This is a genomic window from Domibacillus tundrae (genome assembly GCF_000970675.1).
GTDB lineage: Bacteria > Bacillota > Bacilli > Bacillales > Domibacillaceae > Domibacillus > Domibacillus tundrae.
This window is the reverse complement of the sequence record NZ_LAJA01000010.1, coordinates 57,672-115,342: the sequence shown is the minus strand read 5'-3', so window position 1 is coordinate 115,342 and position 57,671 is coordinate 57,672. Positions and strand designations below refer to the sequence as shown.

At 44.5% G+C, this 57,671-nt stretch carries 61 protein-coding genes (2 of these 61 cut by a window edge); 4 read left to right on the top strand and 57 right to left on the bottom strand.

All coding sequences use genetic code 11. The features are described from left to right. Positions 1-539, bottom strand: the 5' portion of a protein-coding gene (locus VQ00_RS10770) for a metallophosphoesterase family protein (protein WP_046180141.1). 43 nt of this gene lie to the left of the window's left edge; the window shows 539 of its 582 coding nt (coding positions 1-539); it begins with the start codon at positions 537-539; the stop codon falls past the left edge of the window. A gap of 75 nt (positions 540-614) precedes the next feature. Here VQ00_RS10770 and VQ00_RS19385 point away from each other — a divergent pair, with 75 nt between their 5' ends. Then, positions 615-803, top strand: coding sequence for an FAD-dependent oxidoreductase (locus VQ00_RS19385; RefSeq protein WP_281175922.1), 189 nt, complete (start codon positions 615-617; stop codon positions 801-803). A 1-nt stretch (position 804) separates the two neighbouring features. On the opposite strand, the gene VQ00_RS10760 is transcribed toward VQ00_RS19385, so the two are convergent. The 4 genes from VQ00_RS10760 to VQ00_RS10745 all read right to left on the bottom strand — a co-directional run bounded on the left by VQ00_RS10760 (position 805) and on the right by VQ00_RS10745 (position 3,584). After that, positions 805-1,032 (bottom strand): CAT RNA binding domain-containing protein, encoded by a 228-nt coding sequence (locus VQ00_RS10760; RefSeq protein WP_156154042.1) that lies wholly within the window; start codon positions 1,030-1,032, stop codon positions 805-807. Positions 1,033-1,186: 154 nt separating this feature from the next. Beyond that, positions 1,187-1,882: a DsbA family oxidoreductase gene (locus VQ00_RS10755; RefSeq protein WP_046180138.1), complete on the bottom strand. Its 696-nt coding sequence runs from the start codon at positions 1,880-1,882 to the stop codon at positions 1,187-1,189. A 186-nt stretch (positions 1,883-2,068) separates the two neighbouring features. After that, positions 2,069-3,070: a PQQ-dependent sugar dehydrogenase gene (locus tag VQ00_RS10750; RefSeq protein WP_046180137.1), complete on the bottom strand. Its 1,002-nt coding sequence runs from the start codon at positions 3,068-3,070 to the stop codon at positions 2,069-2,071. A gap of 4 nt (positions 3,071-3,074) precedes the next feature. Next, positions 3,075-3,584 (bottom strand): dihydrofolate reductase family protein, encoded by a 510-nt coding sequence (locus VQ00_RS10745; RefSeq protein WP_425388367.1) that lies wholly within the window; start codon positions 3,582-3,584, stop codon positions 3,075-3,077. A gap of 47 nt (positions 3,585-3,631) precedes the next feature. Between VQ00_RS10745 and VQ00_RS10740 the strand changes: the two genes are divergently transcribed. Beyond that, complete coding sequence (locus tag VQ00_RS10740; RefSeq protein WP_046180135.1) at positions 3,632-4,189, top strand: hypothetical protein; 558 nt, start codon at positions 3,632-3,634, stop codon at positions 4,187-4,189. Between the two features lie 175 nt (positions 4,190-4,364). On the opposite strand, the gene VQ00_RS10735 is transcribed toward VQ00_RS10740, so the two are convergent. The 25 genes from VQ00_RS10735 to VQ00_RS10605 form a co-directional block, all read right to left on the bottom strand. Beyond that, on the bottom strand, positions 4,365-5,165 hold the full coding sequence (locus VQ00_RS10735) for a YihY/virulence factor BrkB family protein (protein ID WP_046180134.1): 801 nt from the start codon (positions 5,163-5,165) through the stop codon (positions 4,365-4,367). Between the two features lie 210 nt (positions 5,166-5,375). Continuing rightward, positions 5,376-5,960, bottom strand: coding sequence for a phosphate propanoyltransferase (gene pduL / locus VQ00_RS10730; RefSeq protein WP_046180133.1), 585 nt, complete (start codon positions 5,958-5,960; stop codon positions 5,376-5,378). An 86-nt stretch (positions 5,961-6,046) separates the two neighbouring features. Next, a complete protein-coding gene (locus VQ00_RS10725; protein WP_046180132.1) occupies positions 6,047-6,502 on the bottom strand; it encodes a GNAT family N-acetyltransferase in 456 nt (151 codons plus the stop codon). Positions 6,503-7,469: 967 nt separating this feature from the next. After that, entirely contained in the window at positions 7,470-9,206 is a 1,737-nt protein-coding gene (locus VQ00_RS10715) for an alpha-glycosidase (RefSeq protein WP_046180130.1), read from the bottom strand. Positions 9,207-9,491: 285 nt separating this feature from the next. Then, positions 9,492-9,908 carry a universal stress protein gene (locus tag VQ00_RS10710; RefSeq protein ID WP_046180129.1) on the bottom strand — a complete coding sequence of 139 codons (417 nt, stop codon included), beginning with the start codon at positions 9,906-9,908 and terminating at the stop codon, positions 9,492-9,494. Between the two features lie 65 nt (positions 9,909-9,973). After that, positions 9,974-11,440, bottom strand: coding sequence for a SulP family inorganic anion transporter (locus tag VQ00_RS10705; protein ID WP_046180128.1), 1,467 nt, complete (start codon positions 11,438-11,440; stop codon positions 9,974-9,976). 348 nt (positions 11,441-11,788) lie between these two features. After that, positions 11,789-12,937, bottom strand: a complete 1,149-nt coding sequence (locus tag VQ00_RS10700) for a mannitol-1-phosphate 5-dehydrogenase (RefSeq protein ID WP_046180127.1) — start codon at positions 12,935-12,937, stop codon at positions 11,789-11,791. 1 nt (position 12,938) lies between these two features. Further along, positions 12,939-13,367, bottom strand: coding sequence for a PTS mannitol transporter subunit IIA (locus tag VQ00_RS10695; RefSeq protein WP_046180126.1), 429 nt, complete (start codon positions 13,365-13,367; stop codon positions 12,939-12,941). Between the two features lies 1 nt (position 13,368). Further along, positions 13,369-15,465, bottom strand: coding sequence for a BglG family transcription antiterminator (locus VQ00_RS10690; RefSeq protein WP_046180125.1), 2,097 nt, complete (start codon positions 15,463-15,465; stop codon positions 13,369-13,371). Positions 15,466-15,640: 175 nt separating this feature from the next. Next, positions 15,641-17,155 carry an MDR family MFS transporter gene (locus tag VQ00_RS10680; RefSeq protein WP_046180123.1) on the bottom strand — a complete coding sequence of 505 codons (1,515 nt, stop codon included), beginning with the start codon at positions 17,153-17,155 and terminating at the stop codon, positions 15,641-15,643. Between the two features lie 256 nt (positions 17,156-17,411). Then, the gene (locus VQ00_RS10675; RefSeq protein WP_046180122.1) at positions 17,412-18,860 is read right to left on the bottom strand and encodes a PTS mannitol transporter subunit IIBC; all 1,449 of its coding nucleotides are present in this window, start codon (positions 18,858-18,860) and stop codon (positions 17,412-17,414) included. Between the two features lie 270 nt (positions 18,861-19,130). Beyond that, positions 19,131-19,589: a GNAT family N-acetyltransferase gene (locus tag VQ00_RS10670; protein ID WP_046180121.1), complete on the bottom strand. Its 459-nt coding sequence runs from the start codon at positions 19,587-19,589 to the stop codon at positions 19,131-19,133. A 30-nt stretch (positions 19,590-19,619) separates the two neighbouring features. Continuing rightward, a complete protein-coding gene (locus tag VQ00_RS10665) occupies positions 19,620-21,431 on the bottom strand; it encodes a XylR N-terminal domain-containing protein (protein WP_046180120.1) in 1,812 nt (603 codons plus the stop codon). A 22-nt stretch (positions 21,432-21,453) separates the two neighbouring features. Further along, positions 21,454-21,927: a flavin reductase family protein gene (locus VQ00_RS10660; RefSeq protein WP_046180119.1), complete on the bottom strand. Its 474-nt coding sequence runs from the start codon at positions 21,925-21,927 to the stop codon at positions 21,454-21,456. Positions 21,928-22,219: 292 nt separating this feature from the next. Continuing rightward, positions 22,220-23,047 carry a methyl-accepting chemotaxis protein gene (locus VQ00_RS19380; protein WP_046180118.1) on the bottom strand — a complete coding sequence of 276 codons (828 nt, stop codon included), beginning with the start codon at positions 23,045-23,047 and terminating at the stop codon, positions 22,220-22,222. A 233-nt stretch (positions 23,048-23,280) separates the two neighbouring features. After that, complete coding sequence (locus VQ00_RS10650) at positions 23,281-24,474, bottom strand: thiolase family protein (protein ID WP_046180117.1); 1,194 nt, start codon at positions 24,472-24,474, stop codon at positions 23,281-23,283. A 21-nt stretch (positions 24,475-24,495) separates the two neighbouring features. Beyond that, positions 24,496-25,611: a muconate cycloisomerase family protein gene (locus VQ00_RS10645; protein ID WP_052728482.1), complete on the bottom strand. Its 1,116-nt coding sequence runs from the start codon at positions 25,609-25,611 to the stop codon at positions 24,496-24,498. Between the two features lie 12 nt (positions 25,612-25,623). Continuing rightward, positions 25,624-26,256, bottom strand: a complete 633-nt coding sequence (locus VQ00_RS10640) for a 3-oxoacid CoA-transferase subunit B (protein WP_046180115.1) — start codon at positions 26,254-26,256, stop codon at positions 25,624-25,626. Further along, the gene (locus tag VQ00_RS10635; RefSeq protein WP_046180114.1) at positions 26,249-26,938 is read right to left on the bottom strand and encodes a CoA transferase subunit A; all 690 of its coding nucleotides are present in this window, start codon (positions 26,936-26,938) and stop codon (positions 26,249-26,251) included. The genes VQ00_RS10640 and VQ00_RS10635 overlap by 8 nt, the downstream gene beginning before the upstream one ends. Positions 26,939-26,956: 18 nt before the next feature. After that, the gene (locus tag VQ00_RS10630; protein ID WP_046180113.1) at positions 26,957-27,673 is read right to left on the bottom strand and encodes a carboxymuconolactone decarboxylase family protein; all 717 of its coding nucleotides are present in this window, start codon (positions 27,671-27,673) and stop codon (positions 26,957-26,959) included. Between the two features lie 16 nt (positions 27,674-27,689). Next, complete coding sequence (locus VQ00_RS10625) at positions 27,690-28,523, bottom strand: alpha/beta fold hydrolase (RefSeq protein WP_046180112.1); 834 nt, start codon at positions 28,521-28,523, stop codon at positions 27,690-27,692. Between the two features lie 95 nt (positions 28,524-28,618). Next, positions 28,619-29,230, bottom strand: coding sequence for a flavin reductase family protein (locus tag VQ00_RS10620; RefSeq protein WP_046180111.1), 612 nt, complete (start codon positions 29,228-29,230; stop codon positions 28,619-28,621). A 16-nt stretch (positions 29,231-29,246) separates the two neighbouring features. After that, positions 29,247-29,798 (bottom strand): FAD synthetase family protein, encoded by a 552-nt coding sequence (locus VQ00_RS10615; protein ID WP_046180110.1) that lies wholly within the window; start codon positions 29,796-29,798, stop codon positions 29,247-29,249. Between the two features lie 132 nt (positions 29,799-29,930). Further along, complete coding sequence (locus VQ00_RS10610) at positions 29,931-30,734, bottom strand: dioxygenase family protein (protein WP_046180109.1); 804 nt, start codon at positions 30,732-30,734, stop codon at positions 29,931-29,933. 43 nt (positions 30,735-30,777) lie between these two features. After that, positions 30,778-32,325: a 4-hydroxyphenylacetate 3-hydroxylase family protein gene (locus VQ00_RS10605; protein WP_046180108.1), complete on the bottom strand. Its 1,548-nt coding sequence runs from the start codon at positions 32,323-32,325 to the stop codon at positions 30,778-30,780. Positions 32,326-33,166: 841 nt separating this feature from the next. On the opposite strand from VQ00_RS10605, the gene VQ00_RS10600 reads away from it, so the two are divergent. Further along, a complete protein-coding gene (locus tag VQ00_RS10600) occupies positions 33,167-34,147 on the top strand; it encodes a ring-cleaving dioxygenase (RefSeq protein WP_046180107.1) in 981 nt (326 codons plus the stop codon). Positions 34,148-34,202: 55 nt separating this feature from the next. Here the strand turns inward: VQ00_RS10600 and VQ00_RS10595 are convergent, their stop codons facing one another. Both VQ00_RS10595 and VQ00_RS10590 read right to left on the bottom strand, forming a co-directional pair. Continuing rightward, the gene (locus VQ00_RS10595; RefSeq protein WP_046180106.1) at positions 34,203-34,559 is read right to left on the bottom strand and encodes a hypothetical protein; all 357 of its coding nucleotides are present in this window, start codon (positions 34,557-34,559) and stop codon (positions 34,203-34,205) included. Positions 34,560-34,860: 301 nt separating this feature from the next. After that, entirely contained in the window at positions 34,861-35,148 is a 288-nt protein-coding gene (locus VQ00_RS10590) for a hypothetical protein (protein ID WP_046180105.1), read from the bottom strand. Positions 35,149-35,402: 254 nt separating this feature from the next. Between VQ00_RS10590 and VQ00_RS10585 the strand changes: the two genes are divergently transcribed. Further along, positions 35,403-36,383, top strand: a complete 981-nt coding sequence (locus VQ00_RS10585) for an LLM class flavin-dependent oxidoreductase (protein WP_046180104.1) — start codon at positions 35,403-35,405, stop codon at positions 36,381-36,383. A gap of 571 nt (positions 36,384-36,954) precedes the next feature. Here VQ00_RS10585 and VQ00_RS10580 read toward each other — a convergent pair. From VQ00_RS10580 to VQ00_RS10460, 25 genes are all read right to left on the bottom strand, one after another. After that, on the bottom strand, positions 36,955-37,578 hold the full coding sequence (locus VQ00_RS10580; protein WP_046180103.1) for a HoxN/HupN/NixA family nickel/cobalt transporter: 624 nt from the start codon (positions 37,576-37,578) through the stop codon (positions 36,955-36,957). Between the two features lie 15 nt (positions 37,579-37,593). Continuing rightward, the gene (locus VQ00_RS10575) at positions 37,594-38,409 is read right to left on the bottom strand and encodes an urease accessory protein UreD (RefSeq protein ID WP_046180102.1); all 816 of its coding nucleotides are present in this window, start codon (positions 38,407-38,409) and stop codon (positions 37,594-37,596) included. Continuing rightward, complete coding sequence (gene ureG, locus VQ00_RS10570) at positions 38,406-39,023, bottom strand: urease accessory protein UreG (protein ID WP_046180101.1); 618 nt, start codon at positions 39,021-39,023, stop codon at positions 38,406-38,408. The genes VQ00_RS10575 and ureG overlap by 4 nt, the downstream gene beginning before the upstream one ends. Before the next feature lie 22 nt (positions 39,024-39,045). Beyond that, positions 39,046-39,732, bottom strand: a complete 687-nt coding sequence (locus tag VQ00_RS10565) for an urease accessory protein UreF (RefSeq protein ID WP_082091534.1) — start codon at positions 39,730-39,732, stop codon at positions 39,046-39,048. Further along, positions 39,725-40,171 carry an urease accessory protein UreE gene (gene ureE / locus VQ00_RS10560; protein ID WP_046180100.1) on the bottom strand — a complete coding sequence of 149 codons (447 nt, stop codon included), beginning with the start codon at positions 40,169-40,171 and terminating at the stop codon, positions 39,725-39,727. The genes VQ00_RS10565 and ureE overlap by 8 nt, the downstream gene beginning before the upstream one ends. A 12-nt stretch (positions 40,172-40,183) precedes the next feature. Then, on the bottom strand, positions 40,184-41,893 hold the full coding sequence (gene ureC, locus VQ00_RS10555; protein WP_046180099.1) for an urease subunit alpha: 1,710 nt from the start codon (positions 41,891-41,893) through the stop codon (positions 40,184-40,186). Then, positions 41,890-42,213 carry an urease subunit beta gene (locus tag VQ00_RS10550; protein WP_046180098.1) on the bottom strand — a complete coding sequence of 108 codons (324 nt, stop codon included), beginning with the start codon at positions 42,211-42,213 and terminating at the stop codon, positions 41,890-41,892. The genes ureC and VQ00_RS10550 overlap by 4 nt, the downstream gene beginning before the upstream one ends. Before the next feature lie 12 nt (positions 42,214-42,225). After that, positions 42,226-42,528, bottom strand: coding sequence for an urease subunit gamma (locus VQ00_RS10545; RefSeq protein WP_046180097.1), 303 nt, complete (start codon positions 42,526-42,528; stop codon positions 42,226-42,228). 196 nt (positions 42,529-42,724) lie between these two features. Beyond that, positions 42,725-43,423: an urea ABC transporter ATP-binding subunit UrtE gene (gene urtE, locus VQ00_RS10540; protein WP_046180096.1), complete on the bottom strand. Its 699-nt coding sequence runs from the start codon at positions 43,421-43,423 to the stop codon at positions 42,725-42,727. Continuing rightward, positions 43,417-44,169 (bottom strand): urea ABC transporter ATP-binding protein UrtD, encoded by a 753-nt coding sequence (gene urtD, locus VQ00_RS10535; protein WP_046180095.1) that lies wholly within the window; start codon positions 44,167-44,169, stop codon positions 43,417-43,419. Before urtD ends, urtE begins: the two co-directional genes overlap by 7 nt. Then, positions 44,144-45,208, bottom strand: a complete 1,065-nt coding sequence (gene urtC, locus VQ00_RS10530) for an urea ABC transporter permease subunit UrtC (RefSeq protein ID WP_046180094.1) — start codon at positions 45,206-45,208, stop codon at positions 44,144-44,146. The genes urtD and urtC overlap by 26 nt, the downstream gene beginning before the upstream one ends. Positions 45,209-45,222: 14 nt before the next feature. Next, a complete protein-coding gene (gene urtB, locus VQ00_RS10525; RefSeq protein WP_046180093.1) occupies positions 45,223-46,125 on the bottom strand; it encodes an urea ABC transporter permease subunit UrtB in 903 nt (300 codons plus the stop codon). Positions 46,126-46,185: 60 nt separating this feature from the next. After that, positions 46,186-47,397, bottom strand: coding sequence for an urea ABC transporter substrate-binding protein (urtA, locus tag VQ00_RS10520; protein WP_245618102.1), 1,212 nt, complete (start codon positions 47,395-47,397; stop codon positions 46,186-46,188). A 393-nt stretch (positions 47,398-47,790) separates the two neighbouring features. Then, complete coding sequence (locus VQ00_RS10515; RefSeq protein ID WP_046180091.1) at positions 47,791-48,102, bottom strand: iron-sulfur cluster biosynthesis family protein; 312 nt, start codon at positions 48,100-48,102, stop codon at positions 47,791-47,793. Positions 48,103-48,180: 78 nt separating this feature from the next. Then, a complete protein-coding gene (locus tag VQ00_RS10510; RefSeq protein ID WP_046180090.1) occupies positions 48,181-48,447 on the bottom strand; it encodes a phosphocarrier protein HPr in 267 nt (88 codons plus the stop codon). Between the two features lie 77 nt (positions 48,448-48,524). Continuing rightward, on the bottom strand, positions 48,525-49,574 hold the full coding sequence (locus VQ00_RS10505) for a DUF871 domain-containing protein (RefSeq protein ID WP_046180089.1): 1,050 nt from the start codon (positions 49,572-49,574) through the stop codon (positions 48,525-48,527). A 52-nt stretch (positions 49,575-49,626) separates the two neighbouring features. Then, positions 49,627-50,973 (bottom strand): PTS transporter subunit EIIC, encoded by a 1,347-nt coding sequence (locus VQ00_RS10500; protein ID WP_046180088.1) that lies wholly within the window; start codon positions 50,971-50,973, stop codon positions 49,627-49,629. A 16-nt stretch (positions 50,974-50,989) separates the two neighbouring features. Next, positions 50,990-51,883, bottom strand: coding sequence for an N-acetylmuramic acid 6-phosphate etherase (gene murQ / locus VQ00_RS10495; RefSeq protein WP_046180087.1), 894 nt, complete (start codon positions 51,881-51,883; stop codon positions 50,990-50,992). A gap of 186 nt (positions 51,884-52,069) precedes the next feature. Further along, a complete protein-coding gene (locus tag VQ00_RS10490; protein ID WP_046180086.1) occupies positions 52,070-52,924 on the bottom strand; it encodes a MurR/RpiR family transcriptional regulator in 855 nt (284 codons plus the stop codon). A 178-nt stretch (positions 52,925-53,102) separates the two neighbouring features. After that, positions 53,103-54,134, bottom strand: coding sequence for a zinc-binding dehydrogenase (locus VQ00_RS10485; protein WP_046180085.1), 1,032 nt, complete (start codon positions 54,132-54,134; stop codon positions 53,103-53,105). 3 nt (positions 54,135-54,137) lie between these two features. Continuing rightward, positions 54,138-55,187, bottom strand: coding sequence for a galactitol-1-phosphate 5-dehydrogenase (locus VQ00_RS10480; protein ID WP_046180084.1), 1,050 nt, complete (start codon positions 55,185-55,187; stop codon positions 54,138-54,140). Positions 55,188-55,249: 62 nt separating this feature from the next. Further along, complete coding sequence (locus VQ00_RS10475; RefSeq protein ID WP_046180083.1) at positions 55,250-56,521, bottom strand: PTS galactitol transporter subunit IIC; 1,272 nt, start codon at positions 56,519-56,521, stop codon at positions 55,250-55,252. A gap of 34 nt (positions 56,522-56,555) precedes the next feature. Beyond that, entirely contained in the window at positions 56,556-56,837 is a 282-nt protein-coding gene (locus VQ00_RS10470; RefSeq protein ID WP_046180082.1) for a PTS sugar transporter subunit IIB, read from the bottom strand. A 15-nt stretch (positions 56,838-56,852) separates the two neighbouring features. Further along, positions 56,853-57,320 (bottom strand): PTS sugar transporter subunit IIA, encoded by a 468-nt coding sequence (locus tag VQ00_RS10465; RefSeq protein ID WP_046180081.1) that lies wholly within the window; start codon positions 57,318-57,320, stop codon positions 56,853-56,855. An 18-nt stretch (positions 57,321-57,338) separates the two neighbouring features. Then, positions 57,339-57,671: the 3' portion of a BglG family transcription antiterminator gene (locus VQ00_RS10460; RefSeq protein WP_046180080.1), read on the bottom strand. Its footprint extends 1,722 nt past the window's final position; the window shows 333 of its 2,055 coding nt (coding positions 1,723-2,055); its start codon lies off the right edge, out of view; the stop codon is at positions 57,339-57,341.

The following is a 57,671-nucleotide window of genomic DNA, read 5'->3' as shown; positions in this document are numbered from 1 at the left end:
GAATCATACAGCACCCATTCGCGTGCGCCCCAGACGGCGCCAGCGTTAATACCGTATCGTTTTTTCTTTAACAAAACCGGCTCCCCATATTCCATGGGCAGCCGCTTCTTTTTCCGGTACAGCCCTGCCACATGGCTGTGCCCGAAAATCAGGAGCGGCGGGTCTGTTTTCGGCAGAACCGGAAGCCAGCCCTTCGTCCATTTCCATTGATGGCCGTGCATAATGACCGCCCCATCAATGATCATTTTCTCCGGCAAATGCTCGAAGTCTTCGCGGCCGGTGACGAGCATAATCCGCTCTTCCTGATTTCCTCGCACAGACGGAAATGTTAATAATGAAGCAAAACCTCTCGGCATATGTGCTGCTTTTTTCATTGGAAGATCCCTCGCTGTTTCCGCTTTCCGTTTTCCAATGTTGCATTCGTATAAATCACCGAGCCCGATTATTTTTGCATCTGGTGCGTAACGATTGATCTGATCGAGCACCGCTTTTGTATCCTCCACGTTTGAATGCAGATCCCCTAGCAACGCATATTTCATTTAAAGTTCTTCCTTTCAAAACAAATTCAAAATTGCACAATGATCGTTCTTTTCACAAAATAAAGAAAAGAGGTGATTTTTGTGCACACACTTATTATCGGCGGCGGCATTGGCGGTTTAACAGCAGCAGCGCTTTTAGCAAAAACCGGCCATGATGTGACATTACTGGAGGCATCTTTAGAGTGGGGCGGCGGCACAATTGGTGCAACGGCAAGCGGCATTCATTGTGCACGGTCCATTGCGCCCGGGTTGTTTGAGCTTTAAATCAGCCTTGCCGGTTTAATTCCTGTCTCGATGTGACGCGGTGAATATGAATCGTTAAATACACTTTTTCGTTCGTTGAGACTGGACAGTTAAGTGTCTTTTCAACCTTGTCGGATTGTTTCACCCGCTTTTTTTGAAATGCCAATCCTCGGTCCATTACAACCATTTCCTGTCCCTCGTTATTTTGCATCAGCACAATATTATTGTTAAATGCCTTTTTAATCTCCATCAGGCCCACTACACCCCCGCCTTATCAAAACAAAAAAACCTGAATTTGTCCGCGGGTAATATACACCCCAGCACAAATTCAGGTTTTGCCTGCCTACCAGTAACAATCCTGTTTTACGTTCATTTTGGAAACAGTTACTCTTTTTTTATTAAATTCAATCTTCGCTGTCAACATCCGTACAGTCATCTTCCTGGCACCACTCTGTTTTCCCGGCTGTCACCTGCTCGTCTGCTGCAACTTTTTCCAGCACTTGGCTAAATGCTTCAACAGACTGCGCACCGGAGACCGCATACTTTTCGTTAAAAACAAAAAATGGCACGCCCTCTACCCCGATTTCACGTGCTTCTTCTTGATCGGCACGGACGCGGTCGCTGTATTTGCCGCTTTTAAGGACATCCATTGCTTCTTCCTTGACAAGTCCAGCCTCTTCCGCCCAGCCAGCCAGCAAATCAAAGTCCGCAATGTGTTTCGATTCGGTGAAATAGGCTTTTAATACACGCTCGGTAAATTCATTCATTTTCCCTTTTTCTTTCGCAAAATGAGACAAGCGGTGTGCATCGTGTGTATTTGCCAAAATAAGTGTATCCATATTGTATTCAAGGCCCACTTCTTTTGCCTGCGCCGTCAGCTGGTCATTCATCGCTTTCGCTTTTTCGCGGGTCATTCCATATTTTTTCGCCAGCATGCTGTGAACGTCTTCATCCGCTTTTTTCGGTGCTTGCGGATCTAGCTCAAAACTGCGGAATTCCACCTTAATATTCTCATCAAATTGCGCCGCCGCTTCTTCAAACCGGCGCTTGCCGATGTAGCAAAACGGGCACGCAAAATCTGACCAAATTTCTACTTTCATCTTCCCCACTCCTTTTCTTTAAGAGTAGGAGGAAAAAGGACAAGCCGCAACTATTCTGCCTATGAGGAGGACCGAGTGCGACTTTTTATGATGTCGTGCAATTTTGTCCCGGCTTGGTGCAAGTTTCCCCGTTTCGTGCGATTTCAGCCGATTTTCGTGCAACTCTGCCCCGAACCGGTGCGATTCTTACTCTACAATCCGGTACAGTTTGTCATCGCCATCAGCTGGATTCCCGCGTCCGTCCGTATTGTTCGTGACAAAATACAAGCTGTCTCCGTCGGAAAATACATCGCGGATGCGGCCATAGCCTTCTATTTCTTTTTTGACCTCACCTGTTTGGGGATCAATGTTCAGCACTGCTTCTCCTCGAAGTGACGCTGCGTACAACTCCCCTTTATGCCAGGCCATTCCCGACGGAGCCCACGTCTCGTCGCTGCCGGATGTGGCAAGCGGTGCTACAAGCCCTTCCGCTTCTTCCATCCCTTCAATGTCCGGCCAGCCGTAGTTGTTTCCTTCTTCAATGATATTGATTTCATCATTAGCGGACTGTCCATGCTCAGCTGCATACATCATTTCGTCATCTGACCAGGCAATGCCCTGCGGATTCCGGTGGCCAAGACTGTAAACAGAAGCCTTACCTGCTTCATCCACCCGGACAATTTTCCCGTTTAATAAATCCGGTTCCTGCGCTGTTTCTGGATCGGAGGCATCACCAATCGTGGCATACAGATTATTGTCCGGCCCGATTTCCAAACGGCCGCCATGGTGGACATTGCCGGATTGAATGCCGTCTAAGATAATGTTCGTTTCACGCCATTCATCTCCGTGCAGTTCCAGCACAACAATTCGATTAAATGGCTCCCCATCTTTATCGTACGTATAATACGCATACGCTTGATTGGACTCTTTAAAATCCGGCTTTAACACAAAACCAAGCAGCCCGGCTTCTGCCGCTTCTGACAGTGGAGCGGTCAAATCAACCGGCTGATGCTCCACTTCGCCGTCCTCCACTTTGGCAATCGTACCGGTTCGTTCAGAAATATAAAAAGTGTTTTCATTCTGCTCGATGGACCATGGAATATCCAAATTTTCTGCCTCTGCTTGAATGCTTTCACTTTCCGGCTGTTCCGGCTCCTGTACACCGCATCCTGTCAATAATACGAGTGCTGCCAGCCACTTTTTCGCCATCTTGTCAGTCCTTTCGTTTGTAGTGAATGGATACAATGTCCCCGATTCTTTCAACATCAACGAGTGAGAACGACGCTTCTGTTCCCGGTGGAAATAAGGGGATGCCTCTGCCCAAGACTTTCGGAATGACGGCAATATGTACATCATCAAGCAGATCATACGCAAGACATTCTTTCACGACCTGGCCGCCGCCGACAATCCAGACTGTTCCTTCCGCTTTCTCCAGCACATCCGGCAACGGTTCATCCGTAAACACTATTTCTTCGGTCCGGCCTTTCATCGTTCGTGACAGCACATAGCACTTTTTCCCGGAATACGGAAAATCATCGGTCAGCTCCAGTACTTTTTCATACGTGCCCCGCCCCATTAGGAGCGAATCAATCGTTTCATAGAAAGCGAGATAGCCGTTGTCGGTCCCGTCACCTTCCACATCATCCAGCCAGTCGACCGAGCCATCTTCTCTTGCGATATATCCATCAAGGCTCGCCGCAATATATAAAACATTTTTGCCCATTTCCCTCATCGCCTCCCGTATAATCAATCTAAAAGGGGATTTTTACGTTGACTGTTACCTCTCTTCATGAACGCGAACTAGCTGCGATTCTCGGCGGCTTTGCGGGATTTATGGATCAGCACGCGGACCAGAACGAACGCGAACAGCTTTACCATATGTGGATTCCGCTTCTCAGCACGTATGTAACACACGATGCGGTCGAATCCGCGATTGACGAATGGTATGCCATGATTCAAAACGATTCTTTATGGCTTCATTATATCGAAGAACAGCTCACCCTGACAGCAAAACCCTTTGTCCGTGATACATTAGAAAAATGGAAGCAGCCGTTTGTTTTCGCCGGGCACCAGACGCCGGATGGTTTATATACATGCTGGAGCGATCAGTCGAAGTGGCATGTTGAAAAAGAGAGCACCGTGCATGTAATGGGGATTGCGCTGCCCATGACGGATCAGTCCGTGCTTCTCGTTCATTCGTTTGAAACGGATGTAGAATTTGAGGAATTGCTTGAAGAAGGATTTGCGGAGAGCAAAGAAATGATGAGGCAAACGTATTTGAATCGAAATTACTTAACGTGTATTTCATTTTTGAGCGACAATACGTAAAGAAGGACGGTCTCACTATCATTTGAGACCGCCCTTTTTCATTTTCCGGCCGCAATATTGCAGTTTGGGGCGGAATGTTGTGTGCCTGGGCCGATATAAATATTTTCCGCCCCAAGCGAAGTAGAAACCGCCCCAAAATTTTATTTTCCGCTCCTGCCAGCGGCAAGAGCCCTTTCTACTTCCGGCCTTTTTCCGCATTCAGCAGCCCACCCAGCAATATGACAACAGCCGTTAAGTAAAACCAAAGGACGAGCACGATAATCCCCGAGAGCTGGCCGTACAGACGCGTGTAGCTGAATGCTGACGCATATGTGCCAAACAGCCAGGAGACAATCTGCCAGCCAAGCGCCGCAAAAACAGCACCCGGCAGGACAAATTGAATCGTTTGCCGCTCATTTGGAATGATTTTATAAAAGGCGATAAAAAAGACAAACAAAAACAGTGAACCAATTCCCCACTGGGCGATCGTCCAAATGTCCAGCCACTCGGACCAATGCTCAATCGCAACAGAATGGGCAGCAATCCACCGCAAAACCCTTTCTACTAGTGGGATTACGAGCGACAGCGGCACCATGACCATAAAAATGAGCGTCACACCAAAGTCGCGCAAAAGCCCTTTCCAAAAAGGCAGATTCCGCTCAATGCCGTTTGCATCATTTAATGACCGGCCCAGTGACTGTACCGCCATTGATGACAGCCAGAATGTCGACACTAAACTAAGCGAGAGCACCTGTCCTTTTCCTGCAGACAGTACAGCATTCACATTTTTTTCGATTAACGTGAACGATTCCCCTGGTGCATATGGGCGGACAAACTCCAGAATGGCTTCTTGATCGACTGGAAAAAAGCTGATTAATGAAAGCATGAAAATAATAAATGGAATAGCGGACAGCAGCAAGTAGTACGCTGTCTGCGCCGCCTGGTCGTAAAAACGCTCCCCAAAAAAACGGGTCAGCATTTGTTTGGCTGCACCCATCACTTCACCTCCCTCTTGTTATTTTCCCCGCTGCTGCAAATATATAAGCCTTTCACTGCACATTCGGCATACATACGAAGAAAGAACTCTTCATTTTATTTCATACTATGAAGAAGTATGTGCGTACAGCCATTCTAGTACATGAATCCATTAAACCAATGAAAAAAAGATGCCTCCCATCTCATGGAAGACATCTTTCTTTTTAAACACTTATGCCCAAATGTCACCTTTTGCACCTTGAGAAATAAAGCCGGCGTTGGCTTCGTCTGTGTCGATGTGCATTTCAAGCGCGTAGCTGTCGGATACACGAATGACAACGTTGCGGAATGCGATCGGGCGGTCGCCGCCTACTTCAACAGTAACGATTTGGCCGCTTTCAACGTTGTATTCTTTTGCGTCAGCTGTTGTCATGTGGACATGTGCCTGTGCGATGATTAGTCCTTCTTCAAGTTCAACCGTACCGGCAGGACCTGCGATTGTTACCGCTTCGGATCCTTTAATGTCACCTGATTCACGGAGCGGCGGACGGACGCCCAGCTTCATCGCGTCTGTCCAGCTTACTTCTACTTGAGTCGCCGGACGGCAAGGGCCAAGAACACGGACGCGGGCGATTTCACTTTTTTTGCCGGCAATTGTGACGGTTTCTTCCGCCGCAAACTGGCCCGGCTGTGACAAGTCAGCGCGTTTTGTAAGCTCGTGGCCTGCTCCAAATAAAATTTCTAAATGTTCCTGTGACAAGTGCACGTGGCGTGCGGAAACAGCAACAGGGATCGTTCCATGATTGGTTAATGACATCTATATCTTCCAGCCTTTCTGATCATAAAGATTTCATACGGCTTTATTTTACACTATTTCATTGTGAAAATACGAGCAACACACGTTTAATTATGATTTTTTTCCAACAAAACGAGATCAATGCCCGGCTCTGGTGAAAACATGTCCAGTTCTTCAAACCCGAATTTTTTGTATAAATTACGTGCGGGCTCATTTTTCGCCCCAGTTGTCACTTTTACATCCCGCCCCTCCGATTCTTCCTGCAAAAAGAACGTGATCAGCTTCGAAGCGATGCCTTCGTGGAAGTGGCCCGGATGGACAACAAGCCGGTGAATAAAAGCGGCGGCGCCTTCGTCTTTATAGGAAAGAAATCCGCACAGCTCGCCTTCTGTTAAAAACCCGATAAACGTTTCATCACTTTTCTTAATCATTTCAACTGTGTCGTTTAAATGTGGAATGCCGTCAAATCCAATTAATGACGCTTCCACTTTATAAGCAGGAATTTGCAGAGCCAAAATTTCTGCCGCTGTCGCTTCTTCTTCATGATGCAGCCGTTCAATCATCCCCCGTAACCCCTTTCAAACTTCTTTGTACAACGATTATACACACTTTTCCCGATAATTTCAGAATTTACTCTCTTTTTTAAACAGCGAAATATAGTTCGTAAAAAACGGTAAAAGACTTCTAATTTTCCCGTCATCCCTATAGATTTTAATTTTTGAAAGGGGACCAGCGCTATAAAAAATCAGCAAAGTTTGGGGGTATTTATTTTTAATTAATTTTGTGACCGGTACTATAACCGGGATTATTCATGAGTTTCACTATACATTTCTCGGGAAATATCGGTGTTGAAAACAAGTCTCTCATACACGAGAGACTTGTTTGAGACTGTCGAAAAAGTCGTCAGTCTTTTTTTGAAAGGGCCGATAGGTGAAGCAAAAAGGACTTCGCTTTCCGCGGGCAGTGCGTGAGCCTCCTCGTCGCTTCCGCTCCTGCGGGGTCTCACGTTCACTGCTCTTCCCGCAGGAGTCTGCGTCCGTTTTGCTTCACCCCTTTTTTTGGAAGAGCAGCAAACTTTCATGCCGTTTTTTGGCTGGCGTTTATTCGTGAAAAACGATTGGGCATCGTAACGGTCCCGTTTCGGCGCTGCCCCCAGCGGAGCATGCCCGCATGAACCGGCGCTGCTCTTATAAAAACAGCGGCGTCGGGCTCGCGACGAAGACTCCTGCGGGACTAGCAGGCCAGATGAGATCGGTGGAGACGCGCAGCGACGGAAACGAGCTCAGCGCATGCCCGCGGAACGCGAAGTCGCGAGCCCGCCGCATTTCGGCTCCAATCAGAAAGCCATAAACCGCAATAACTAAAGAACAATGATGAATAAGAAAAACAGATATGTCGACAAAAGGTTTTATTTGTCTACACTCTGAAATGCAGCGCGTTGCATGTTCATTTCGCTCTGCCGGGCAGCTCATCCCGATGAATAAATCATAAAAAAGAGGTCTCGTTTATTGAGACCTCCCTTTTTGTTATTCACTGGTTTTTATAAAGAATGATAAATCCTTTTTCTTGAATGACCACGGAAGAAGATACTGGTGAATGACTGTTCCATATATCTTTCATTTCTTTAAAATACTCAGGCAAACTGAATTCAACAGGCTGCTCGGTCAGATTGATCATAAAAAGCAGCGTTTCCTCTTCGTTTTTTCGTGTATAGCTAATAATATGAGGATGCAGATCGAGAAAGGCAAAGTCTCCCTCGTTTCGAAAGGCCGGAATTTCCTTGCGCAGCGCAATCAATTTTTGCACAAAATGAAATAAATCGCGATCTTGTTCGCTTTCCTCCCAGATCATACATTTTCGGCAATCCGGGTCTGACTCACCTGTCATCCCGATTTCATCACCATAATAAATACATGGCGTGCCAATAAAAGAAAGATGAAATAAAAATGTTAATTTCAAACGCGCTTTGTCTTCATTGGCGACGGTTAAAATTCGGGGTGTGTCATGACTGCCCAGTAAGTTAAAAGCTGCCTCGTTTACAGATAAAGGATAAGAATGAAGCAGATGGACCACTTCATTTCTAAATTGATCGGCTGCTGCTTTTCCTTTCGCAAAAAAGTCCACTACCGCGTCTGCTAATCGGTAATTCATCACCGCATCAAATTGGTCACCTTGAAGCCATGCCATGGAATCATGCCAGATTTCACCGAGGATATACACATCCGGCTTTACGGATTTCACCGTTCGGCGGAATTCACGCCAGAAATCATGGCTTACTTCATTGGCAACGTCAAGTCGCCACGCATCTATATCCAATTCTTCTATCCAGTACACAGCGGTTTGAAGCAAATATTTTCTTACTTCCGGATTTTCTGTATTGAGCTTTGGCATCGCTTTTTCAAAACCGAATGCGTCATAATGAAGAACCGATCCCTCTTGCAGCGGAAACCGGTGAATATGAAACCAATCTTTATACTTCGACTTCTCCTGATTTTTCAGCACATCCTGAAAAGGCGCAAAACAATAGCCGCTATGGTTAAATACGGCATCGAGCATCACTTTTATTCCTCTTCTGTGGCATTCTTTGACAAGCTTTTTTAATAATGATTTATCGCCAAATTGCGGATCAACAGCCAAATAATTGGTTGTATCGTATTTATGATTCGTTTCCGCCTGAAAAACAGGTGTAAAATAAATACCGTTGACGCCTAATTTCTGAAGATAATCGAGCCGTTTTAAAATTCCCTGAAAGTCTCCTCCAAAAAAGCTGGTTCTATCCGGAGAAGTTCCCCAAGGTTTTGTACCATCTGGATTTAAACGCGGTTCTCCATCGGCGAACCGCTCCGGAAAAATTTGATACCACACCGTTTCTTTCACCCATTCAGGCGGCTTAAATGTATCGATCGCATGCAAAAACGGAAAAGCGAAGAAAAAGCCGCTATCCTTTGGAACATCCTTATAAAAGCCTCTTTCCGTATAAATGATTGATTCTGTTTGGTCTTTGCATGTAAACCCGTATCGAAGGCGGCGAAAGTCAGGCTCCACAGCCGCAAACCAGTAATCAAATAATTCATCTGAGCCGGAAAGCTTCATTTCTTTTGTTGTATATTGCCACGCGCCATCTTTCCATATATAAGGATCTCCATACACTAATTCCACTTGATCCAGGTCTTTTTTTTTGGATTTCAGCAAAATGTGGATCGTTTTTTCATCATAAGCGTAAGCAAAGTTATTTTTCGGCCGGTGATAGATCGCTTCTTTTAGCATGGTATCTCCCCGTATTTTTAGTCATTACTGTTTAGAATGACCGGAGAGGCGAATAATTTTCGTGGTAGTTATTTCCTGATAAAATGACAGCGAACAAAGGACCTGATAACAGCTTTTCACTCATAGTTTCTCCATCTATAAAAAACGCTTTAACATCAGTACTGGCAGGGGTCCAGTCTGTGCAAAGCGCTTTTTATGTTTAGGTATTCACTTAGTAAGAAGATCTTACCATATTTTTAGAGAAGAATCTTTTTCGTCGTCAGATTATCTCACAAAGAATTTCATTTATTTCACAATTAAAACCGGGCACTGCGCACGTTTTGCCACTTTATGACTGACGCTGCCGAGCACCATTTCCTGCAGGTCATTTAAGCCGCGGCTGCCGAGCACGACGTACGAAACAGCGTTTTCATTTGCATACTCGACAATTGCCGGACCTGGGACACCATGAAGCAGCTTTATTGAGTAAGCGACTTCTGCTTCCTGCAGCTTTTGTTCCGTGCTTTGGAGCTGCTTTTTTCGCTTTTGTTCACGGTCAAGAGAACCGGCGCTGTGCAGCACGTCTTTTTTCGATTGATCAAAGTTAACGACGTACGCGACAACGATTTCTTTTTTTAGCCCTTTTGCCAGCTTAATCGCTTCTTCAGTCGCGCGCAATGCGTGATCAGACCCGTCAGATGCAAGCAAAATGTTTCCCCTCATTCATATGTCCCCCTTTTGTTTGTTCAAAAAGCGCACTGTTTTTATACAATGCACCCTCAGGTATTTTAATGCCCGGACAGCTTGCCGCCCGATTTGTCATGAACGGCCATCCTTTTAATCATCGATGAGCTCGCTTCATTTAAGCCGCTTAAGGACACGTTAATGCCATTATCGCGGTATTTCAGCACAATTTTATCAATGGCCGCTACACCCGAATCATCCCAGACGTGCGCTTCTGAAAAATTGATGTTCACGTGCTGAATTCCTTCCGGCTGATAGTCAAATTCGTCCACAAAATCAGTGACGGACGCAAAAAAGACTTGTCCGGATGCCCGGTAATTTAGTGTATCGGCTTCGCGTGAAGAAATGACATCCACTTTCGAAATTTTTGCTGTAAAGAAGATCGCACTTAGTAAAATACCGGCAAATACGCCTTTTGATAAATCGTGCGTGATCACAACCGTTACGACGGTCACAACCATGACAATGCTGTCGGTAATCGGAATTTTTGTCACCGCTTTTAAAGACGACCAGTCAAATGTGCCGATCGACACCATAATCATGACCGCAACAAGTGCCGGCATCGGAATTTGCACGACCACCCCGCCAAGCACCATAATTAAAAAGAGTAGAAATGTCCCTGCCACGAAGGTAGATAAACGGCCGCGCCCGCCGGACTTCACGTTGATAACAGATTGCCCAATCATTGCACAGCCGGCCATGCCGCCGAAAAAGCCTGTGACGATGTTCGCGATCCCCTGCCCACGTGCTTCACGGTTTTTATTGCTCGTCGTATCGGTCATATCATCGACAATGGATGCCGTCAAGAGCGACTCAAGCAGACCGACGATTGACAGCGCCAAAGCAGTCGGGAAAATGATCGACAATGTCTCAAAGTTGAATGGTACATCCGGGATAAAAAATGATGGCAAAGACTGCGTAATTGTCCCAAGATCGCCAACCGTCCGCAGGTCAAAGCCGCCATACACTGCAATTACTGTCATGACAACAATCGCTACAAGTGGGGACGGAATTGATTTAACGAAGCGCGGGAAAATGTAAATGATCGCAAGCGTCGCCGCGACAAATACGTATGTCATCGTTGAGATGCCGACAAAATGAGGCACCTGCGCCATAAAAATGAGGATGGCCAAGGCATTCACAAACCCGACCATAACGGAGCGCGGAATAAACTTCATAAAGCGGGCCACTTTCAGCCAGCCAAACGTCACCTGCAGGACACCGGTCAAAATCGTCGCCGCAAATAAATATTGCAGCCCGTGATCCTTTACAAATGTCACCATCAGAAGCGCCATTGCCCCGGTTGCTGCAGAAATCATCGCTGGACGTCCGCCCATAAACGCAATGACAACGGCCATTGAAAACGACGCGTACAATCCGACCATCGGGTCCACGCCCGCAATAATCGAAAAGGCAATCGCCTCCGGAACCAGTGCAAGCGCCACGACAATCCCCGACAAAATGTCACCACGGACATTGCCGAACCATTCTTTTTTCAGTTGTGTAAACATAAATAAACTCGTCACCTCTATTTTCGTTTTTGTTGACCTCCAACCCTCATGGAAGTCACTTCCCGTTTTGAAGTTCTTTTATCATATCATAGATGGATTTTGCTGAAAATATGGGGAAATAGAGAGGGAAGAAAGTGGACCAGAATAAACACCAGTAGGGCCGAAAAAAAGAAAAAAGGAGCTATCTCAAAATGAGTCAGCTCCATTATTGCATTTACAGCAAGACGGCCGGATTCCCTTCCCTGATGGTCGAATTCCGATTTATTCGACCGCTGCAGTCTAGAATCCGACCATCAACCGCATTTATTCGACCGTCAGCCTCTACTTTTATGACAATCCTTTTGTAAGTTAAATCCCGTTCTCCCGGATCAATTCATATTGTTTCACGATTTCCGCAAACAATGGATTTGCTTCATCGAGCTGTGTGAACTTTTTAATCGCTGACTCTACACCATTTCGACCGATTTCTCCCTGCACTTCAACCGCTTCTGAATCTTGTGCGTAATCATATAAAAGGGCCGCCGCAATGCTTTTTGCCAAATAAACCGGTGTCTCGCCAATTAATTGTTCATACTGCTTTGCCGGACTGACGAGACGGTCTTTGCCGCCAAGCTTGCGGATTGGCGCGCGGCCGACACGTGTAATGTCATCTGTAATGTGCGGGTTCGCAAACCGGCCAATAATTTTCACAATATATTGATCGTGTTCGGCCGCATCAAATCCGTATTTTTCAACTAAAAAGCGGCCCGTTTCTTTTAAAGTGGCTTCAAGCGCTTGTTTAATTTTATCGTTTTGAAGTGCTTCATCGATCGTTTTCGCACCTGCCTGCCATCCGAAATAAGCCGCAACCGCGTGACCTGTATTAACGGTAAACAGTTTTCGTTCAATATACGGCTTTAAGTCAGGCACCCATGTAATGCCTTCGACAGCAGGCTTTTCGCCAACAATTTTCGTTTCTTCCACTGCCCATTCATAAAATGGCTCTACAACGACCATCAATTTATCTTCATTCGACTGATTCGGCACGATCCGGTCGACCGCTGCGTCCGGAAATCCAGTAAGGGACAAAATCATTTCCTGCTCGTCTGCCGGAATTTTCTCCATTACTTTTTCTTTTAACAGCGTGCTGCCGCCGACCATGTTTTCGCAAGCGATGACGTTGACTGATGTTGTCCGTTTGCGCAGTCCTTCTGCGACAAGACCGGCAATGTGCGGCAAAATGTTCGGCCCGACCGCTGCCGTCACCAAGTCTGCCTGTGCGATTGCTTCAATGACTTGATCAGCATTTGATGCACTGTTGATTGCACGGACATTTTTCACAACGAGCTCCTCGTGGGATTCATCCGCAAGTACAACCCGGTACTCGCCTTTTTCATTAAGTAAGTCGACGATTTCGCTGTTCACATCAACAAAACACGTTTCATACCCAGACTGATACAAAAGGCTTCCGATAAAGCCACGGCCAATGTTTCCTGCGCCAAAATGGACAGCTAACATATTAGTTCACCTCGTCAAACATCGCTAAAATTTCTTCTTTGGAAGAAGCATTTACGATTTGCAGCACATTATCTTCTTCTGAGCAGACAATGGCGATTTGCGATAAGATTTCTAAATGCTCGTCGCCTTTGCCGGCAATGCCGATTAAGAGCTTTACTTCATTTCCATCAAAGCTGACACCGTTTGGCACTTGAATAATCGCAATACCTGATTCTTTCACTGCACTTTTTGCGTCTTCTGTGCCGTGTGGAATTGCCACGAAATTCCCCATATACGTTGTCGTCAATTGTTCACGCTCAAGCATTTTTTCGATATAAGCGGGTTCCACATATCCACGTTCCACAAGCACCTGTCCCGTTGCGCGAATCGCTTCTTCTTTTGATCCAAGTTGTTGATTTAATACGATGTTTTCAGCAGATAAAATAGCCATGTTAAACACTCCTTAATTCTGTTATTTTTTCATATAAAAACGTCTCTAATTTTGTCGCCGTCCACTCTTTTATTTCCTCTTCCCGTCCCGACTGAAACAAGGCGATGCTGTCATCACTTTCAATTATGAGTGAACTGATCATACTCAGCAACTCAAGCCCTTCCACATGATAAGGATCCGGTGAAAGCATCATAATTATCGTGTCCGATTCCATCTTCTGTTGATCCATTCCTTCGAGGATGACCGGTTTTGCCAGTCTGTGCATCGTAAACGAAGGGGTTAAAACATCCGGGTGGCGCGCATGGAAAAAAGCAAGTTTTGTCCCGGGAATCCCGATGCCGCCCAGCTTTTCCCGTTGAAGCAGCGCCTGCACGATTGTCTCTTCCGATTGAATGGACGAAAGCACGGTACAGGCTTCCTTCAGCACTTCTTCTGCTGCATTCTTCTCAGAACGGGTAACGGAAAGCTGTCTTAAAATGTTTTGCAGCGCATCCGAATAACGCTGAATGCTGCCCACTGTTTTTTCGATTTGGTCAAATGAACGAACCGGCTGTTTGAAAGCAGTTCGCTCCGTCTGAACCGGTATCGCATTGTGCCTTCTTATATAAGCGTGTACTTTCGTTAAATCTTCTTTCGTCAGCACCGGACTGACCACAATATGATCGTGATCAAAATCTGGCAGCGGAATCGTTGAGATAACAAGATCATCGTCTAATTCCAAGTTGCTTAATTCAAACAGTGAAATGTTTTTTACGCTTGTTAATTCCGGCACTTCCTGCTGCAGCCGTGCAGCTAGCATTTTTGATGTACCGATGCCAGTTGAGCAAATCGTGTACGCCTTTAACGGTCCGGCGGGCTTGGCGCCAGGCAAGGCTGAACCAAAATGCATGACGAGATAGCCAATTTCTTCATCCGGCACATCAGTGGATGGAAAAACATGATGGACCGCTTGTTTAACAATTGCAAATAAGTCACTGTAATCGGATTGGATCCGTTCAAGCAGCGGGTTGGTAATACCCATTTTTTGCTTAATACGGTACATAGCTGGCTTTAAATGGACGACGAGTCCTTGAAAAAGAGACTGGTCGTCCAGCAGCCCAACCCCAAGCTTTTCTTCAACGAACTGGATTAATCCTTTTGCTTTTAGAGCGACCTGGAAGCTTGATTCTTCTAAGACATACTCTTTGTCCTGACGCAGCTTCGCCCCTTGCAGATGCATCGTAATATAGCCGACTTCCGCTTCCGGAATATCCATTTGAAAAACGGCTTTTAATTTCTCCGTCATTTCCCGGGCAATATCAAATTCCGGCGCGGCCTGCAGCTGGTTCAAGTAGGCCCGATCCATTTGAATGTTGCCGCCCCGCTCTATCCGTTCAATCGCAAGCGCCAAATGGACAACAAGTCCGATGTAGGCGCTGTCCGCCACTGGATACGGAAGACCGGCGTTAATTTCTTTGACCACTTTTTCAACAATTAATAATTTCTTTTTCTCCACTAATCCAAGCAAGCGCTCGGAAATAGAATCTGATGAATCCTGTGTTTTTTTTTGAATACTTTCTTTTACCAGGGATAAAAATTCCACTTCATTCACGTTTTCCGCAATGATGCTACTCATGGCGCGCCGCTTCGCTGTTTCGCTTCCTTCAAGCTCTACGCCATACCCACGCCGGCGGACAATCGTTAATCCAAACTGCTTAAGTGTTTTTTCAAGCTTCGTCAAATCATTACTGACTGTGGCGATTGTTACGCGCAAGTCGTTAGCAAGGGATACGAGCTTCACCGGCTCAATCGATTCCAGCAGCGCGCACAGCAGCATCGTCTGGCGTTCATCCGGCGTATACTCACTGTAAGAAAGGTGAGAAACCGCCATTTTCAGCTCATCTCTTTTCTCTTTTGCGCCAACGAGCTGTACGCCGACTCCCGCTTTTTTCACAAGCTTTAAATCGTACGCTTCTATCATCTGCTCAATGCCTTTTAAGTCACGATGGACGGTCCGCACACTGACATCGATGTCATCTGCTAGATCTTTAACCGTCATTTCTTCTTCCCGGTCAATAAGCAAATCCAAAATCAGCCGTTCACGAGCAGATACATACATGCCGCCCACCCCCTTGTGACATCTTTTTAATATTATTTCCTTCTTTTTTCATCATAAACCCGTCGTAAAGCATATTCAATAAAACGAAAATGCCAATTCGGCACAAGACTTGTTGCCAACATTGAAAAAGGCCGCCTTCTGTCTGATGAAAAAAACAGGTAAGGCGGCTCTCCATTTAAGCATTTTCTCTTCTTTTCCGTTCTACTTCCAGCTGTTCATCGCCCATAAAAAAGACAGCAGCTACAGCAATCGCAATTGGGACAAGGGACCATAAAAACGTTGCCGATATCGAATTTGACATTGCATTCACAATCACCTCAAGAACATTTTCCGGAATTTGCGCGCGCTGTTCCGGTTGAAAAACGGTCTGAACGTTCTCAATTCCAAACGAATCTGCTCCAGTGCTTCCACCCAGTTTAGCGGCAAGCTCACTTGTCAAAAGCTTCGTTTGGATAGAGCCGAAGATCGTGATCCCAAGCGCCAGCCCGAGTGAACGAAAGAAGGAATTGGTTGAGTTCGCCGAACCGCGGTGCCGGTAATCCATTTTGTGCATGCTTGCAGACGGCAGCAGCGAAAAAGAAAATCCGACGCCAAATCCGACCGTTACCATATAAACCGTCAATAAAAGACGGCTTGTCTCCGGTGAAATCGTCGACATAAGTGCCATTCCGACCGCATAAGCCACAACGGAAATCACCATAATACGGCGGTACGGCATTTTCGCCTGCATAATGCCTGCAAAACCACTCCCGGCAACAGAGCCAAGCAGCATCGGCATTAAAATAATGCCTGCATTTGTCGCCGAGCCGCCATAGACGGCCTGCACAAAAATCGGGATAAAGATAGTTAATCCTACAAACGTAGCGCCATATAAGAAAGCAAGCACTTGCGAGGACGCAAATAGCCTGTTTTTAAACATCCAAAATGAAATAATGGGCTCTTCCGCTTTTGTTTCTGCCCATAGAAATACAATGATAAAGAAACCAAATAGACCAAATAATAAAAAGCTTTGCCACGAAGCCCATGCAAATTCCTTTCCGCCGAGTTCCAGCGCAAACATAAGGCTCACAACTGCAATCACGAGTGTTGCCGCCCCGGTCCAATCTATTTTTTGTTTCGTATGCTTCGGTGTTTCTTTATAAAAGCGCAAAATGAAAAATAGTGCAGCGAATCCGATCGGAATATTTACATAAAAGACCCAATGCCAGCTGATCGTGTCCGTAATGAATGCACCGAGCAGCGGACCGAGAACACTTGCCGCGCCAAATACGGCGCCGAGCATGCCGGTCATTTTCCCGCGCTGCTCAGCCGGAAACACATCAAACACGATTGTAAAAGCAATGGGCAAAAGCGCACCACCGCCAATCCCTTGAATCGCACGGTACACAGCAAGCTGGGGCACTGATTGAGCAATGCCGCATAATGCGGAACCAATTAAAAAAATCACTAAACCAAAGACGAAAAATCGCTTTCTCCCATACATATCCGACAGTTTTCCGAAAATCGGCATGCCCGCCATTACAGCCACTGCATACGCGGATGTAATCCATATGTAGCTTTCAACTCCGCCCAAATCGGCTAAAATGGATCCAAGCGCTGTTGCGACAATGGTATTGTCCATTGCCGCCATTAAAATGGCTAACAGCAGACCCGTCAGCACAAGCCGTAAATTTGTTTGTTCAGTCGTCATACCATTCCTCCTCTCTCACCTCTGTACCTGCTCCTTTAGTATAACAACGAATGGCTGCTGCTAACATTAAAAATCGGCTTCTGAAAAATAAATAGCGATCGCTATCCCACAGGCAATGAATCTTTTTTCCGTCAGATAATCTAACCGATTTGTTGTCGGGACGGCCTTTTCTCTTTTATGATGAACGTGTCATCTTTACAGAGGTAGCAATACCCCTCGGCACACAAAAAAGCAGCCCTATGCGGGCTGCTTTTTGTTATTTCTTCAATTGTTCCATCAATTCATCGTATTTCGGACTATTTAAGAAGTTTTCAACGGAAATGTGATACGCATTTGGCAATTTTGCTTTGGCGCGGTCTGTTAAGTCTTTGTGAGTAATAACTACATCCGCGTCCGCCGGCAAGTTGCTGATCGACGTATTCGAAATGTTTACATCAAGCGCTGCTTTTTTCGCTTTATTTTTCAAAATAGATGCACCCATCGCACTTGACCCCATCCCTGCATCGCAGGCAAAAATAATTTTTTCTACATTCGATGGCAGACCTTCTGCTGGAGTCACTGGAGATGCTGCTGGTGTTTCTTCTGTTTTCACAAGAGAAGCTGCATGGCTTTCTTTTCCTTTTAACGCAGATGTTTTCGCAGCTGCTTCGGCTAATCCATCTTCTTCTGTTGCTTTAGACGTTTTTAACACAAGCGCTGAAATGAGGAATGATACAACCGCTGCGGCAATAACCCCTGCCAACACCCCAAGATGGTTACCCGGCGGTGACATAATCATTAGGGCAAAAATACTGCCTGGTGACGGTGCTGCTGACAAACCAACATCAAATAAAAGGAATGTTGCGACACCTGCTGCGCCGCCCGCAATCGCTGCGACTAAAAGAATCGGCTTCATCAAGATGTATGGGAAGTAAATTTCGTGAATCCCGCCAAGGAAGTGGATAATCACGGCACCTGGTGCGGATTGTTTCGCCATCCCTTTTCCGAATAACGTATATGCAAGCAAGATTCCAAGACCAGGACCAGGATTTGATTCAAGAAGGAACAGAACTGATTTCCCCGCTGATGCGGCTTCTTCAATCCCGATCGGGCTTAAAATACCATGGTTAATCGCGTTGTTTAAGAACAATACTTTCGCCGGTTCAATGAAAATACTCGCCAGCGGAAGCAGGTTTGCATCGACAATCGCCTGCACGCCTGCTGCCAATGTTTTATTTAATGTCACAACAACCGGACCAATCGCTTTGTAGCCAATCAATGTTAAAATCCCGCCGATAATCCCGGCAGAGAAGTTGTTGACAAGCATTTCGAAACCGGATTTAATTTTGCCATCCACAAGCTGGTCAAACTTTTTAATCGCATAGCCCCCGAGAGGACCCATAATCATCGCGCCGAGGAACATCGGAATGTCTGCCCCGACGATGACCCCCATTGTAGCTGTTGCCCCAACGACACCCCCGCGGATATCATATACAATGCGGCCGCCGGTAAAACCGATCAAAATTGGCAATAAGAACGTAATCATCGGGCCGACAAGCGCCGCTAAGTCTTCATTCGGAATCCATCCAGTTGGAATAAATAATGCGGTAATAAGTCCCCATGCAATGAATGCACCGATATTTGGCATGATCATGCCGCTTAAATGACTGCCGAACCGCTGAATTTTCACACGAAAATCTGCTTTAGGCTCTGTCTGTTGATTCATCTGAAAAACCCCTTTCCTTTTTGTTTTCTATTTCATGTGACTGATTGTCTCTGTCTATAGTCTTATAATAAAGCGGTTTCAGCAGACAAACAACGAAAGGAAAACACTATTTTGGCAAGGGGAATGTTGACATCATTGAAAAAACAAATGACACCGATAAAAAAAACTGTCCGAATTATATGTCCGGCAGTTTTTGTCTAATATAGGAGATGTTCGCTGCAACACCCTAATCGCTTCTCAATCTATTTTCTGTAAGCTGGTATTTCACTCTTATTTTTTGATTTTTTCCATATACAAAAAAACGGTTTCCTCGATAGGCGACTTTTCATGTTTGTACCTCTTGTATCCAAGTTTCTCATAAAAAGAAATATTTCTTGTACTTTTGCCGCCTGTAAATAATTCAAAACGGACATTTGGAAACTGTTGTTCAATTTCGTTCATTAATTGCTTCCCAATCCCTTTATTTTGACAGTCTGGATGGACCATCAATTTTCCTATATAGCATGTTCCATCTTTTTCGATAGCTTTGACGGATCCAACGATTTTTCCATTCTGTACATACTTTAAAAATACATGATGCTTAAACGCTGTTTCTACCTCGTCAAGTGTTTCCTTTAAAGGTTGAATGTCGTCATTTTCATAGATTTCAGCTTCGCTTACATACGCAAGTTTCTGCAGCGCGAGAATTTCAGCAGCATCGGTAACGTCTGCTCGACTAATGGTCCCCATGTCCTTATTTCCCCCAACTCTTTTAATTCATCAGTTCACACTTTGAAAACCAGTCAACCGATTGTTAATAATTTGCAGGGCAAAATAAATTCGTATTGCCAGCTGATATTTAAAACGGCCTGTCCCAGTCTTCAAATCCGCTTTACAGAATGATTCAATTTTTTCAAGCCTGTAACGAAGTCCCGCAATAGAGAGATGAAGATCATCTGCAGTTTGCTGAAGATTCCCGTTATAATCCAAATAGGATTTCAAGGTAATAACTAAGTTTCCTTGATTTGAATTGTCATATTCAACCAATTTTCCGATTGTCTCATTACAAAAATCAATTAACTCTTCCTGATCAATCCCTTTTAAAAACATGATAACGGGTTCTAATTCTTCATAATAAGAGGCTCTGCTGTCAGCAGGATAAGCAAGCTGAATAAAATCACATATCCGGCAGGCATCCTGATAACTCTTGGCTAAGTCTTTCAGGTTGTCAGCGGTACGGCCGACACCTATATAAATTTTAATATGCTTAAATTCTTCTTGAATGGTATTTTGCAGTTGCAACGTGAATGTTTCCATGTCCGTGTTACTTTCTTCAGATAAAATGAGAATGATGTATTGATCTTTTAAAAATACATCAATAGTAGGAAAAACAACACTTAAATAGTGAAGAATAACTTCTTTTTTCGAATCTGTATTTACTTTCAATGTCAAGATGCGGTTTTGCGCATGAGGATTAAAATCAAAGACATGCATATGCCTATGGAGTGTAGGTTCATCTATTTTATTATTCAACAGTTCCTCAAAAAAGTCTTCTTTTTTCTTCCAAATTGACTTTGTGAGCTTTTGCTGGTGAAACAGTTGAACGGTACAGACAGTTACTGACCGTTTGATAATCATTTTTTCCTTTTTATCTAATGCTCTGTCACTGATTACCACCATTCTTCCAATTTTTTCACTATGAACGATGATAGGGAATGCTTCAATATGTTTTTGCTTTACGTCTGGAGGCGTCTCATTTCTTTTCCAGCTATCGTAAGCTGCCTTGTCTTCAGGGAATAAAAAAGAACCTTCCATTTTTTCATGAAAATAATCGATAATAATACTTTTTTGAAGGATTTCCGAGATTAAACCGACCGTCTCTGAAATCCCTTTATCTTCCAGAAGCAGGTCTGTTAGTCGACTTTGGACCTGGTCAGATTCGATAATATTTTCGTTTAACTCCTTTACTTCCCTATAAGCCCGGTCTAACTCAGACAATAATGTTTCAGACTTATAATAGCGTAAATCCTGCTGATGCCGCTCATCATTCGGGTCAAATGTTTTAGCGACAAACTTGCAATGCGCGTCTCCTTTTCCTTTACATACTTCTTCATATACCAGTACCTCTTTACCGAACGTTCTTGTCAAATACCCGCTGGCATAGCCGATCAGAATCCAGCACACCGGGTCACTGCTGTATCCATAGTGGTTGACATGCTCGATTGCCTCAAAGGATTCGTTCCAGAATCCGGTAAAATGAAGGTCTTGTTCTGTAAACTCAATGACGTCTGGTTCTACTGTCGCGATACCTTCTAATGTATGAAGAGAAGGACCCGCCAGCAAAAGTTCCTGCTTCGAGTCCCAATCGTACATCTTTTCCAGCGTTTCCCCATCTTTAGAGCCACATGCCCACCCGTATCTCATTAAAAACCCTTTTGCTCTTTCCATGCTAAGGGTGTTCACTAAATCTCTGCGGAGGATACCTAAAGCTTCTACAGACATAAGGGCCATTCTTCTGTCACTAAACTTGATGGTGCCAGTTCGGGGATTTATATCTATTACATTATCAAAAAGCAAATGATGAGCTTTCATTCTACCCCTCCGCTCGGATTATTTATACGTTTATTTTTTGTGAAACTGTTGAAAATTTTCCACAGTAGTAAGCAAGCGGACGTCCTTCGTTATATTGAAAATTTTTCACTTTACCTACGTAAAGCACATGATCGCCGCCGTCATACTCTGCCCAAGGTTCACATTCAACGTATGCAAGAGAGTCCTCGAACCGGTTGCACAGTTCCCCTTTTTCCCATTGGAATGGCGGTTCCTCAAGCGGACGTCCCGCAAAATGCATCGCTGTATCTTGCTGGTCTTCTTTTAATATATTTACGGTAAAACTGTTATTTTTCAAAAATTGAAGCGCTTTCGTTTTTCGGTCTACTGAAACGAGTACAAGCGGTGGATCCAAAGATACTGACGTAAAAGAATTGGCAGTTAAACCGTGTGTCCCTCCATCTTCAGTATCGCATGTTACGACCGTAACCCCTGTAGCAAAATGTCCCATACAGTTTCTTAACTCTCTTCCATCCATTAAAATCTCCCCTTCATTCTTTTTTTGTTAACGCTTTCATTCTGATTTCATGTTAACAAGGATAATTTCATAAAGGAACCACAAAAAAGAAGGGTATATCGCTATTTTACTATGCACTATGTACATTTGTGTATGGTAATAAAAGGAACGAAGAACAAGCGTTAGCATTGCGTCCTGAATGTCAGGCAGTCGTGATGAGTAAACTCCATTGCAGGAACAAATCATTATTTTCCTTTTATCCATGTATTCATGGTAAAAATCAAAATAAAGGCTGCCCGTTTGTTCATAACTGCTAGCGTACTACTTCTTTCATAAAAGCACTCATCTCATCGCTGACAGCATTTAATTTTTCAATAATTACCCTAAAATCCTGCACCAAATTGGCCTGATCATTAGAAGCGCCATTAATTTGAGTCATATTCTCCATCAAATTATTAATATTACCTGTAATATTTCTTAACGCTTCTTCAATGGATTCTGTGGCATGTGATGTTTCGCTAGAAAGTTTCCTTATTTCTTGAGCCACTACATTAAAGCCAGCCCCGTATTGCCCGGATCTAGCTGCTTCTATAGATGCGTTTAAGCCCAGCAAATTTGTTTGTCTGGATACAGAACAGATAAATTCGATTACTGAATGTGTTTTTTTCGAGTCTTCCAGCGCTATTTTTGACTGGCCTTTTACTTCCTCGCTAGCTGCAGCAAGTTCTTCTGAGTGAGATGCGATAATATAGACTTTATCCTGTAATGAATCGATAATACTTTTTACAGTTCCCATGTATTGTGCGATTTTTTGCTGTGTATCGAGGGGAAACCCAAATGCTAATGCCCCGACTACTTTGCCCCGTTCATCCGTTACAGGAAAAGCCGTGGCATTAATAGGTATGCCATACACATTCTCTGGAACTGTCACTGTGGCCACTTCTCCACGAAGCGCGGTTTGCACGTTCTGGTCTTGCGGATTAACAGGATCCCCTTCTTTGATACCGAAATCAACCTTTTTTGAAGGTAAATAACATAAGAACGTTTGGCTCTCTTTATCTACAACTCCAAGCGTTACATCTCCTTTTATAACCATTTGAAAGAAAGGCGCTGATTGTGTTAATGCTTCCAAGATATTCATCTTAATCCTCCGTTCTGTTTTAAGGCAGATCCATCGTCCTGTATCAGTTTTCCATCACAAAAGTTTAATGCTCTTCCTTAAATTACTCTATTGGCAGTGTGACAGCAGCTTAGCTAATAGAAAATGACCCCGAACAAATATCGAGGTCACTAATTCCATCTTCATGGTAATACGGCCAATAATTGGTCTTACGTGTGTTGCAACGTTCATCTGCCCTATTTTATATATTTTCATTAAAGCCTTGTGTTTTCAATGATAGTAGTAATTCCTAATCCTCCGGCAATACACAATGTTATTAACCCATACCGTTTCCCTGTTCGTTCTAACTCATGAAGTACTTTTGTTGCGAGAATGGCACCGGTTGCACCAATTGGATGACCCATTGCTATGGCACCGCCGTTAGGGTTCACTTTATTGATGTCCAGCTTTAATTCTTTTATCACGGCAAGCGCCTGGGCTGCAAAAGCTTCATTTAATTCAATTACATCAATATCTTCTTTTTTTAAACCTGCCGTTTGAAGCGCTTTTAACGTTGAATTAACAGGTCCAATTCCCATAATAGAGGGTGATACGCCCGCCGCTGCTTGGGCAATCACTCTCGCTTTCGGCTTTTTTCCCAGCCTTTTCGCTTCTTCTTCCGACATAAGGACAACCGCCGCCGCTCCATCGTTTCTTCCGCTGCTGTTTCCTGCCGTAACGGACCCATTTTCTTTAAAGACAGGCTTTAATTGGGTAAGTTTTCCAAGGCTCGTTTCTCGTGGATGCTCGTCTATTTTAAATTCTGTAACGCCTTTTCGCGTTTTCAGCTCATATGGAATGATTTCCTGGGAAAAGGTCCCATCTGATATGGCTCGTTTCGCATTTTCTTGACTTCTAAAAGCAAATTCATCTTGTTCCAGTCTGGAAATTCCATATTTGTCCGCTAAATTTTCCGCAGTCATGCCCATCGTAAGCATTCCATAGTCTTCGATTGGCTGTGATCCCGGCTGGCTTTCCGTATTTGGATCCAGTAGCAGTCCATTTCCTGATTTAAAACCAAAGCGTGCATTTCGAAGATAATAAGGGGCCGTGCTCATCGACTCAGCTCCACCAGCCACAATGATCTTTCCATAGCCGCATTGGATTTGCTGAGCCGCAGAATTGATGGATTGTATGCCTGAACCGCATTGCCGATGAACCGTATAACCCGGCACTTTTTCCGGAAATCCAGCACGAAGAAGGGCTACTCTGGCTAAATTGGACGCATCGGAGCTTTGTTTCGCTTGTCCCATGATCACTTCATCAACGGAATCTTTTGAAATATCCGCCCGCTTGGCCACCTCATCAAGAACTGTGGCAGCAAGAAAGTCCGCAGGGACATTTTCCAGCGCGCCACCCAGCTTTCCAATCGCCGTTCGAACAGAATCAATAATCACAACATTCGTCAAATTGAACCCTCTCCATTCCGTTTAGATATCTCTTGAGTAATGCTTTACTTTTTCTCTGTCCATTTCCATACCAAACCCTGGGCCGGATGGAATTTTCATTTCAAAATTTTCATATTCAATTTGGTTCACTGTAATGTTGTCTTTGAAAAGAAGCGGACCAAATAATTCAGTTCCGAATGTCAGCTCCGGGATGGTTGAATACAGCTGAGCACAAATTGCTGTGCCTAATGAGGATTCGATCATGGTTCCGCCATACATTGGAATGCCGGAAGCTTCTGCTATCGCAGCTACTTTTTTCGTTGCCGTCAGCCCCCCCGCTTTCGGCACTTTTAGCGCAAAGACATTACCTGCTCTCAGTTTTGAAATTTGATAGGCTTCCTGTACGGTTCCGAGAGACTCATCTGCCATAATGGGTACTTTAAACCGGGATGTCAGCCTGGACATTCCTTCATTATCCCAACGGACGAGCGGCTGCTCGATCAGATCAACGCCGCCATTTTGAAGCGCTTCAATGCAATAAAGAGAGGTGACCTCATCCCATGCCTGGTTCACGTCAACACGGACACTGCCCGCATCGCCAACTGCTTCTTTAATTTTAATGACATGGGCAACATTTGTTTTCGGATTCCCTTTGCCGATTTTTAATTTAAAAATATTATGCCGTTTAGCAGCTAAACAATTTTGCGCTTCTTCAATATCTTTTGCGGTATCCCCGCTTGCGAGTGTCCAGGCAACGGGCAAAGATTCGTGACATTGCCCGCCAAATAACTCATAAGCTGGAATGTTCAACGTTTTTGCTACTAAATCGACCATTGCCGACTCCACCAATGCTTTTGCAAAATAATTCCCTTTAACATATCGGTTGATTTTATAGGAAAGTGCATCGAAATTCACTGGATTTTCACCGATAATGAGCGGCTTTACATAGTTCTCAATATTCAATTTGATGGCTTCAGGACTTTCTTCAGAGTAGGAAGCGCCGCCAATCGTCGCGACCTCCCCCCACCCTTCAATTCCATCCTCACTTTTTATACAAGCGATTACAATGGTTTGAGTCACAATTGTATGCATCGCTAAATGGTGGGGCCGGATTGTGGGTAAATCAATAATATATACATCTAATGAATGGATTTTCACGTCTACCATCCCCTACTCAATAAAGTCAGCTTCCGTTTTTTCTCTTACTTCTTCTATTGTTACATCGGGCATCAGCTCGATTAATCGCAGCTGGTTGTCCGTGATTTCAAACACAGCCAGCTCCGTAATAATCATATCGACGCTTCTCGTTGACGTTATCGGAAATGTGCATTTTTTCAGCAGCTTGCTTTTTCCGTCTTTTGATGTGTGTGTTGTCGTGACAATGACTTTTTTCGCTCCAACTAAAAGATCCATCGCACCGCCAACGCCCATAATATTTTTCCCGGGTACTGCCCAGTTGGCAATCTGCCCTGTCTGATCAACCTGCAGAACGCCTAGAATCGCCACGTCCACATGGCCGCCGCGTATCATGGCAAACGATTCGGCACTGTTAAAAAACGATGCACCAACTGTTTCTCCTACTGGCATTTTCCCTGCATTCACTAAGTTCGGATCGATTTGATCTTCCTCAACGTCTGCTACACCGAGCAATCCATTTTCAGTGTGAAAATAAACAGTAGGATCTTCAATAAATTTCGCAACGAGCGTGGGGATTCCAATGCCAAGATTAACCACACAGGAACCAGTCAGCTCTTGTGCAGCCCGTTTCGCAATTAATTCCTGGAGTTGGTTTTTGTCACTCATGATCGATCACACCTTCTTTCGTTAATCGTTTCCTGGCAAGAAAAATTCCATCCACAAATAAATGTGGGGTGACAATTTCCTCTGGAGAAAGTTCGCCCGGCTCCACAATCTCCTCCACTTCCACGATGACGATATCAGCTGCTGTGGCCATAAGAGGGTTGAAATTACGTGCTGTTTTATAATAAATAAGATTGCCCAGCGTATCGGCTTTCCACGCTTTGATCAATGCTACATCAGCCCTGATAGCCGGTTCAAATAAATAAGTTTGTCCATTGATTTCTCTTTCTTCCTTTCCTTTGGCAAGATCAGTTCCAACACCTGTTTTTGTATAATAACCGCCGATACCAGCCCCGCCTGCACGCATCGATTCTGAAAGCGTCCCTTGGGGAAGAAGCTCCAGCTCTATTTCGCCCCGCTGATAAGCGTCACCCACTTCACGATTGCTTGTAAAATAAGAACCGATCGCTTTTTTTATTTTCTTTTGGCTCAGAAGGGTCCCAAGACCTTTTCCAGGCTCTCCTAAATTGTTGCTAATCACGGTCAGCCCAGATACATCTTTTTTTGTTAAACCATCAATGAGTGTAAGAGGAGCACCAATTAAGCCAAATCCCCCAACCATTAATGTGTGGCCGTTTTTCACACTCGATAAAGCGGTATCCACATCATGATGGATCTTTGTCATTTTCCCACCCCCGATTTTTTACTTTTCGATCAATGAATCACTTGCTTCAAACCAAGCTGGAATTCCTGCTGTTAAAAGGCAGATCAAGCCTACCTCCGCTAGCTCTTCTTCCGTTGCTCCGTTTTCCCTGGCCTTCGCCATCCACTTCTCAGCCTCTCTCCCTTTTAACTCTGTTGTATAGATGCCAGCTATTAATAAATGCTTTAATTTTTTGGATACAGCGGAATCACTGACGATCTTTTCTTTTAATCCTTGCTTATCACCTGACTGAACCAGTGCCAGTACAGCTTGTACAAAAGAAGAATCTTCATCTCCCATTTTTTCAATGATGTGAAGAAGCAGTTGCTCTGTAGCAGGAGATTCTTCCTTTAAAATCGGAACATGCATTCCTTTTAAAGAGAGGGCGTAATCCAATGACTTCATTCCGGTTTGCAGCGCCTGTACCCCGGTATATAAATAAGAAACAAGCAAATATTCCACAAGTTCCGGCACAGTGGCCCCGCCTTCAATCGCCCCTTTTGTGTGATAGACCATACTTCGCTCATACAAGCGTGCGGCATTTATGCCAACTAACAAAATATCTTTCTCTTTTCTTGATAAACGCCCATCTGTCATAATGCCTCCACGCAGATTCGTATAATGCTCCAGGGACTCCGGGCTGTAATCATGCATTTTTTGAACCCACCCTGGCACGACATCATACACTTCTTGAAAATAAGCCAATCCTTTACTCATGGTGCCTGCCCCCTCTTTAAATAGTATCCAAAAATGTTTTGATTGCCTGGTTGATGTCTTTTCTCTCTTCAAATACCATCGTGTAATGATTAGAGTCTGAAATCATTTTCTGGAGATGGCGTGTATGTATTTTGGTGGCATCGTAGGCTTCCTCAAAAAACAAAGGGGGAAATGCTCCGATTTTTCCTTTTGCATAAACGAGCAAGGTGGGGCATTCCACTTTTGAACAAATTTCCTCAGGGTTAAATGAATAGAAACTTTCAAAATCCTCGAGAATTTTTTGTTCGTCGGATTTATGCTCCCAATGGCTGCCTGCTGGATGAATTTCATATTCCACCGCCTCCTGCAAAGTGAGTGTCCACTCAATTCCGAGCCGTTGATAGATTCCTTTTACTTCATCCAGGTAACTTTCTTTTGAATCAAATTGCTTGCTCAACCTACCGAGTGAAGGTTTGACGATATCACGCTGCTGATCGGACATGGAAGCAGCCCCATCGAGCAGTACAACTGCTCTCACCGATTTCAGCTGACTGGCCACAATCATCGAAATAAAAGCGCCCATTGAATGGCCCAGTAAAATTGGATTTTCGATATTCATTGCTTCGATTAAATGGATGATATCCTCTGCATGACGGTATATCGAGGTGTGCTCATCTGCCTGAGAGCTGTTTCCTCTTCCTCTCAAATCAATGGCAATAAACCGATAATCTCCTTTTAACGCTTCCGCATAGTAATTCATGTTCTTATGTGTACCCGTTAAGCCATGGATAGCGATAACTGTACCCTTTTCTCCAGGATAATCTGCAATTTGAATTTGTTTGTCCCCAAGTTCCTTTGTATACACTTGCATTGGTTTCCTTCTCCTTTCAAATTTATGTATGCGCATAAAAATACCGTCCAGAAAACTGGTTATTTCTCTTTTTTTACCTAATCTCATTTGCGTCATTATGTCGGCCGTTTTATGGAAAAAACGCTGCCGATTTCTGCGTAGCTGCTTCCTGCTAACCTGCTGACCGGTCCCAGCTTTTCATGATGGATGCGCCCCTGGCTGTATACGTCTTTTTGAATGTGGTACTGAACGATTTTTCCAATAATCAGCTCACATCCAGGATTTTGTCCCTCCCCGCCTAGTTGAAGGACTGTTTCTAACGTGCATTCCATTCTAATTTTTGCTTCTTGAATCCCCGGGACTCCCACCTTTTTACTTTTTACAGGGGTAAGATTAGCCATTTGCACTTCACTTTCTGTTGGAAGCAATGCTTTGGCTGTTTCATTGATTTTTTTTACATTTGACGTGTCAGTGATGTGAACAACAAATTCTCTCTGCTTTAGGATATTTCTCGCTGTATCTTTCATTGACCCGTTTGTTCTTTGGATAGCAACAGAAATCAACGGTGGATTAGACGACACAATGTTAAAAAAACTAAATGGAGCCCCATTTAAGACACCATTTTCCGAGAGAGAGGTGATAAAGGCAATTGGTCTTGGAAGAATACTGCCAATAAGCAGTTTATAGTTTTCTTGTTCATTTAAAGTTGAAGGATCAATGGAATACATAAAATTTCTCCCCGTCCTAACTTAATTGAATGGTTTCAAATAAATTCCGGCCCAGCAGATCATTTGCTAGCTGCTTTTCCTCTTTAGAGATCAAATTTCGGATTCTAGTTGAAGAAACGGGTTCTCCTTTTGAACATTTGATGAGCGGATGAGTAAAGGTCTGAAACTGAATAGAAAGGTGTTCAATGGTTCCTTTTTTTCCTTTTCCAAACTGAAAATTGGAACCTACCCACACTTCCTTTGGAAATAGAAAGCATAACTCATTAAGAAAATCTTCTGCACTTCTCGAGATGTAATGCTCGTCGAAGCTGGCGATTATCACATAATCAACACCGAGTTGTTTGATGATGGATATTTTTTCTTCAACAGTTGTTAAAATCATTTGTTTTTGAAAATAAGCACGTGGAGGAGGATCGAATGTATAAACAACGGAAGGAACATTCAATTCCTGCGCACGACTAACAGCTTTTGTTATAAGAGATTGGTGTCCGATATGAATGCCATCAAAAGCCCCGATCGTGACGACAGACTGGCTGAGGGTCAGTTCACCATTTTTGAATATTTTCATAGAAGTTCCTCCAACATTGTAGTAATTTGAAATGACAGAATAATGGAATAACAGGAGAAATAAATTGGGTTGTTAAATAGATAAAGGGAATCTGATCTTTGATTCCCTTTATCTTGAGAGCACTAGAAACGATTAGTTCGACGTTTGGAGTGCTTCATTGTTTATGTTTGCTCTCCAGTCCCGCGTTCTCATTTCAAAATCAAGCGACGCTTTTTTACCGGAACCGTCTGCATTGTCTTCAAGTTTTGTAACGAGTGAAGGACGCACACCTTCTGCTACATCCGTTTCCAGCCATTGATCTCCCTCAAAGAATACTTGAGTAATTAAATTTTCATATCCATCCTGTTCAAATTGAAGATGCAAATGAGCCGGGCGATAGGCATGCTGATCCATCCAGTTTAAAAATTCCCCGGTAGGTCCTGCAGTAGGAATTTTATACGGAGCTGGGATAATCGTTTTCACTTCGAAATAACCATTTTCATCCGTGTAGAATCTTCCGCGAAGGTTATAGTCTGGGATGTTCTCAGCGAAATGAGAATATTCGCCATCCGCATCTGCCTGCCACATGTCAACAAGAGTATTTGCCAATGGGTTTCCATCCACTGCTTTCACCGTTCCTGAAAAAGTTAAAATTTCTCCTTTTTCATCTGGACGCTGTGTTAAAACATGAGGCTTTTCCAGCATTGGTGTATCCTTAATGTGATATGGACCGAGAAGAGATGGCTCTGTCCCAGGATTTTCATCGTAAATACTGTGCAATACATGCGTTTCAAAAAAGACATCCATAAAAAGAGGAATTTCTCCAGTACGGCCAAGACGATCAAGCCATCCTACAAATTCATGATATTCGTCATGCGTCACTTGCGTTTCTTCAAGCAATTGTTTTGTATGTTTAATAAATCCTTCAAAAATTTCATTTACACGTTGATTTACCATGTTTGTTTCCCCCGTATTCATTATTTTTTGTTTTTCTATCTGTTTACTTGGAAAAATAGTTAATATCGTCCGGGTTAATCCATGTATCGTTTGTCCAGCCATTTAAATCGTAGTCATTCATGCATTCTTCCGCGAATTTTTCAAATTCAGCAGCCTGGCCGTTTTGATTCGCCACAAGCAGATTTTCCAATCGGATATTTTCATGGTTGCCCGAATAGTTTCTCTCATATAATTCGTGTCTTCCACCATATTCTGTGCCTACAACATCCCATAAAAGCTTAATCAATTTGATTTTATCTACTGCCTGAACTCCGTTTGATCCTCTATATAACTTATCAAGTGTTGGACGAAGCTCTGGGTTCAAGAAGTCACGAGCACTTGAAGGCTGTACAATCAAACTTCCTGCTACAACATTTTCGATGATCTCTTTTACTTTCGGCCATCCTTCTGACATAAAGACCCGATAAGCTAAGCCATAATTTAAATTCGGAAGGACGGTTCCGTTTCTCCCAGGGTCCGGGTTCATTGCCATCGCATCACTGAGAGCCCAGAACATGTTTTTCCAAGCAATGACCTCACCGACATTGACCTGCACACCGCGGAATGTATCCGATCCATTTACTTTGACAGCTTTTATAAGTAATCCAGCGACAAAATCAAGTTTTACAGCTAATCTTGTGACGCCATGGAATGTAAAGCGGTTAAGGAAGCCCGTTTCAGCAAAGAAGTTGTTGATTTTTTCAATATCCTTGTAGATCAAAATGTTTTCCCAAGGAATTAATGAGTCCTCGAAAATAAGCACAGCGTCATTTTCATCGAACCGGCTGCTTAACGGATAATCAAATGGGCTTCCCATCACTGCTGCGTTCATTTCGTATGAAGTACGGCTGACTAGCTTCATACCTGGTGTATTCATTGGAGCTACGAAGCAAAGCGCAAATTCTTCTTTTGTAATCGGCGCAGCACCGTAATGGGCAACAAAATTGTAATTCGTCAAGGCCGATCCTGTCGCGACCATTTTTGCGCCACTGACGATCACGCCTTCTTCTGTTTCACGTACGGCTTTAATAAAGATGTCTGATACCGCTTCCAAAGGTTTGTTGCGGTCAACCGGCGGATTAATAATCGCGTGGTTGAAGAACAGGTTTTTTTCCTGTGCTTCTTTATACCATCTTCTTGCGTTGTCTTGATAGGGTGCATAATAATCCGGGTCCGCACCGAGTGTAGCTAAGAAAGCAGCTTTATAATCCGGCGATCTTCCCATTTGTCCGTATGATAATTTTGCCCACTCTGCAATCGCGTCGCGGGAAGCTAAAAGGTCATCGGTGGTTTTATCAAATTGAAAATATTTTTGTGTATAACCGCCATTCCCCGTGTCTGTTTCAACTGTTAAAATATCTTTTGTTTTTTCATCATGCAGTGCATCATACAGTCTTGCAATGGACCGGGCTGAGTTACGGAAAGCCGGATGCGTTGTTACATCTTCTACTTTTTCACCATGTATCCAAATTTCCCGTCCATCCCGCAAGCTGTCCAAATACTCTTGTCCAGTTAATGGTTTTCTGGTGATTTCTTTTTGTTCAATCGTCACTTAAATAGACCCCCTTATTTTTGAATCAGGATTTTTTAAGGCGCTTACAAAACCTAGCTTTATTATGTCGAATCCACTGAATTTTTTGAACTGTAAAAAAGTATAGATAGTTCATTTCTTTTCTGCTGTTTTTACGGTTTATATGATTTAAATAATCTATAGAGAGATTGTGTTGCAATTTAAATTGTTATAGCCAATAAAAATGCAAAAAGAGAAAGTAAGGTTTGTTGACACCACATTTTATTCATGATACATTTATCTCGAATTCGAGATAAATGTATCAAAGAAGAACTTGTATCCTTTATGATTAAACGAGACAGCATATAGGGAAAAGATATAGTGCCAGCTATATAAGTTGAACAAAAGAATTTACACTTGGCCGTTGAGAAAAACTCGGGCAGCGGCACTTAGCCCCCGTCATGTAAGGGCAGCATTCGCGCGGCTCCGCTTTTGTGGGGAGGAAAAACAGGAAGGGTAAACAACAATCTGGTCTTTTCTTCTCTTATCGAAAAGAATGGGTCATATATGTCTATCCATACCTAAAAAACAACGGGCAGAGGGCTGGTAGCGGAGACTCCCGGCGGGACGAGCGGACAGGCTGAAACGGGCAGCGCGAAGCGGTGACTGGTTCAGCGCTCGCCCCTGTGTTAGCGCAGCCGCCAGCCTGCAGCCCATTACCCTGCTTTTTAAAAAGGGATCCCATGATAGGAAGCGGAGAAAGCAAGAAGGTTAATTCAACTTATATAGTTATTTATCCTGTAAGAACCGGCACGAAAAAGAAGAAGCTTCTAATAAAAAAAAGAAATGAGCATCGTTTATCGCTCAATTGGAGGAATTGATAATGAACAACGGCTTAAAAGGCATACACCACGTAACCGCTATTACGAGCAGTGCAGAAAAAAATTATGAATTTTTCACATATGTTTTAGGGATGCGCCTCGTTAAAAAGACCGTGAATCAAGATGATATTCAAACCTATCATTTATTTTTTGCGGATGACACCGGCAGCGCAGGGACTGATATGACGTTTTTTGACTTTCCTGGTATTCAAAAAGGGGTTCACGGGACAAATGAAATTTCCAAGACATCTTTCCGGGTGCCAAATGATGCAGCCATGGATTACTGGGTAAAGCGTTTTGACCGTCTGGAAGTAAAACACTCCGGCATTAAAGAGCAATTTGGCCAGAAAACTGTTTCTTTTGCAGACTTTGATGACCAGCAGTATCAATTGATTTCAGATGAATTCAATGAAGGCGTTGCTTCAGGTACACCTTGGCAAAACGGGCCAATACCGCTGCAGTATGCGATTACCGGTTTAGGGCCTATATTTATCCGTATTGCAAACGTTGATTATTTTAAAGAAATGCTGGAAAAAGTCCTTCAGTTCAAAGAAATTGGCAAAGAAGGATCCTTTCTTTTATTTGAAGTCGGCGAGGGCGGTAACGGGGCGCAGGTAATCGTTGAACATAATGTTCTCCTTCCGGAAGCGCAGCAAGGTTTCGGCACCGTTCACCACGTTGCATTCCGGGTTGAAGACCGGGCTGCCCTGGATGAATGGAATGAGCGTTACCACAGTTTCGGATTTCAGACGTCCGGTCATGTTGATCGTTTCTTTTTCGAGTCTTTGTACACCAGAGTAGCTCCGCAAATTTTATTTGAGCTTGCGACGGACGGTCCAGGGTTTATGGGTGATGAATCTTATGAAACCCTTGGGGAAAAATTATCTTTGCCTCCATTCTTAGAGCCAAAACGAGAAGAAATTGAAAAATTAGTCCGCCCGATCGATACAGTGAGAAGCACAAAGGAATTCGTTAAAGAATAAATGCAAAGGAGTCCAGGAATGGCCGCACACTCGCAGCTATTTCTGGACTATTGTTTTAATGATCATTTCCTTTCTCATCCTCAAACCCATTGTTCTGATCTTCCCCGTCATATAAACCATTCGCATCCTCTTTGTCCGCGCCACTCTCCTGATCCCCACCATCATTTACTCCATTCCCTTTATCGTTCTCATCATTTGGATCCAATTCTATCTGGTCATCCTCGTTAATGCCCGTATCGTTCTTCTGGTCCATTCCCTCATTTATATCACTGTGGTTATTTTGTTCATCCTCTTGCTTTCCGTTGTTATTACCATTATTTTCGTCTCCTCCATCTCCACAACCAGCTAGTCCAAGGGTTAACATAGCAGCTATTCCACTAACAAGTAATTGTTTTTTCCAATTTGAGTCCATACCTACATTCTCCTTTGACGGATTTTAATGATTAGACATTGTGTCCTTTTCCTCCATTAATAAACAAAAAACAGATATTTTGAATATGTAGGCTTTTCAATGCAATTTAATAATAATCAAGAATTCCCCTACAGACTGACATCCGATTTGCAGGCTTATAATAAGGATTCTGTTTTCTTAAAATGGCTCCGGTTCGTCCCCTCTCTTGAAGATATGTTACTGCGTATATATGGTGATTGGGTTCCTTGAGGAGAAATTGAATACAGAAATGCGTTTGTGTTGAAAAGGAAAGAAGTCATTCTCAAACGGTCCGGTTTATTTCATCTAACAGGTTAGCCAGAATGGTACTGTTCTCTTGATCCGCATCAAATTGTATCGTATCGTCATAATCAAATAAGCGAAAAGAAGAAAAAGTACCTTGCATGTATTTGATAAACGCTTCTATATCGGTACGCAGTTCATTATCGCGCCGGTATTCCATCAAAATAGAACGAAACTTATGCGGTGGTAAATCACATTTAATATGGCAGGCATGCGAAATCCCAAAATGCCCTTCTTCAGAGCTATACAAATTATAGATGTAAGACAAATGACTCTCCCCTTTTCTATGGTCCATCTATTATTTCCTTATTCGAAGAAAATATTTGGTGCGTCAGAGGTTTCTTTCGTTTTGTAATCAGTTAAAAACAAAAGTGGTTTTCATCCGCTCTCCAATTCGTTACTATATTTACGAAGTTTGGGGAAAATCTTTTTAAGATCTTCTTTCTTTACTTGTGCTGTCTAACCACATATCTTTTTTAAAGCAGAGTACATACAATATTGATGGGCAGGTGATAATTTGAAATGAGGTTAAGTGTTCTTGATCAATCCGTTATTCCTACAGGCGGCAATGGAGCGTCAGCCTTGAGGAATACGCTTAAATTAGCCCAGATAACAGAAGAAATGGGATATACCCGCTTTTGGGTGGCTGAACATCATAATACAAACGGAATTGCGGGTTCCTCGCCGGAGGTTTTAATTTCTCATATTGCTTCAGGCACCAAGTCTATTCGGGTAGGATCAGGAGGTGTCCTTCTCCCCCAGTACAGTCCATATAAAATCGCTGAGAACTTTAAAGTATTAGAAGCATTATTTCCAAACAGAATTGATTTAGGAGTAGGCCGCTCACCGGGTGGTTCCACCGAGACTCGTTTGGCCCTTACAGATGGGGTTAGAAAAAGCTTAAATGAATTTCCGAGACAAGTAAAAGACCTGCAGGGATATTTAACAAATGAGGGATCAGATGAAACTGTAAAAGCGTATCCTATTATCGAAAGTATTCCTGAGATGTGGATGTTAGGCGTCACACATCGCGGAGCCAGAGTAGCGGCTGAAGAAGGCACTGCCTTTACATATGGACACTTTATCAATCCTCATAATGGGCAGAGAGCTATAAATCATTATTTAAATAATTTTCAGCCGTCAAGAATGCTGGGACAGCCAAAAGTGAATGTTTGCCTATTTATTGTGTGCGCTTCTTCCGAGGAAAAAGCGGAGGAAATCGCACTCAGCCAGGATGCATGGCTGTTAGCTGTTGAAAAAGGCGGTGACACAAGAATACCCACTATTGAAGAGGCAAAAAACTGGATCCTTACTGCAACTGACAAAGAAAAAGTAAAAGAAAATAGGAAACGAATGATCATTGGAACCCCTCAAAAAGTAAGGGACGAGCTCCTTTTACTAAGCGAGGTCTATCAAACGGATGAGTTCATGGTCATTACCAATGTGTATCATTATGAGGACAAAATTCAATCGTATGCACTTTTAGCTGAAGCCATACTATAAAAGAAAAAAACAGCTCCACTTATTTCAAATAGAAAAAACGATAAAAATCAAATAAAAAAATCTCGAGTTGATGAATTCGAGGTTTGAGACTGTCGACAAAGTCGCCACTTTTTTTTGAAAAAAGATTCTATTGCCGTAAACGAACAAGCGTATTGATGGGAAGAATCGTTTTATGAAAAGAGCCGATAGGTGAAACAAAATGGACTCGGCTTTCCGCGGGCCACCAGCGAGCCGCCCGTACGAACCGGCTCTTGCACGTTCTGTTCTTTTAAAAGCAGTGGTGGTGGGCGCGCGGTGTAGACTCCTGCGGGACTAGCGGGCCGGATGAGACCGGTGGAGGCGCAAAGCGGCGGAAACGGCTCATCGCCTGCCCCGCGGAACGCGAAGCCGCGTGCCCGCCGCTCTATCGGCTCCCATACAAAATCATCAAAGAGACATCACTCATGCACATCCCGCGCACCATAGTGAACAAGAAAAAAAGAAGGATTCGGATTCTCCCATGCTGACGATCACAAATGAAATAGGCTGTTCTCGAAAGCCAGTTTTCACTGATTTTCGGAACAGCCCGTTTTCATGAAAGGAAGCTAGAACCTGTCTGGAACATATAATACAATCCGTAAACGACGCTGATCACTGATGTGATCCGCACCAGCACAATCGGGATGGCTTTTTTAGACGTCACTAAAAACGGGAGGCCTAAAAGGGTTGTAAAGAGAAGCATCCCCATGACCGTGCCGGCACCGAAAATTAAAATAAACTGAAATGCTTCTGAACCGGTATTTGCCGTTGTCGCGGTCAATAATACCATCGCCGCACTTCCGGCAAGCCCATGAATGACGCCGATCACAAACGATTTTTTGTGAAAATGCTGGTGTTTGCCGTCTTCTTCTACCGTCCGGCTTTTACGCACACCGTTCACCCCTAAATAAACAAGCATCATGCCGACGAAAAATTCAAGCAGCGCCGCCACATTTTCTGGAATGTGCTGACCGAGCGCTACGGCTGTTACACCAATAATAAGAAGGGTCGCTGTATGTCCGAGCCCCCAAAATACACCTGCCAGCGAAGAGCGGGACAGCTTCTTCGTCCGGCTTGCGATCGTTGAAACCGCGATGACGTGATCAGGTTCTGTCGCATGCTTAATGCCCAATGTGAACCCGAGCAGTAAAATAGATAAAAGTCCGCCTTGAATCATGATTTGTTCCCCTTTTCAATACTTTCTTAACTGCACTGGCTCCTGGTCAAGCTTGCTGCGCATCCAGTTTGTGCACTGCAAAATGATGTTTTCGATCACATACGAAGCGTTGGCTAAAATTCGAATCGTACATCCGCCGTTTTTCAGCGTAGAAAATCCAATACGCGCCTGCTCATTATATGATTCCAGCAGGCGGCCCAGCGCTTCCTGCCAATCTTTTTGCAGCATAGGCGAAACGATAAAAAGTGAGCCAACGTGTGTATAGCCCTCCATTTGCATGAGCGAAAATAAATCGTGCTCTTCCGGCTTTAAAAACAGATGATCATATGCTTGAAGAGAATCGTCTTCATATATTTTCACCTTTGATCGAATCCAATCATATCGAAACGGATCGCCGCTTTTCGACCAGCCGGGCGTCATACTATCACTGTACAGCAACGTGGATCCTTTTTCCATATGAATAACCGTTTCCTGCTGAAAGCGCGCCTGCTCATATGCGATCAGCGGGTCCGGCAAGTACATAAACACACTGCCTTGTGCAAGCGAAATCGTCATCGACTGATGCACTGGCGCGTTTGGTGTTTTGTATACTTTCGCTGCTGACTGGGTCGTCAGCGTCATTCTCGCATCTTGTTCAAGAACAACGTCCGTGTGATAGCGGTCACCGCCGATGTAGCCGCCCCCGACATGCAGGCTGTAAACAGTCGGCTCGTTTTCTTGAAAATACACCGGACGCGCTACTTTAAAGGCGCCGTCAAAATACGTATCCGCCACGACGGTTTTCTCGCCCCGGCAGACCGCTTTCATGCGCAGCGTGCCGGTCATCCTCATGCTTCGAGTCCCATTAGGAGCGCATTTTCTTTAATCCACTTCACCACGTCATCAAGCCCGGTCTCATCTTTTAAATTAGTGAAGAAAAACGGCTTGTTTTCGCCGCGTGATTTTTTCGTATCCTCTGCCATTACATCTAAATTCGCGCCAACGTACGGAGCGAGGTCGGTTTTATTAATAATAAACAAATCCGACTTGATCATGCCCTGTCCGCCTTTACGCGGAATTTTTTCTCCTTGCGCGACATCAATAATATATATGGAGAAGTCCACTAGTTCCGGGCTGAACGTCGCTGCCAGGTTATCACCGCCGCTTTCGACAAAAATAATGTCCAAATCAGGATGCGCTTCGTTTAATTCATCAATGGCCGCAAAGTTCATCGACGCATCTTCACGAATCGCGGTGTGCGGACAGCCCCCTGTCTCCACACCGATGATCCGCTCTTCCGGCAAAACACCGTTTTTCATTAAAAACTGCGCGTCTTCTTTCGTATAAATATCATTTGTGACGACCGCCATACTAAATTCATTGTTCAGCGCCCGTGTTAATTTTTCAACAAGCATCGTTTTGCCGGCGCCCACTGGACCGCCGACGCCAATACGTACTGGTTCCATACTATTCAGCTCCTTTTATGATTTATGACATAAACAGCCGAACGGGCAGCTGTTCATGCCGCATTTGCGCAATTTCCAGACCCGGCATATTCATGCCAAGCTCATCTTCCGTCATCGTTTCTGTTTGGACCGCCATATCCTGAATAAGCGGCTGAAGGGCCAATAGGATGCGCTGGCCGTCTGTCTGTCCGAGCGGAATCGCCCGTACTGCGTTTTGAATGAGTGAATGAATACTGGAAAAAAGGTGCGCGCCGATCGCGTCCGTTTTTTCTGCCCCCAAATGATGAGCCGCCAGTGCAAACACAATTGAAGGATGGCCGTTCGCTTCTTTTTGGCGAATGCGCTGATAATATGTGTCGATCAGCGGACTTTCGTATAAATCGGAGCACAACTTCGCCATTCGCTCCCCGATCCGCCTTGTGCCTTCCCGTGTTTCTTTGGACAGCGAAAGTGCTAAAAGAACGTGATCCAGCTCAATAACATCGTCAAATTGCCCGTTTTCAATCGCCTCATACGCGAGCCGGCAGGCAAGAGCGTCTGTATAGGCCATTTGATTCACCATAAAAATACGCATCGCGGCTTCAAATGTGGCCGCGTCATGGATGGCGCCTTCATAAATGTATGTTTCCAGCCCGAACGAATGCGAAAACGCACCGGACGGAAAATTAGAATCACACAGCTGCATGAAGGACAGCATCGGATTAATCATGGCTGTGGCCGATATGGCGGAACGCTTTTTTCACCTGACGCTCTTCCCGGCGAAATGGAATGCCCAGCTGCTGCAGCAGTTCTTCGACTAAATAATCATACTGCACGATCATTTCATCGCCTTCAAACTGAGCCGGCAAATGGCGGTTGCCAAGCTGATGGGCTATATCGCCCATTTGGCCGATCGATTCCGGCATAATCGTCAGTACATCGTCAGCAAGAACACTAATGATAATCATATTTTTTTCATCACGATATAAAATATCGCCATCCTGTAAATCTTTCGGCTCTCGAAGCCGGATGCCAAGCTCACGCCCATGATCCGTTTTCACACGCTGAATTCTTTTCACCAGCTCATCACTCGCCAGAAAGACGCGTTCTGTATGCGGCGCACGAGTCTCACCTGTAACGACGTTTCCAACCACTTTTTCAATAATCACCTGTATCCCACCTTAAAATAAGAAATAGCGCTGTGCCATCGGAACGATTTCCGCCGGCTCGCACGTGGCAAGCTTTCCGTCTACTTTTACTTCATATGTTTGCGGGTCCACATCAATATCCGGTGTTTCCCCGTTGTATTTCATATCGCTTTTTTGCAATGTACGGATACCCCCAACCGGCCGGATCATTTTCTCAAGACCCAGCTTTTCCGGTACGCCACGCTCAATCGCGGCTTTGGACATAAATGTCATTGATGTTTTGAAAAGCGCTTTACCGAAGCTCGCAAACATCGGCCGGTACAATGCCGGCTGCGGTGTTGGAATGGATGCATTCGGGTCACCCATGACGCTGTGTGCAATCAGTCCGCCTTTTAAAACCAGCTCCGGTTTTACGCCAAAAAAGGCTGGTTCCCACAGCACAAGGTCCGCCAATTTTCCTTTTTCAACAGAACCGACATAATCGGAAATGCCGTGTGTGAGCGCCGGATTAATCGTATATTTTGCCACATAGCGCTTCGCCCGGAAGTTATCGCCTTCGCCTGTTTCTTCTTCCATTTTTCCACGCTGCTTTTTCATTTTGTCCGCCGTCTGCCACGTACGCAAAATCACTTCGCCAATCCGCCCCATCGCCTGCGAATCAGAGCTGATCATGCTGAACACGCCGAGGTCGTGCAAAATGTCTTCCGCCGCAATCGTTTCTTTCCGGATACGTGAATCTGCAAACGCAATGTCTTCCGGCACGGACGGATCAAGGTGGTGGCACACCATAAGCATATCCAAATGCTCATCCAGTGTGTTTACTGTATACGGACGGGTCGGATTTGTGGATGAAGGAAGAATGTTTGGATAGCCGGCCGCTTTTATAATATCCGGCGCGTGGCCGCCGCCCGCTCCTTCCGTATGGTATGTATGAATGACCCGGCCGTCGATCGCCGCAATCGTATCTTCCACAAAGCCGCCTTCATTTAACGTGTCAGAATGAATCGCCACCTGTACGTCATACTTGTCAGCTGTTTTTAAGCTCGCATCAATCGCAGCTGCTGTTGTGCCCCAGTCTTCATGAAGCTTTAAGCCAATCGCTCCTGCTTCAATCTGTTCTTCAAGCGGCTCAAGCCCGGATGCATTTCCTTTTCCCAGAAAGCCGATATTCATCGGGAAGGCTTCCGCCGCTTCGAGCATGCGGAAAATGTTCCATTCGCCCGGTGTACACGTTGTCGCATTTGTTCCTGTGGCAGGGCCCGTTCCGCCGCCAATCATCGTTGTCACGCCGGATGCCAGCGCCGTTTCAATTTGCTGCGGGCAAATAAAATGAATGTGGGAATCGATGCCGCCAGCTGTTACAATTTTCCCTTCTGCCGCGATGACTTCTGTCGATGCGCCGATCACGATGTCCACGCCGTCCATCAGGAGTGGGTTGCCCGCTTTGCCAATTGCCGCAATCATCCCATCTTTAATGCCAATGTCCGCTTTATAGATACCTGTATAATCAAGCACAATCGCATTGGTCAGCACAAGATCAACGGATTCAGCCCGCGTGGCAAGCGGGTGCTGCCCCATCCCATCCCGAATCACTTTCCCGCCGCCGAACTTCACTTCATCTCCATAGACCGTATAGTCTTTTTCAATTTCAATAAAGAGCTCCGTGTCAGCGAGACGGACACAGTCACCGGTCGTTGGTCCAAACATATCTGCGTATTGGCGTCGCGGCATGTGAAAACTCATGAATTCCCCTCCTTATCAAGCGCGCCATTCACGCCATTATTTAACCCGTATACGTGCCGCGTTCCTGAAAACGGAATGAGCGCGACCGGCTTGCCATCTCCCGGTTCAAAACGGACCGCTGTGCCTGCTGGAATGTTTAATCTCATTCCGAACGCTTGATCACGGTCAAACTCAAGCGACGCGTTTACTTCCGCAAAATGAAAATGCGAGCCGACCTGCACCGGCCGGTCGCCCCGGTTCGTCACAAAAACGGACACTTCTTCTTTTCCTTCGTTGCATACGACTGCGTCTCCGCGCAGCTTGTATTCACCAGGTATCATTTTTGCTCCTCCTCATCTTATCGGGTCATGAACGGTCACAAGCTTTGTGCCGTCCGGGAATGTCGCTTCTACTTGAATGTCTTCAATCATTTCCGGAATCCCTTCCATCACATCATCCCGTGACAAAATCGTTGCCCCAAACTGCATTAATTCCGGTACCGATTTTCCGTCACGCGCTCCTTCCATCACCTCATACGTTATAAGGGCGATGGATTCTGGATAATTCATCTTTAATCCTCTGTCTTTACGACGGCGGGCTAAATCTGCTGCTACGACAATCATCAATTTTTCCTGCTCACGTGCCGTCAGCTTCACTAAAGATCCCTTCTTTCTTTTCTATATGCAGCTTGTCACTGAACCCATTTTAAACCAAAAATCTTGTACCAACTCAGTGACATGTCATATTTCCTAACATTATTATAGCTTGATTAAGGAAAAAAAGGAATTAATCTTTTCTGACAATTACATTTGCGTATAAAAAAAGAAGGATTTTTTATCCTTCTTACTGTTTTTAGACCACTAAATGTTGTTTTACAATATCTTTATGCGTCGTATCTGTTACACCTTCGCTTACGACCGTTCCGTGATCCAAAATATAGTAATAATCGGCACATGCAAACGCAAGGTCAAGGCTGTGCTCCACTAGAATAATCCCCATCTCCTGACTTGATGCAATCTCGATGATCACATCTTGAATGAGCTGCACAATAGACGGCTGGATTCCCTCCATCGGCTCATCCAGGAGAAGCATTTTCGGTTTGCCGACGATCGCTCTCGCAATCGCCAGCTGCTGCTGCTGGCCGCCGCTCAGGTCGCCGCCTTTGCGGTGCACCATCTCACGGAGTACCGGAAACCACTCGAATATTTGATCCGGCAGGCCATGTCGCTCTTTCTTTGGCAAGACTTCAAGTCCGAGCAGCAGGTTTTCCTCTACTGTTAAGGAGGGGAAAATTTCTCGTCCTTGCGGCACATACGCAATGCCGCTTCTTGCCCGAAGTTCTGGGGCCTTTTTTTCAATTCTTTCGTCCATCCACTCTATCGATCCAGCTGCTGGCTTAAGCAGACCGGCAATCGTTTTAATAAGTGTAGACTTCCCGACACCGTTCCGTCCAAGCACCGCTGTTACCTTCCCAATTTCCGCCTGAATAGACACATTATTTAAAACCATGCTTTCATCGTATCCCGCCCGGATTGATTGAACTGTTAACATGCGCTTTCTCTCCTTCCGAGGTATACTTCTGCCACCTGTTCATTTTGCTGAATTTCCGACATCGTTCCCTCGCAAAGCACTTTGCCTTCATGCATGACGGTCACTTGCTTTGAAAAATTCCGGACGAACTCCATATCATGCTCTACAATCAGGACGGAGCAGGCCGTTGAAATTTCATGAATAAGTTCACCCGTTTTATGGCGCTCGGTGCTGCTCATCCCCGCAATTGGCTCATCCAGCAGTAAAATCTCTGGATCCTGCATAAGCTGCATGCCGATTTCGAGCCATTGTTTTTGCCCATGTGCAAGCATGCCTGCTAACTGATCGCGCTGATCCATTAAGCCAATCCGACTTAGCATTGCTTCCATTTTTTCTTTGCCTTCACCTGTCATTTTGGCCCGCATGACAGACCAGAGACCCCGTTCCTGTTTTAGCGAAAGCTCCAGGTTCTCCCACACAGTCAAATTCGCAAAAATGGAAGGAGCTTGAAATTTACGCGTAATACCAAGACGAACAATCTCATGCTCTTGCAGCTTGCGAATGTTTTCCACCTGGCGGTATAATACGTCGCCGTCGCTCGCCTTTGTTTTCCCACAGATTACATCCAGCAGCGTTGTTTTTCCCGCGCCGTTCGGTCCGATTAAAAAACGGACTTCTTGCGGCTTCACTTCCAAATCAACACCTTGAAGTGCCTGAAACCCATTAAATGAAACCCGCACATCACGACACGACAGAATCGGCTGCATCGGCAGTTCCTCCTTTTTGTTTCGCTTTATTTCGTTTTTCGTTCCACGACTCAAAGGCGCCGACAATGCCATTCGGCAAGAACATCACGACAATAATGAAAAGAAGTCCTAAAAAGATGGACCATATATCTGGATACGTTTCGCTGAAGAAGCTTTTGGCGCTGTTAACGATCACCGCTCCTAAAATGGCGCCAATTAACGAATGCCGGCCGCCTACGGCTACCCATAACACCATTTCAATAGAAGGAATAATTCCCATCATTGCCGGGGAAATAAGACCGACCTGCAGGACAAATAGTGTGCCCGCAAGACCCGCAAGCGCGGCTGAGAGGCTGTAAACAAAGACTTTATAGGAAGTCGGGTTAAATCCTAAAAAGCGGACTCTGTTTTCCCCGTCCCGCACGGCGGATAATACCCGTCCCGCGCGGCTGTTTGTCAAACGAGCGGCCAAAGCAAACGAAAGGCCAAGTATGATAACTGTCAGCATGTACAGGGCAATTTGCACAAGCGGGGATGCCAGTGAAAACCCAAAAAGCGTGGTGAAGTTCGTTAATCCATTTGTGCCGCCGGTCCAGTCCTGCTTTGCAACAAAGAGTGTCACAAATACGACGACAACAGCCTGGCTGATTAAAGAGAAATAAACTCCCTTAATCCGGTTTTTAAATGTTAAAAATCCGAGCATGGACGCAAGAAGGGCCGGAACGATCAAGGATGCTCCCAGCGCAAAAACCGGATTAGAAAAAGGGATCCAAAATGCTGGAAGGGCTGATACGCCGCTCCATTCCATAAAATCCGGAAGCTGGCCATTTGACGATTCAAGCTTCAAATACATAGCTGTGCAATACGCGCCAATACCGAAGTAAACCCCATGACCGAGACTTAAAATGCCGGTATACCCCCAGATAAGGCAGATGCCAAGAGCAACAATAGCAAAACATAAAAATTTACCCATCAGCGCCAGCCGAAATTCTGTTAAATAAAGAGGGCCTAAAAACAGCGCGATAAAAAAGAGCCAGCAGCCAAGTTTTTTCTTATCCATTTTTCCGCTCCCTCCTATTCTAATGACCGTGTACGTGCGGAAAGCAGTCCAGCCGGTTTAAATTGTAAAAACGCAATAATAGCAACAAATACAATGACCTTCGCCATAGAAGCACCGCTCCAAAATTCGGCGATCGTTCCCAGCATGCCGACGCTAAGTGCTCCGAAAACCGTACCAATCAAGCTTCCAATCCCGCCTAAAATAACAATCATAAATGCGTCAACAATATAGTACGTGCCGATTGTTGAACCAATTGGGCCAAGGACGGTCAGCGCACATCCAGCAACCCCAGCGAGACCTGAGCCGATCGCAAACGCTGTTGCATCTACCTTTTTAGTTGAAACACCAAGACTTGATGCCATGCTGCGGTTCATCGTAACAGCCCGCATTTTGCGGCCGGCTGCTGTTTTATCAAGATATAAATAGAGGGACACCATGCAAATTGTTACAAGTGCAATAATAAATAAACGTTTGTACGGAAGCACTGCTCCAGCAATGGTTAAACCACCGTCAAGCCATGTTGGTGATGTTACTGCCACGTTTGGTGCGCCAAAAATGGACCGTGCGACTTGCTGCAAAATTAAACTAACACCCCATGTAGCAAGCAAGCTGTCGAGCGGTCTGTGATACAAAAATCGAATAAGTGTTTTTTCAAGAATAAATCCGAGCAGGGCACCAATTAAAAATGAGAGCGGAATTGCCGCAACATAATAATAATTAAATAAAGAGGCCGGAACATAATGTGAAAATGCCTGCTGGACCACGTATGTTGTATACGCACCAGCCATAATAAACTCACCGTGTGCCATATTAATCACATTCATCAAGCCAAATGTAATGGCCAGTCCAAGCGCAATAAGAAGCAAGATCGACCCGAGGCTGATCCCGTTAAATAGCTGTGTGATGACGACTGCCATGCTGTTCACTCCTTTTTAAAAACAAATAAGGGAGAAGTTTTCCTCCCTTATTTGTCCCGATTAATTTAAGCCTTCTGCCCAAGGGTATGTTTCTAAATACGGATCTGGTTTAACAGGCTCCCCTGAATTCCATACTTCTTTAAACTGGCCGTCTGCTTGAATCTCGCCGACACGAACTGTTTTGTACGTATGCTGGTTGTCGCCATCAATCGTTACGGTGCCGCCCGGTGCTTTAAATTCAATACCGCCTGCTGCTTCTTTCACGGCGTCGACATCAAATGATTCTGCTTTTTCAACAGCAGCTGCCCATAAATAAACGGCATTATATGCTGCTTCAATCGGATCACCTGTCACGCGGTCATCGCCATATGCTTTTTTGTAAGCTGCGACGAATTTTTCATTTTCCGGCGTGTCTGTTGTTTGGAAATAGTTCCACGCCGCATAATGCCCGGTTAAAATATCTGTTCCGATACCACGAATTTCCTCTTCTGCAATACTGACAGAAAGAACCGTAATGTCATCCGCTGTAATTCCTGCATCTTTTAGCTGCTTGAAAAAAGCAACGTTGCTGTCACCGTTCAGCGTGTTATAAATGACTTCTGGCTTTTCTTCTTTAATTTTGCTGATCAGCGTGCTGTAATCCGTATGGCCAAGCGGTGTATATTCCTCACCGACAAGCGTGCCGTCTTCCGCTTCGAGCTGTGCTTTAATTTCTTTATTTGCTGTACGAGGGAATACATAATCAGATCCGATTAAGAAAAATGATTTCCCTTTATTTTCAAGAAGCCATGTAACAGATGGCACGATTTGCTGATTTGTTGTGGCACCTGTATAGAAAATATTTGGTGATGATTCCATCCCTTCGTACTGAACCGGATACCAGAGTAGACCATTATTCTGTTCAAATACTGGCAGCATCGCCTTTCGGCTCGCGGATGTCCAGCCGCCAAAAACAGTCGCTACTTCATCTTTCTGCAAAAGCTTTTTCGCTTTTTCGGCGAATGTCGGCCAGTCCGAAGCTCCATCTTCGACAATCGGTTCAATCTGCTTGCCAAGAACGCCGCCCTCTGCGTTAATTTCTTCAATGGCCATTAATTCTGCATCCCGCAGTGATACTTCACTGATCGCCATTGTACCGCTCAATGAATGCAGTACACCGACCTTGACCGTATCTCCCGTATCAGCAGCTGGTGTATCTTCTTCTTCATTTAAAGCATTTGACGCTGCACAGCCACTCAGCGTAAGCGCAGCAGCTGAAATCGCCGCAATCATTGTTTGTTTACTCCATAATTTTCTCAGCACTGTCATATAAACACCCCTCAATCATGATTTTCAACTTATGTTATAAAGAAAATAGTGCATAAACAGATTCGTATATACTTGTTTCTAAAACAATTTTCTCATTATCGTGAGTAGTTTTTTTACGTTCCCCCTTCCTGAACCCCCAATAGTTGGTTATGTAAGAAAACGAAATATGGAAAAAATTCTTTTCACTGTTTTCCTTCTTTTTTAAGTATTTTTTTTATAAAATGCTTAAAAAGGGTTTAAAAAGCGACTATTCCATATCTGATCTACCCTTATATTCGTCTTTTCTGGTGCATTTGTGTGAGTTTTTGTTAGATAATCTCACATAAAAAAAGAAACCTTCATAACATGAAGGTTTCTTTACGCTCGTTCTAATTTTAAATTATAGCGATACGTTTCTTCCGCTGATGTGAGCTTGTAGCCCATGGCTGGATTAAAGTCGAGCGAAATGCTTTCATGCAAGTTTTCTTGGCTTTCTTTTGAAACGAGCAGCGGAATGTCGTCCACGATAAACAGATCGTCGTTGTCTTTTTTCTGGTCAATTTTCAAATGATATTCGGATGCAATCGAGCAGCTGCCGATAAAAATCGATTCAATCCGGACCCCTTCATTTTCCTTGTACTTAACCTTTTTCAGCTCTGCCGCTGCGGCGGGCTTTACATCAATGTTCATATTGGTCACCTCCCTATTCTTTTCCCCAAAAAGGACAAAAAAAATCACCGAAATAAATTCGGTGATTTTTTAACGAAATTATTCGCCAAGACCTTGAGACTTGATTGTTTCGCCTACAGCGTCAACTGCTTGCTCTTCATCAGAACCAGAAGCTGTTACTTTAATAGATGCGCCTTTTGGAATCCCAAGAGACATAACACCCATGATTGATTTCAAATTAACAGTTTTACCGTTATACTCAAGATTTACATCTGAACTGAATTTTGAAGCTGCTTGCACAAGTACTGTAGCCGGACGGGCGTGGATACCTGTTTCGTCTGTAATTGTAAATGTTTTTTCTGCCATGATAAAAAAACTCCTTTATCGTTAAAATTAGACACTATCCTTATTATAAAATAAAGCGCACTCAAATACTACTATAGTTATACATCCCAATCAATCAAAAAGGATTGGCGCGGTCCGACATATGTTAAAAGCGGCAAATCTTCTTCTGTCACGCGGCCGATTACGTTTACTTTTTCATCCGCCGGCAAGTCACGAAGTGTAATTTGCAGTTCACCCGCATAGCGCAAATAGTGCTGATTATCGACAGTTACAGTTCCCTTTTTCCGAGCTATAGTATGAAAGGGTTCTGGCGGCGCACCGCTCATTCGACGCGATTCACTGGAACGAATGCAGTCACGCGCCGGGTCCGGCCGGTTTGTCTGCACATTCCTATAATGAGATATATCCGTATAAGCAGCCGCCCGTAACGGGATACATCCTTCGTTGTAAAAAGAAAACTGTCTTAGTCCTTCGTTTGACAGGTGTGGATCCCCAACGAAGACTTTTTGCACATGAAGGTGATTCGTTAATTCAAGCGCACATACAAATGGCGATGCTTGCCGATGCTTTTCCAATGTAGGCAGCCCGTCGAAAAGAGGTCCCCGTTTTCGGCTGTCTCCCGGCACAAACGCCATAACCGTTAAGCCGAGAGAACGAAGCCACTCGTTTTTTGCTTTCATATAATCTATTCCGAGCCCCGTTTCCGGACGGGGATAAAAATTATGCCAGGCCTCCACATTCGAAACGTTTATTCCATGTTGAATGAGTTCATCCCATTCTTCCTGACGCAATGTACTGGCGTTGAGGGCCACCTTCATGATGTGGGATAAACGAGCAATCTGATCAGGCGCAATCCCGTCATCCATTCTCAGACCCGTCACCCCCCATTCGATCAGTTCTTCTGCCCGTTCAAATGAAGAGCCGATCACATGTAAAGAAGACGAAGAAACATCTGCCACCAGTGCCAGGCCAAGCTTTTCAGACATGCGGGCTAATGACTGAAAGCGGCTGCGCAGCCTAGACGCATCGTCTTCCGGAATATGCAGCGAGGTAAACACAGATTGAAACCCATTCCGTTTAGCCTTTTCCAAATAATCCTGCTCTTCTTTCCCTATCTCTTTGTTTAAGTAAACGGAAACACCAAACATACCATCCACCTCCATGCAAAAAACCGCAGAAACACACTATCCACGGTTTGATTCAATCTATATTATCAGCCATCTCTTCTGTAAAGCCAAATAAATAGGTAAACAAAAAGCCGGCCGCATATGCCATAAGCAAACCGATTAAATATAAAATATATTTATTATCTGCAATGAGGGGCATTAACGAAAGACCAGAAACGCCAATTCCGGATGAGGCCGTCCGAACAAGTGCCTGATAAGCACCTCCGACCGCACCGCCCATACAAGCTGTCATGAACGGCCGTCCAAGCGGAAGGGTTACTCCATATAGAAGCGGCTCACCGATACCAAGAAACCCGACCGGCAGCGCCCCTCTAATAATTGTACGAAGGCGCTCATTACGCGTTTTTATATACACCGCTAAAGCGGCACCGACTTGTCCGGCGCCTGCCATCGCCAAAATCGGCAGAAGCGGTGTATGGCCCAGCGTATGAATCAGCTCCATATGAATCGGTGTCAGGCCATGATGAAGCCCTACCAAAATGACCGGCAGGAAAAAGCCTGACAGCAGACCTCCGGCGACAAAGCCGCCAACTTCCAAAACAGATCCGATCATGCCTGTAACGAAGCCGGATAAAACCCCGGCGGCCGGCTGGATCAAAAACAATGTCAGCATCCCTACAAGCAGCACCGTTAAAAGCGGCGTGAATAAAATATCGACAGCGGAAGGGATAACTTTTCGAATGGAATGCTCTACGACCACCATCAACCAGGCAGCCAGCATAATGCCAAAAAAGCCTCCCTGTCCCGGAACGAGCGCTTTACCGAAAATCGTTAAGTCCGCCAAAGCCGGATTGATAATGAGCATTCCCGCAATGGCACCCAGTACTGGCGTTCCCCTAAACTCTTTTGCTGTATTCCATCCGACCAGCACACCAAGATATGTAAAAATGCCGCTGCCGATAAACAGCAGCAGCTTCATCCAAAGCGTTTCCGGATCGACACCCGCATTTTTCGCAAAGTTAGCTATTCCTGTCAAAATACCCGAGGCCACAACGCCTGGAATAAGCGGGATATAAATGTTTCCAATTTTTCTAAGCAGGCGTTTGATAGGTGTATCATTTTTTAAGCGGGTTGCCGCTTGCCTGTCTCCCGCGTTGACACTCATTTCCCCACCGCCGGCTAATCCTGTTAATTCCGTCGCTACTTTATTTACCTGGCCTGGCCCAATGATAATATGAAGGGTTTCATCTTCGTGAATCCCCATTACGCCAGGGACTTCTTTTATTTTTTCAGTGTCCGCTTTATTCCAATCGCGCAAATCAAGACGGAGCCTTGTCATGCAATGAGTAACGAGGCGAATGTTTTCTTTTCCACCGGCATGTTTTAAGATGCTGATTGCCATTTGCTTTTCTTTAATCATGCCGATTCACTCCACCTTAATATAATGCGCTTCTTACAACACCACTCGACTTTGCCAGCCTTTTTTCCGCTGTCGGCAGGTCACATTTCAATAACGCCATCACAATCGCTTTTTTTACATGACCGTTTGCTTTTTTATAATACTGTTCTGCCAATAATAGATCAATCTCCGCCGCTTCGGCAATAATTCTTTTTGAACGCTCAATTAATTTTTCATTGGTCGGCTGCACATCGACCATTAAATTTTTGTACACTTTGCCAATACCAATCATTGCCGCAGTGGAAATCATATTTAACATCATCTTTTGCGCCGTGCCTGCTTTTAAGCGCGTCGATCCCGTCAATACTTCTGGTCCAACGTCCACTTCAATGGATAAATCCGCAAAGCGGCTCATTACTGCCCGCTTGTTGCACGAAATACTCGCCGTCATAGCACCATGTTTTTTCGCGTATTTTAATCCGCTGATTACATACGGCGTCCGGCCGCTTGCCGAAATGCCAATAATCATATCCCGCGGGCCAATCTGCAGCTGACTTAAATCCACTTTTGCAAGCAATTCATTGTCTTCCGCGCCTTCCACAGCAGATTGAATCGCTTTTTGGCCGCCGGCAATGACACATCTTACCATACCCGGCGGCGTGCCGAATGTCGGAATGCATTCCGCTGCATCTAACACACCGAGACGCCCGCTCGTTCCGGCCCCAATGTAAATAAGCCGTCCCTTTTGCCGGAATGCGTTTACCGCCGCAATGACAACTTTACGAATCACCGGGAGCTCCTGTTTAACCGCCTGAGCTACTTTCGAATCTTCCGCGTTCATAACGGATAAAAATTCATCGATCGACATATTATCCAGATGCATCGTCGCACCATTTCTTGATTCTGTTGTTAAGTTGCTTATATTCAGCATCTTCTTCACTCTTTCCTATTGAAACGTTTAATTTGGGCCCGCACGACGCAGGCACAAAGGCGTTACGACAGGAAGTCGCGAAATTAGCCTTTGATTCTTTAATTATACGCCAGTGAAATAAAAATACAATTTTTTTATTGAATTTAATGAAATAAAATTTCTTTATTATTCTAAAAAACAGCCCGATTATCTTTTCAATCGGGCTGCTGCTTCACTCGCTTTTTTATAGGGCTCTTCCACAGAGGAACCAATCCGGTGGAACGTTCCTACATAAAGAGCATCAATCATATTCATTTGAACCATTTTTGATGCAATGCTGCCGATGCGGTTTTCATGCTCAACCATCGGTGTGCCAAGTACAATGTCCGCCTCTTTATAAAGCGGTGATTTGCCGACGTTTGTAATCGCCATTACCGTCGCCTCTCTCGTTTTTGCAAAGCGGGCAAGCTCCAGGACGTCTTTTGTTTTGCCGGATGTACTAATGGCAATAAAGACGTCTCCTTTTTTCAAGTGAGAAGCGATGGAGAGCATAAAGTGGAAATCAAGCGTCATCATCGCATGGAAGCCAAGCTTTGCAAACTTGTAATGCCCGTCAACCGCTGCCGCTGCCGAACCGCCCACTCCGTAAAATAAAATCGTGTTCGCTTCAAGCAGCGCTTCAATCGCTTTATTCAATTCACGCTTATCAAGCGCCGAGACAGCTGCTTCAAGCGCTCCGCGGTTCACATGGGTTACTTTATTAAATAATTCATATGGCGAATCCCTTGACTGAAGCAGCGAAAAATCATTCACGCTGATCGAGGTGTTTGACAGCTCTTTCACAAGCGTCAATTTAAATGATTTATAGCTCCCGATGCCGATCGTTTTGCAAAAGCGAATCACAGTTGCTTCACTGACACCTGCTTTTCCCGACAAATCTTTTGTTGTCATCGTTGGAATCAGATGAGCATTGTCCAAAATAAAGGCTGCCACTTTTTGTTCCGCCCCGCTCATTTTATCGCTTTGCCGGTCTATTTTTTTCAGAATCGATGTCTCGCTCATACCCTGTCCTCCTGAATCTGTCCTTTATATCTTATCGGACAGGCTCAAAAAGCGTCAATCATCGATATGACAGTTACTTGAAAGTTCAGCAAAAAGCAGGACTGCTTTCGTCACAGTCCTGTCTTTATTTTTTACTTTTTTATAAAATAATGGAATTAATTGAGTAAAACAAGGTTGATTACGACTTAACGATCACCTTAATTTGATCCCCGGCGCGAACGGCTTCAAATCCGTCCCTCCATTGCTCAAGCGGTACAACCTTCGTGACCATTTTGTCGACATCAATCTTTCCATCTGCTAAAAGCTTCAAAGCAAGCGGCCAGGAGCTTGGCTTTTGGGAGCGGGTGCCCACATACGTGATTTCCCGCTGAATGATGGATTCTTGATCAAGCGGGTTCATTTTATCCGCAAAAATGCCAACCTGTACAAAGGTGCCTTTCTTTTTCACAAGTGGCAACCCTTGATTTAATGCAGGAACGGCACCAGAGCATTCAAATAATTTATCGACCCCGTACCCATCGGTATGTTTCATCACAACTTCTTCAAGATTTTCCTTTTGAACGTCTACCACGACATCTATACCAAGCGATTTTGCGAGCTCGAGACGTTTGTGATCTTTCGTAATCCCCGCCAAAATGACAAACGCTCCTTGCGCTTTAATCACCTGACATTGCAACAATCCGATTGGTCCTGGTCCGAAAACAAGCACTTTGTCGCTTGATTGGATCGTTGTTTTTTCCAGCGCCGCATGTACACAGCACGCAAGCGGCTCTGTCAATGATGCTGCTTTAAAGCTAACATTCTCCGGAAGCTTATGTAAACTTTCTTCACGGGAAATGACATATTCCGCAAAGCTTCCGTTTACTTGGGTCCCGATTCCCTTGCGATTGCTGCACAAATTGTAATCCTTCTCACGGCAGTACTCACATTCTCCACATGTTTCAAAGGTCGTTTCACTTGTTACCCGATCGCCAATCTTCACTTTGGTTACACGTTCACCAACTTCGACAACCGTTCCGGAAAATTCGTGGCCGAGCACAACCGGTGTTTTCGAATTGGGGTACTGTCCTGAAAAGGTGTGCATATCTGTTCCACAAATTCCTGTATAAACCACTTTAATCTTAACAAGATCCCCTGCTGCCTTCGGCTCTTCAATCTGCTCAAGCTCCATGTTGTCATAGCCGGGTGCTTTTTTCATAACTGCTTTCATTGATTAGGACTCCTCTCCATTGGGCAGGATTAATACTTTTCCATATGTTTCTTCTCGGTTAATCATCATATTAAAAGCTTTTTGTGTCTCTTGAAGCGGAAAACGGTGCGAAATCATTTCTTTCAGCTGAATGCGCCCATTTAAAATGTAATCGACGCTTTTTGTCCATTCTTCGCCTGGAAAAGGAGCGGAATACGAATTCCAAAACCCCATCAACTTCAATTCTTTGCGGAAAATATTTTCAAATGCCCGCTGGGACAAAAGCACATCCTGATACGCAATGCCAAGATAGCCGATTTTGCCTTTTTTCTTCGTCACTAAAAGACACTGCTCCTGCGTAATTTTAGAGCCGGCGCATTCCATCGCAATATCAGCGCCGCTTCTGTTTGTAAATTCAGCGATTTTCTCCTCCAGATTGTCTTGAAGCGGATTAATCACATATTCACATCCAAATCGCTTCGCTTCTGCCAGCTTTTCATCAGAAATATCGATTGCAATGATTTTCGTTCCTGCGATTTTCAACCATTGAATAACAAGAAGGCCGATCGTTCCGGTGCCAAACACAGCCACTGTGTCACCGAGGCGCGGTTCAATATTTAATACACCATGTAAGGCGACGGCCAGCGGCTCGATCATTGCCGCTTCCTCAAAGTCCATATCGCCAATCGGCAAAATGTTCGATACCGGCACATTCACGTACTCCGCAAAACCGCCGAATGATTTCGAGCCAATCATGCCGTGGTCTTCACATAAAGAGTAATCCCCACGTTCGCAATGTTCACATTGATAACAAGGGACAAATGGAATGACCGTTACCCGGTCGCCAAGCTCAACATTCGTCACGCCGGCCCCTTTTTCTATGACCCAGCCTGAAAACTCATGACCCATAATGGCAGGCAGTGGATACTTCCATTCACTCATCATCTTATGTGTATCTGATCCGCAGATGCCTGCTGCCATGACCTTCACTTTTACTTCCTGTTCTCCACAAGGATTGATTGGCACTTCTTCGTAAACAAACTGATTTTTCGCATGCAGTACGGCTGCTTTCATCGCGTGGCCTCCTTGCTAAAAAGTCACCTGACAGGCATAAGCGCTGTCAGGTGTCAGTTAAATTAAAAAATAGCTGCCCATAGCTGTGAAAATTTCAAAATAAGCCAGTTAAACAAGTTTCCACCCATATCAAGGCTTGAAATTAATGTTGCGCCTTCAGGCATCGTGAACTGTGCACCTTCCATCAGCTGTGTATGAACAACGGCGAAATCGGTCGCCATATAAAGCGAGAATGCAATCATAACGGTACCTGCCAAAACAGAGTGAACGATGTTTCCACGCAGGAAGCCAACAACAAAGGCAACATAAAATGGTATTGTCGCCAAATCACCAAACGGTAAAACCCTGTTTCCCGGTAGGATTACTGCAAGTAAAAGCGTGATAGGGACTAGAATGAGTGCTGTCGATAATACTGCCGGATGTCCAACAGCAAGCGCCGCATCCAACCCGATATAAAGTTCCCGGTCGCCATAACGTTTTTGAAGGAAATCCCGGGCAGCTTCCGAGATTGGAATAAGCCCTTCCATCAATATTTTCACCATGCGCGGCAATAGAAGCATCACTGCGCCAAGTGAAATCCCGGTCTGGAAAATCGCGCCCGGATTGTACCCTGCTAACAGCCCAATAACACAGCCGAGAATAAGCCCCATCATCATCGGTTCCCCAAAGATGCCAAAACGTTTTTGGATCGATTCCGGGTCAGCATGCAAGTTTTTAATGCCTGGAATTTTTGATATAACCATTCCAACAAGAATACCAATTGGCGCAAATGCCGCCGTTGAGCCAGTTGGCAATGAAATACCTTCAAGCCCGTAAAACTTGGCTACCATTGGCGCGGTTTTATCCGCTACGTACAAAACAACAACCTGATACAAAATCGTACAAAGAATTGCAAACCACCAGCTGCCTGTGACGATATAGCCAGTCGCTCCGGCTGCGATAAAATGCCAGTAGTTCCAAATATCAATATCTAACGTTTTCGTCAATTTAAGTAAAATCAACCCGATGTTTACAGCCAAACAGATTGGAATCAAAACGGCTGCTACCGGTGAAGCGAATGACAGTGCTGCTGCAGACGGCCAGCCGGTATCGATGATTGTCAAGTTCAAGCCGAACCGCTCAACCATTTGCTGCGCGGCCGGGCCCAGGTTCGTAATCAGCAAGTTGATGACCAAGTTAATGCCAACAAAACCGATTCCGATAATGATGCCGGACTTAAATGACTTCTTGAAGCCCAGACCAAACAGCATGCCGATAATTAAGATCGCAATCGGCAAAATAACCGTTGGCCCTAAATCCAAAATGGACTGTACAAACCCAAATACGTTATCCATGATCAATCCCCCTGTCTTCTCTTCTTACTTACGGTCAGTTTTTTAAATGATCAAGAATTTTTTGATCGAGCTTGTCCATGCCAATGCCTGTAATATAGGCCGTCGCAATTTCAGCTGGAATTTGATAAGTAGTCGGCAAAATTGTTGTTGATACAATTAAGTCCGCACCATCTTGACGAGATGCCACTTCTGAAATTTTGCACTGTACGACTTCTGCCTGAATACCGTTATCTTTCAATAAATTTTCCACGCGATTACAAACGACAGTTGATGTTGCGATACCTGCTCCACATGCGACTAATATTGTTTTTTTCATAATAAATTCTCTCCTTTATGCTGTTTCCAGCTTATTAAATAATTGATGGATCTCTTTGCAATTTTTCGCTGCTAAAATCTTTTCATACGTTTCTTCATCCTGGACAATTTGCATGATTTTCTGCAAAATAGCCAGCTGGCTGTGTGGTTCATTTAAGCCGAGCATCAAAATCACTTTCACTTCAACTTCTTTTGATTTATCATCCATAAGCTGAAATAAAACAGGTTCTTTTAAGGTGATCACACCGATAAACTGTTCAAATACACATTCTGGATCGGTATGCGGAATCGCAATGCTGTACTTGTCCAAATTCAAGCCAGTCGGAAACGTTTCTTCCCGCTCTTTAATTTTCGGCAAAAACGATTCACTTACATATCCGCGCTTGAATGCTTCTTCATACATTAAATCGAACACATCATACCGGCTGTCGCAGGACACATCCAGCTTGATTAATTCGTCTTTCAAAAACTGCGCCAATGGCAAGATAACCACTTCCTTTCATTATGGCTGGGTATGATGCTTCAACACTTCGTGGATAGCTTGTGCGCTGTCCATTTGCGTCATTTCATGTATTACGTCTTTTTTATCTGCCAGCTTCATCAGTTGAAGCAATGCGTTTAAATGCTGGCTTTTATCCACCGCGGCAATCACGACAACAAAATGGACGATATGATTTTTGTCGAATGAAAGGCCTTTTTTTAATTTCAGCAGGCTCATCCCAACCCTTTGCACGCCATGTTCAGGCGCCGCATGTGGAATTGCGACATTCATTCGAAGCAAAATGTGCGGGGAAATAGATGGATATTGCTGCTTCATCGTCTTAATATAATCCGC

What these genes read in the sequence shown, in the direction of transcription:
- VQ00_RS10675 (WP_046180122.1), bottom strand. Translation starts at nt 18,860, where the DNA reads ATGAATCAACAGACAGAGCCTAAAGCAGATTTTCGTGTGAAAATTCAG.
- VQ00_RS10750 (WP_046180137.1), bottom strand. Translation starts at nt 3,070, where the DNA reads ATGGCGAAAAAGTGGCTGGCAGCACTCGTATTATTGACAGGATGCGGT.
- VQ00_RS10480 (WP_046180084.1), bottom strand. Translation starts at nt 55,187, where the DNA reads ATGAAAGCAGCCGTACTGCATGCGAAAAATCAGTTTGTTTACGAAGAA.
- VQ00_RS19380 (WP_046180118.1), bottom strand. Translation starts at nt 23,047, where the DNA reads ATGAATATCTTGGAAGCATTAACACAATCAGCGCCTTTCTTTCAAATG.
- VQ00_RS10745 (WP_425388367.1), bottom strand. Translation starts at nt 3,584, where the DNA reads ATGGGCAAAAATGTTTTATATATTGCGGCGAGCCTTGATGGATATATC.
- VQ00_RS10630 (WP_046180113.1), bottom strand. Translation starts at nt 27,673, where the DNA reads ATGAGTAAAGGATTGGCTTATTTTCAAGAAGTGTATGATGTCGTGCCA.
- urtD (WP_046180095.1), bottom strand. Translation starts at nt 44,169, where the DNA reads ATGCAGCCGATTCTGTCGTGTCGTGATGTGCGGGTTTCATTTAATGGG.
- VQ00_RS10470 (WP_046180082.1), bottom strand. Translation starts at nt 56,837, where the DNA reads ATGAAAAAAACAATATTAGTCGCATGTGGAGCAGGTATCGCAACATCA.
- urtE (WP_046180096.1), bottom strand. Translation starts at nt 43,423, where the DNA reads ATGTTAACAGTTCAATCAATCCGGGCGGGATACGATGAAAGCATGGTT.
- VQ00_RS10620 (WP_046180111.1), bottom strand. Translation starts at nt 29,230, where the DNA reads ATGTATTCCATTGATCCTTCAACTTTAAATGAACAAGAAAACTATAAA.
- VQ00_RS10640 (WP_046180115.1), bottom strand. Translation starts at nt 26,256, where the DNA reads ATGAGTGACAAAAACCAACTCCAGGAATTAATTGCGAAACGGGCTGCA.
- VQ00_RS10595 (WP_046180106.1), bottom strand. Translation starts at nt 34,559, where the DNA reads ATGGACTCAAATTGGAAAAAACAATTACTTGTTAGTGGAATAGCTGCT.
- urtB (WP_046180093.1), bottom strand. Translation starts at nt 46,125, where the DNA reads ATGGCAGTCGTCATCACACAGCTATTTAACGGGATCAGCCTCGGGTCG.
- murQ (WP_046180087.1), bottom strand. Translation starts at nt 51,883, where the DNA reads ATGCTGAATATAAGCAACTTAACAACAGAATCAAGAAATGGTGCGACG.
- pduL (WP_046180133.1), bottom strand. Translation starts at nt 5,960, where the DNA reads ATGTCATTAACCAATCATGGAACGATCCCTGTTGCTGTTTCCGCACGC.
- VQ00_RS10575 (WP_046180102.1), bottom strand. Translation starts at nt 38,409, where the DNA reads ATGAGGATGACCGGCACGCTGCGCATGAAAGCGGTCTGCCGGGGCGAG.
- VQ00_RS10585 (WP_046180104.1), top strand. Translation starts at nt 35,403, where the DNA reads ATGAGGTTAAGTGTTCTTGATCAATCCGTTATTCCTACAGGCGGCAAT.
- VQ00_RS10710 (WP_046180129.1), bottom strand. Translation starts at nt 9,908, where the DNA reads ATGAGGGGAAACATTTTGCTTGCATCTGACGGGTCTGATCACGCATTG.
- VQ00_RS10515 (WP_046180091.1), bottom strand. Translation starts at nt 48,102, where the DNA reads ATGAACATTGATGTAAAGCCCGCCGCAGCGGCAGAGCTGAAAAAGGTT.
- VQ00_RS10550 (WP_046180098.1), bottom strand. Translation starts at nt 42,213, where the DNA reads ATGATACCTGGTGAATACAAGCTGCGCGGAGACGCAGTCGTATGCAAC.
- VQ00_RS10635 (WP_046180114.1), bottom strand. Translation starts at nt 26,938, where the DNA reads ATGACAAAGATCCATCATGATGTGGATACCGCTTTATCGAGTGTGAAA.
- VQ00_RS10625 (WP_046180112.1), bottom strand. Translation starts at nt 28,523, where the DNA reads ATGCAAGTGTATACAAAGGAACTTGGGGACAAACAAATTCAAATTGCA.
- VQ00_RS10705 (WP_046180128.1), bottom strand. Translation starts at nt 11,440, where the DNA reads ATGTTTACACAACTGAAAAAAGAATGGTTCGGCAATGTCCGTGGTGAC.
- VQ00_RS10725 (WP_046180132.1), bottom strand. Translation starts at nt 6,502, where the DNA reads ATGATTGAACGGCTGCATCATGAAGAAGAAGCGACAGCGGCAGAAATT.
- VQ00_RS10665 (WP_046180120.1), bottom strand. Translation starts at nt 21,431, where the DNA reads ATGAAAGCTCATCATTTGCTTTTTGATAATGTAATAGATATAAATCCC.
- VQ00_RS10490 (WP_046180086.1), bottom strand. Translation starts at nt 52,924, where the DNA reads ATGAGCGAGACATCGATTCTGAAAAAAATAGACCGGCAAAGCGATAAA.
- VQ00_RS10670 (WP_046180121.1), bottom strand. Translation starts at nt 19,589, where the DNA reads ATGGGGACCATTAGTCGAGCAGACGTTACCGATGCTGCTGAAATTCTC.
- VQ00_RS10500 (WP_046180088.1), bottom strand. Translation starts at nt 50,973, where the DNA reads ATGATTAAAGAAAAGCAAATGGCAATCAGCATCTTAAAACATGCCGGT.
- VQ00_RS10505 (WP_046180089.1), bottom strand. Translation starts at nt 49,574, where the DNA reads ATGTTTGGTGTTTCCGTTTACTTAAACAAAGAGATAGGGAAAGAAGAG.
- VQ00_RS10580 (WP_046180103.1), bottom strand. Translation starts at nt 37,578, where the DNA reads ATGATTCAAGGCGGACTTTTATCTATTTTACTGCTCGGGTTCACATTG.
- VQ00_RS10755 (WP_046180138.1), bottom strand. Translation starts at nt 1,882, where the DNA reads ATGAAAGTAGAAATTTGGTCAGATTTTGCGTGCCCGTTTTGCTACATC.
- VQ00_RS10565 (WP_082091534.1), bottom strand. Translation starts at nt 39,732, where the DNA reads ATGATTAATCCGATGCTGTCCTTCATGCAGCTGTGTGATTCTAATTTT.
- VQ00_RS10715 (WP_046180130.1), bottom strand. Translation starts at nt 9,206, where the DNA reads ATGCTAAAAGAAGCGATCTATCACCGGCCGAAAAATAACTTTGCTTAC.
- VQ00_RS10695 (WP_046180126.1), bottom strand. Translation starts at nt 13,367, where the DNA reads ATGGCTATTTTATCTGCTGAAAACATCGTATTAAATCAACAACTTGGA.
- VQ00_RS10615 (WP_046180110.1), bottom strand. Translation starts at nt 29,798, where the DNA reads ATGAAAATATTCAAAAATGGTGAACTGACCCTCAGCCAGTCTGTCGTC.
- urtA (WP_245618102.1), bottom strand. Translation starts at nt 47,397, where the DNA reads ATGATTGCGGCGATTTCAGCTGCTGCGCTTACGCTGAGTGGCTGTGCA.
- VQ00_RS10660 (WP_046180119.1), bottom strand. Translation starts at nt 21,927, where the DNA reads ATGGATGGAAGAGAGTTAAGAAACTGTATGGGACATTTTGCTACAGGG.
- VQ00_RS10475 (WP_046180083.1), bottom strand. Translation starts at nt 56,521, where the DNA reads ATGGATAACGTATTTGGGTTTGTACAGTCCATTTTGGATTTAGGGCCA.
- ureC (WP_046180099.1), bottom strand. Translation starts at nt 41,893, where the DNA reads ATGAGTTTTCACATGCCGCGACGCCAATACGCAGATATGTTTGGACCA.
- ureG (WP_046180101.1), bottom strand. Translation starts at nt 39,023, where the DNA reads ATGGAACCAGTACGTATTGGCGTCGGCGGTCCAGTGGGCGCCGGCAAA.
- VQ00_RS10680 (WP_046180123.1), bottom strand. Translation starts at nt 17,155, where the DNA reads ATGACGACTGAACAAACAAATTTACGGCTTGTGCTGACGGGTCTGCTG.
- VQ00_RS10700 (WP_046180127.1), bottom strand. Translation starts at nt 12,937, where the DNA reads ATGTTAGCTGTCCATTTTGGCGCAGGAAACATTGGCCGTGGCTTTATC.
- VQ00_RS10690 (WP_046180125.1), bottom strand. Translation starts at nt 15,465, where the DNA reads ATGTATGTATCTGCTCGTGAACGGCTGATTTTGGATTTGCTTATTGAC.
- VQ00_RS10735 (WP_046180134.1), bottom strand. Translation starts at nt 5,165, where the DNA reads ATGGGTGCAGCCAAACAAATGCTGACCCGTTTTTTTGGGGAGCGTTTT.
- urtC (WP_046180094.1), bottom strand. Translation starts at nt 45,208, where the DNA reads ATGGATAAGAAAAAACTTGGCTGCTGGCTCTTTTTTATCGCGCTGTTT.
- VQ00_RS10485 (WP_046180085.1), bottom strand. Translation starts at nt 54,134, where the DNA reads ATGAAAGCAGTTATGAAAAAAGCACCCGGCTATGACAACATGGAGCTT.
- VQ00_RS10510 (WP_046180090.1), bottom strand. Translation starts at nt 48,447, where the DNA reads ATGGCAGAAAAAACATTTACAATTACAGACGAAACAGGTATCCACGCC.
- VQ00_RS10760 (WP_156154042.1), bottom strand. Translation starts at nt 1,032, where the DNA reads ATGGAGATTAAAAAGGCATTTAACAATAATATTGTGCTGATGCAAAAT.
- VQ00_RS10600 (WP_046180107.1), top strand. Translation starts at nt 33,167, where the DNA reads ATGAACAACGGCTTAAAAGGCATACACCACGTAACCGCTATTACGAGC.
- VQ00_RS10610 (WP_046180109.1), bottom strand. Translation starts at nt 30,734, where the DNA reads ATGGTAAATCAACGTGTAAATGAAATTTTTGAAGGATTTATTAAACAT.